Below are 54660 nucleotides of genomic sequence, written 5' to 3' on the forward strand. Positions count from 1 at the left end.
ACGATGGTGGAGACGTCCTTGTCCGGGTCGATGCCGGCGCTCGCCAGCCAGTAGCGCAGCCACAGATCGTGGGTGCCACCGGGGAAGGTCATGGCGACTTTGACTTCCTTGCCGTCGGCCCTCTTCTTGGCGAAGGCTGTCTTCAGCGCTGCGGCGTCGGTGGTGACCTTGAGGTCCTTGTATTCGTTGGAGACCGAGATGGCCTGCGCGTCGAGATTGAGCCGCGCCAGGATGACCATGGGGGTCGGCACGTTGTTCTGCGTCACCTTGCCGGCGGAGATCAGGTAGGGCATGGGCGAGAGGATGTGGGCGCCGTCGATGCCGTTCTTCTCGCCGCCGAGCACCAGGTTGTCGCGGGTGGCGCCCCAGGAGGCCTGCTTGTTGACTTCCACGTCCGGCACGCCGTGCTTGGCGAAGAAGCCCTTCTCCTTGGCGATGACCAGAGGCGAGGCGTCGATGAGGGCGATATAGCCCAGGATCGCCTTGGTGGTTTCCGGCGCGGCCGCATAAGCGGAGGGCACGCCGCCGGGGAAGCCCATGCGCACCGCCTCGAACAGGGCGGCGGTGCCCAGCGCGGCCGCCGAGCCCTTCAGCAGCGAACGGCGGGAGAGGCCTTCGGCGGAAGCGGGAGACTGGGTCGTCGCGGCAGACTTGGTCTTCGAAGCGTCGCTCATCTTGGTTCCTCTGGATCGGCGGACGGCGCAGAGGGGACCCGGAACAAAAAAAGCCGCAGGACATCACGACCGGCCCAGAGGCCATCGGTGTCAGCGGCTTTGCTGCGGGTCCCGTCATTGGGACGAATGTTATGGGTGGCGCGATCTTCGTTGACCGTGCTTGGGGATGACCAATGCAAGCGGTGGGCCAAGTCGGCGAAAATGCTATCTATTTGAAATTGAACTATTTATGAGGTGGTCAAAATTCAGGCAGTGGAAATGCCTGCTCTGTGGTTGCGCATAGGTGCGGTGCACTTGCATTCAAATTGTGCGCTGCGGTGGGCTCGCAGAGAGCCGCGTCGAAACTATTTGCAGAGGTCTTTAAGTGTTCCAGGACCGACATGGCCGGGCTTGACCCGGCCATCCACGCGGGGAGGCCGGGAAGGGGTTTCGCAAGCTGTCCCAAGCGGTTCGGCGTGGATGCCCGGAACTCGGGTGTTCCCGAGTTCCGGTCTACGAGAACCGAAGTCGGCAACAGCCGACTTCGCGGACAAGCCCGGGCATGACGGTTGAGCGAGGCTAAAGGTCCTGCCTGCGCGCCTAGCTCCCGCCCCCCAGGAATGCCCGCGCATCGAACACGGTGCCGAACTGGGTGGCCACGCAATCAGGCTCCGGATGCTTCACCGGCACCGGGCCCACGGCCTCATCGAAGATGTCCGGCCGGTAGACGCTCATGGCTTCGCGCGCCGCGTCGGCGGCGAACTCGCCCTGGCCGGCAGAGACGATCTGGGCATACATCCACAGGGCATGCTCGCGCTCGGGCCGGTTGGCGCCGTCGCGGTTGAGCACCAGATAGTCGGGATGGGCGCGCAGCCGGCCGCCGGGCGCCGAATGCAGCCGCCCGTCGAGGGTGCGCTTCAGCACGTCGGCGGGCAGGTTGAGATGGCGCGGCTCGCTCAGGAGCCGGGCGAGGTCGTCGTGGTTGGCCGCGTCCTCGCACCAGCGGGCGGCGGCGTGGAGCGCGCGCACCAGCCGGTGCAGCAGTTCGGGGTCGGCATTGGCGAAGCGGGCGTGTACCCCCAGCACCTTTTCCGGGACCCAGCCGAAGATTTCCGAACCCAGCACCGCGATGCGCCCGACGTCCGCCTCCACCGCCACCGAATTCCATGGCGAGCCCACGCAGAAGCCGTGGATGAGCCCGCCGCGCAGGCTCTCGGCCATGTAGGGGGGCGGCACCACCACGAAGCGCACGTCGCGGTCCGGGTCGATGCCGCCGCCGCTCAGGAAGTGGCGCAGCAGATAGGTGTGGGTGGAGAAGGCATAGACCGAGGCGAAGGTGAGCGGATCGCGGCCCTCGGCCTTGCGCTGGCGCACCACCTTGCCCAGCGCCTGCGCCGCGCCGAGGGCGGTGGAGAGATCCTCCCCCACCTCGCCCATGGCGGCGTAGATGTGCTTGTCGATGGTAATGGCGCTGCCGTTGAGATTGAGCGCGAACGGCACCACCAGCGGCACCCGCACATGGCCGAGGCCGAGCGAGGAGGCGATGGCCAGCGGCCCCAGCATGTGGGCGCCGTCCAAAAGGCCCACATTCACCTTGTCGCGGATGTTGGCCCAGGACACCTCCCGGTGCAGCTCGATCTCGATGCCCTCCGCCATGGCGAAGCCGCGCTCGGCGGCGGCGATCAGCACCGCCGCGTCGGTGAGGGGGATGAACCCCATGGCGAGCCGTCTCATCGCAGGAGCTCCGCGGCGGTGATGATGGACTGGGCGATGTCGGCGATGCGCTTCTTCTCGTTCATGGCGGTGCGGCGCAGCAGGCCGTAGGCGGTTTCTTCGTCGATGCCCTTCATCTTCATGAGGATCATCTTGGCGCGGTCCACCACCTTGCGCTCCTCCAGCTGGGATTTCGCCTCCTCCAGCTCGGCCTTGAGCCTCGCGAAGGCGCGGAAGCGGGAGATGGTGGTCTCCAGGATCGGCTTCACCCGGTCCTTGCGCAGCCCGTCCACCACATAGGAGGCGACCCCGGCCTCGATGGCATCCTCGATGGTCTTGCTGTCGGTCTGGTCCACGAACATGGCGATGGGACGCTTCACCTCGCGGCTCACCTGGAACATCTGCTCGATGGTGTCGCGGGAGGGGTCCTCGAGGTCGATGAGGATCACGTCCGGGTCGATGGCGTAGATGCGCTCGAGCAGGTTGGTGCGCCCGGTGATGCGCAGCACGTTGTGGAAGCCGGCCTCCTTCAGGCCTTCCTCCAGAATGGCGGCGCGGACGGGGCTTTCGTCCACGATCACGATCCGCAGCGAGAGGTCGTTCGCCATGAGGGTCCGCAGCATGGGACCGGTCCGCGGGAATGGACGGGTCCGAAGAAGGGGGCGGGCCGGCGGGAAGCGGTCCTGCGCCACCTCACCCGCCGGGGCCTCCAAGGTCAAGCCTTACCGGGCGGCGGCTTGCCGCACGTCGCGCGCGCGTTGCCGGCGTGAACAGGCGATTCCCTGGTCGGCGGTGGCGGAACGGCTTCCGTCCGGACCGATGGCGCTCTAGAACGCGGGCGAATGCGGCGTCGCGCCGCGCGTCGGGGTGCACAGGTCGGGTGCTTGGGTCGGGGTGCTTGGGATGATGGCGAGCATGGAGGCGGGCGAGAGGCGACGGAGCACCGTGGCGCTGCGAGGCCTCATCTTCCTCATCGTGGTGCTGCTCACCACCGCCGTCATGGTCGCCCAGCAATTGGGCGCCGGCGCCTATGTGGCGGAGCTTGGCGCCACCGATCCCGACGAGGCGCGCCATTTCGTCACCGCCCTCATGGTGGCGGACCATGCCGCCGCCGGCTTTCCCGCCGCGGGCGCCTTCGCGGCGGACTATGGCCTGCACGCCCCGCAGGCGCTGCCGCTTGCCCGGCTCACCCTGTTCCATGGGCTGGCGGGCGGCTGGCTGATGCTGTTCACGCCCACCACGCCGGCGGCGCTGCTGCTGCCGGCGGTGCTGGCCGCGCTTCTGGTGGTGAGCGCCGGCTGGGCCACGGCGCGGGCGGCGGGCGTGCTGCCGGCGGTGGCGGTGGGCTTCGTGCTCGCCGCCCTGCCGCTGCTGCGGGAGGCGAGCTTCGTGCTGGGCCTCGACCTGCCGCTGGCCCTGTTCACGCTGTTGTCCGCTTTGGCCTTCGGCCGCCATATGCGGCGGGGCACCCCGGCCTCCGCTGCCCTGTTCGCCGCCGCCGGGGCTGTGAGCGTGCTCATGGCGCCGGCAGGAGCGGTAGTTCTGCTGCTGCCGCCGCTGGCGGCGCTCATGGCCAGGCGGCTCGATGTGATGCGGCGGGCGCGTGTGCTCGTGCCGCTGGCGGGCCTCGCCCTGCTGGCGGCCGTGGTGGCCCTCACCACCGGCCGGCTGCCGCCGGTGGTGACCGCCGATGCGCCGGCTTTCGTCTGGCAGACGCTGCGCGCCGCCTTCGGCACCCTGCCGCTGGCCTGCGCTGTGGCCGGCCTCGTCTTCACCGTCTTCGATGGCTGGCGCCGGGATGAGGATGCGGTGGACCCGGCGGTGCTGGCGCCGGTGGCGGCGCTGGTGCCCGCCTTTGCCCTCGCCTTCTCGCTGGGCGCCGGCCGGGGCGTGGCGCTGGATGCCGTCGTGCTGCTGGCGCCAGTCGCCATGCTGGCGGCGTTCGGTGCCATGCGGCTCATCGGCCTTGTGGTGTCGGGCTGGGGTACCATCCGGGAACTGGCGGTGGCGCTCATGCTGCTGCTCGCCGCCATGCCGGGCCTGCTCCAGCAGGTGCGCAAGGGCGCCATCGGCATGGATGCGGCGGCGGAAGCCTTCCTCGCCCGCGATGCGGCGCCCCCGGTGATCGTCGTCGCAGGCGATGGGCGGGGCGAGGCGTCGCTGGGGGCCGCCGTCGCCCAGCGCGACCGGGCCCGCCGCAGCTTCGTGGTGGATGCGAGCCGCCTGCCCGCCGCCACCCCCGAAGAACTTCTGGCCGCCCTTGACGCCATGGGCGCTGCCGCCCTCGCGGTGGAGGCGCGGGAGACCGGGGCTGTGCCCGCCAGCCGGGTGGCGCAGGCGACAGTCGCCGCCTTCCCGGACCGCTTCCGCGCCATCGGCACCTTCCCGCGGGCGGACGGGCGGGGCGAGGTGGTGCTTTATGCGCTCTCCCGCACCGCGCCCGCGCCTTCGGACCCCGCCCCCGTCCTGCGCCGCCTCTCGGCGCCGGCCCAGCCCTGAGCCGCCCCATGCGCGATCTCGCCGATTATTCGCTCAAGGAGTGGCTGGGAGGCGCCCCGCTGGCCCACCGCCTGCGGCGCGCGCGCAACCGGCTGGTGGACCTTGTCTATGCCCGTCGGCAGGCGGACGGGCAGGCGGCGCTGGTGGCGCGGCTGAAGGCTGAGCGCGCCCCCGCCCTGGCCTTCACCGTCGCCTTCAACATGCCCGAGGCCATCGCCCTGCTCTCTGAGGCTATGGCCCGCTTCCTGCCCCAGACGCCGCTGGTGGTGTGCGACAATTCCACCGATCCCGCCGCCCGCGCCGCCATTGCGGCTTTGTGCGCGGAGCGGGACATCGCCTATTGCCCGCTGCCGGCCTCGCCCTATCGCGGCGGGCGCAACGGCTCGCGCTCCCATGCGGTGGCGCTGAACTGGATCTGGACCAACCTCGTGCGGCCGGCGGCGCCGCCGGTGGTGGCCCTGCTCGACCACGATCTCCTCCCGCTTCAGGCCGACGACCTGCCGGCCCGCGTTACCGCCCAGCCCTGCTACGGCATGGCGCGCCATGGCGAGGGCAATGGGGCCTGGTATCTGTGGCCGGGCTTCAGCGTGTTCAATTACAAGGCGGTGCAGGGCCTGCCGCTGGACTTCGGCACCGACACCCCGCTCACCCTTGACACCGGTGGGCAGAACTGGAACGTCCTTTACCGCCGCCTCGACCGGGATGCGCTGGCGTTTGCCGAAACCCGCACCGTGTTCGTCGCCGATCCCGGCACGGAGGCGGGCGAGGATCACCTGCTGGTGGACGGCTGGCTGCACGCCGGCGGCGCCGGCCATGGTGGGCGCGGACGGGCCTTCGACACGGTGGCGCGCGCCTTCGCGGCGGACCCGGACGGTCTTCTCGCCAGACTGCGCGCCGGCGCGGACGGCACCACCGCATCGGGAGCAGCCACATGAGCGGGTCTGAAGGGCACAAGCGGGCCGGCTTGTCCGGCCTCGTCGCGGCGCTGCCGGGCCTGCACTGGCTCAACCACGCCCGCTACGCGATGATGGACCGCCTCTATCGCGACCGCCCGGCCGAAGGGCAGGCAGAGGTGGTGGAGGCGCTGAGCCGCCGCCGCGACGGCGCTCTTGCCCTCACCATCGCCTACAACGTGCCGGAGGCGGTGGCGCTGCTGGCCGATTCCATGGCGCGCTTCGCCCCCGGCACGCCGTTGCTCGTCTGCGACAATTCCACGGAGCCGCAGGCGCGGCGCGAGCTTGCCGCCATCGCTGCCGAGAAGGGGCTCTATTACCTCGCCTTGCCGCCGGCGCCCTTCGTGCGGGTGCGCACCGCGCGTTCCCATGCCGCCGCAGCCAACTGGGTGTTTCACAACGTGCTGCGCAAGGTGAGGCCGCGTGTGTTCGCCATGCTCGACCACGACCTGGTGCTGCTGAAGCCCACCGACCTTGCCGCCTTGGTGGCGCGGCAGCCGGTCTATGGCCTCCAGCGCTGGAGCAGTCGGGTGAAGGCCTGGTACCTGTGGCCGGGCTTTTCCATCTACGACGGCAGCCTCGTGGCGAAGCCTTTGGATTTCGGCCCCGACCGGCTGCTGGGCACCGACACCGGCGGGCGCAACTGGCACGTGCTGTTCCGCAAGCTTGATGTGTCGGGCTTTGCCTGGCCGCACGCGCGGTCGGTGCGGGTCCCTTCACCAGATGGGAGCTGGAGCGAGCCGAAGATGCTGCTGGATGCCTGGCTGCATGTGGGCGGCGCCAGCTATCGCGGCGGCGAGACCGCGCTCGCCGAGATCCGCCGCGCCTTCGATGCCGATCCGGACGGCCTGTTCGCACGCCTGCGGGACGACGCGCCGGGGGAGTGACCAGCCTGGATGCCTTCGCTCAGGCACCGAGCGGGCTCGAAACGAAAAAACGCCCCCGGGCGGTCCCGGAGGCGTTGAATACGCGAAGCTTCAGGCGGCGGATGCCGGCCTTGAGGCTGGTCTCACTCGGCGGCGGTGGGCGCGGGGGCGGACTTGCCGCCCTTCTTGATCTTGCCGTCGGCGGTGCGGTCCTGGCGCTCGGCGATACGGGCCGACTTGCCGCGGCGATCGCGCAGGTAATAGAGCTTGGCGCGGCGCACCTTGCCGCGGCGCACCACCTTGATGGAATCGATCAGCGGCGCATAGACCGGGAACACGCGTTCCACGCCCTCGCCGTAGGAAATCTTGCGGACCGTGAAGCTCTCGTTGATGCCGCCGCCGGAACGCGCGATGCACACGCCCTCATAGGCCTGCACGCGCGAGCGCTCGCCTTCGACGACCTTCACGTTCACGATAATGGTATCGCCGGGCTGGAAGTCCGGGATGGCACGCTTTTCGGCGAGTTTCGCCGCCTGCTCGGCTTCGAGCGTCTGGATGATGTTCATGTCGCCAACCTTTTGCAGCCACCGGTTCGGCAAAACGCCCCGGTGCCACGTTGTGTCGTTTTAAGTTAAGGGACGCGGCTCCATAGCCGAGAAACAGGGCCGTGTCATTCCCTTTCCTTCATGGTCCCGTCATGCGGGGATATTCCCGAGAGCAGGTCCGGCCGCCGCGCGCGGGTGACGGCGAGGGATTCACCGTGGCGCCAGCGGGCGACGCGGGCGTGATCGCCTGAGGTCAGCACGTCCGGGATGGGCTGGCCCTCGAACAGCTGCGGGCGGGTGTATTGCGGATATTCCAGCAGGCCGGCGGAAAAGCTCTCCTCGGTGCCGCTCTCCGCCTTGCCCATGACGCCGGGAATGAGCCGCACGCAGGCATCGAGCAAAAGCAGCGCCGCCGCCTCGCCGCCGGACAGCACCACGTCGCCGACGCAGATTTCCTCGAGGTTGCGGGCCGCGACGATGCGCTCGTCCACGCCCTCGAACCGCCCGCACAGGATCACCGCGCCGGGGCCTTCCGACAAAGCGCGCACCCGCGCCTGGGTCAGCGGGGCGCCGCGCGGGGTCATGAGCAGGCGGGGGCGGGGATCATCGGGCGGGGAGACCGCATCGATGGCGCGGGCCAGCACGTCGGCGCGCATGACCATGCCGGGGCCGCCGCCGGCGGGGGTGTCGTCCACGGAGCGGTGCTTGTCGAGGGCATGGTCGCGGATCTGCACCGCCTCCAGCGCCCACAGCCCCTTCTCCAGCGCCCGGCCAGCCAAGGCATGGCCGAGCGGCCCGGGAAACATCTCGGGATAAAGGGTGAGGATGCTGGCGCGGAAGGTCATGGTGGCGTGATGGGGGAGGGGAGCGCCCGAGTCAAACGGGGGGTGGGCAGCGCCGGGCTCACTCCCCCCCGGTGTCTTCGCCCTCTTCCGGCTCTGCCGGGCGGCGTTCCACGAAGGCTTCGGCGATGACCACGCGCCGGCCGGGCAGGTCCACCACCGGCACCGCATCGTTGGAGAAAGGCACCATCAGCGTCTTGGCCTTGGTGGCGGGCAGGGTGGGGGCATATTCCAGGATGTCGCCGGCGCCGAAATCCTGCAGCGCCACCACCGTGCCGATCACCGCGCCGGTCTCGTCCTGCACGTCGAGGCCGATGAGGTCGGCGTGGTAGAAGGTCTCCTCGTCGTCGGGCGGCGGCAGGGCATCGCGGGGGACGAAGAGGTCCACATTGGTCAGCGCCTCGGCCGCCGTGCGGTCGGCGATGCCCTCGATGCGGGCGACGAAATGGTCCTTGGCGGCGCGCAACGTGGCGATGCGGAAGCGCTTCTTGCCGGTGGCGTCGGTGAGCGGATCGTAGTCCAGCACGGCGCCGGGATCTTCGGTGAAGACGAAGAGGCGCACCTCGCCCCTCACGCCATGGGGGGCGCCGATGCGGGCGACGAGGATGCGGTCGGCCATGAAGTCTCCGGAACGGACGGGTCTGGCGCTCAGTATCGGACAAGAGCACGCGTTCTGCGATCAGCTTGGCGAGGCAGGCTGACCGGCGCGTGCTCTAGCGCAGGTCCTCGCCCTTTGCCAAGGACTTGGACCGTGTCCTGCGCCGGGTGTCCGCGCCGGCCTCCTCCGTCGTCGTCTCGCCCGTGCCCTCGCGCATGCCCTGGTCCGCACCTTGGCGGGGTCCGTCTGTCGACCTGGCGCGCGCCGCCCGCTGCTCGATCACCCGAAGCAGGTCGGCGTGCACCTTGCCGATATGGCCGTCGAGGAAAGAGGTGGCCTCCGCCACGGCGCCGGCCCGGCACAGGGCGATGAGCTGGGCGTGCTCGCTCTTGGCCCGGTCCATGGCTTCCGTGGTGGAGAGCTGGAGCCTTGTGTACCGGTCCGAGGTCTGGAGCAAAGCGGCGACGATCTGGCGGGTGCGGGGCAGGGCCGCGCGATCATAGAGCGCCATGTGGAAATCGGCGTTCAGGATGCCCCACTGGCTCACGTCATGGGCCTTCGTGGCGGCGGTGAAGCGGGCGTGGATGGCGTCGAGCTTGGTGAAATCCGCGTCGGTGAACAGCGGGATGGCGCGCTCCAGCAGGCGCGGCTCCATGATCCGCCGCAGCTCGAACACGTCGTTGATCTCCTCCACCGACAGGTCGGAGACGATGGCGCCCTTCTGCGGCACCATGCGCACCAGCCCCTCGGCCTCCAGCTGGAACAGCGCCTCGCGCACCGGGATGCGGCTGACGCCATAGGCATCCGCCAGCGCATCCTGCCGCAGCTGGGTGCCGGCGGGATGGGTGCCGTCGAGGATCGACTGGCGCAACTGGTCAAGGATCGCCGCCGAGAGCGTGCGGTGCTTGAGGCCCTTCTGGGCGGCGGTCGGACTGCCGGAATTCATGCTGCCGGAATTCATGGGATCTGAGCTACAGCAAAAAGCGTTGGCGGGGTATTGACGTGTCGAATGTATAAAATCTACATTTGGATTGAAAGCACCAAATCGAGACCCACAAGGGTCCGCCTTCCAGAGCGACGAAAACATGAACCATGCGACCAAGACAGGCGCCGCGGGAGTGGGGCCGTGCGGGCTGGTGCTCGCCCTCTCGTCCGGCCTCCTCGCCTTCGAGCGGGTGGCGGTGATCGGACTGATGGGGCTCGTCAGCTTCCTCATCCTGCTGAATGTGGTGACCCGCTATACCGGGACGCCCATCTACTGGATCGACGAATCGGCCATCTATGCGGTGGTCTGGCTGAGCTTCATCGGCGCCTCGGCCATGACGCGCCTGCGCCTCGACTTCTCGGTGGGCATGCTCACCGAGCGCCTGCCGCCCACGGGGGTGAAGGTGGCGCGGGCCATCGCCACGGCCTTCACCGTGCTGTTCGGCCTCATGCTCTCCTACATGTGCTGGCTGTGGATGGATCCCGTCGGCATCGCGGCGGCCGGTTTCGATGCCAAGACCTTCGCCGGGGAAAGCTTCAACTTCTTCTATACGGAACACACGCAGACCCTGAACTGGCCCACCTGGGCCATCAGCCTCGTCATCCCGCTGTTTGCTGTCTCCATCACCATCCACGGCCTCGCCAACCTGGTGGAAGACCTGGAATTCGTGCCGCGCCGCGTCTATCGCGGCTTCCCCATGGCCAATGCGGAGGCGGCAAGCTGATGGTCACCACCGCCGCATTCCTCATCACCATGCTGGTGGGCGTGCCCATCAGCCTGTGCCTGGCCCTGTCCGGGGTGGCGTTTATCCTCGCCACCGGCAACCCGCTGCTGCTGCAGACCTTTCCCACCCAGCTGTTCGGCGGGGTGGACAGCTACGGCCTCATCGCCATCCCGCTGTTCGTGCTGATCGGCGAGATCATGAACGGCGGCGGCATCACCCGCCGGCTCATCGACATGGCCATGGCGGTGGTGGGCCGCATGCGGGGCGGGCTCGCCTACGTGAACCTCATCGCCAACATGCTGGTGTCGTCCATCCTCGGCTCGGCCACGGCGCAGGTCGCCATCATGGCGCAGATCCTGGTGCCGGAGATGGTGAAGAAGGGTTACGACAAGACCTTCGCCGCCGGCCTCACCGCCTATGCGGGCATGCTGGGGCCCATCATCCCGCCGTCCATCATGTTCGTGGTCTATTCGGTGCTGGCGCAGGTGTCGGTGAGCGACATGCTCATCGCCGGCATCATCCCCGGCGTGCTGTTGACCGGGCTGTTCTGCGTCTGCGTCTACATCATGGGCTTCTTCTACGATTACCCCAGCGGCGAGACCATGACCTGGCGCCAGCGGGTGGACATCGTGCTGAATGCCATTCCCACCTTGCTCATCCCCATCGTCATCGTCGGCTCCATCCTCACCGGCCTCGCCAATGCCACGGAATCGGCGGCGGTGGGCGCGCTCGCGGCCCTGCTCATCGGCCGCTACTGGACCAAGGAACTGTCGTTCTCCGAACTGCCGCAGATGCTGCTGAAGGCCGGGCTCTATTCCTCCGTCATCCTGTTCCTGGTGGCGGTGGCGGCGGTGTTCTCCTGGGTGCTGGTCTACGGCAAGATCCCGCAGGCGGTGGCGGCCTGGGTGCAGACCGTGGCCCACGACCCGATCTCCTTCATGCTGCTGGTGAACGTGATCCTGCTGGTCATCGGCACGGTGATCGACGGCGCGCCCGGCCTCATCATGACGGTGCCGATCCTTTTGCCCATCGCCGTGGATGTCTACCACATCGATCCCGTGCATTTCGGCGTAGTGGTGGTGATCAACCTAGTCCTCGGCTTCCTCTCCCCGCCGGTCGGCCTGTGTTTCTTCGTGGCCTCCGCAGTCACGGGGGCGAAGGTGGGGCGGATGTTCTGGGTCACCCTGCCGTTCTTCTTCGCTTCCTGCGCGCTTCTGGTCCTGCTGTCGCTGGTGCCGTGGCTGTCCACCGTTCTCGTCAAATAAAAAACCAACCTTCCCGGAGCCCTGCCATGTCTCGCCCCGTCATGACTTTGTCCCGTCGTCATTTCCTCATGACCGCCGCCGCCGGCGCCGCCCTTCCGCTTGCCATGCCCAGCGTGGTGCGGGCCCAGGAGGCGCGGGAATTCCGCCTCGGCATCATCACCCCGGGCGGCCATCCCTGGAACGTGGCCGCCGACAAGGTGGGCGCGCTGCTGAAGGAGGAGACCAAGGGTCGCCTCTCCATCACCGTCTTCCCCTCGGGCCAGCTCGGCAACGAGGCGGCCATGCTGCAGCAGATGCAGACCGGCGCCCTCGACATGGGCTGGATCATGACCGCGGAACTCGGCTCGCGGGTGCCGGCCATCGCCGCCATCAACGCCCCTTGGGTGGTGGATTCCACCGCCAAGGCCGGCAAGCTGGTGCGCACCCCGGTGGCCATGAGCCTCTTGGACGTGCTGCCCAAGGAAACCGGGACAGTGGGCCTCGCCTGGGGCATCACCACCATGCGCGTCGTGTTCTCCGCGAAGCCCATCACGGGCATCAAGGACCTGAACGGCATGAAGCTGCGCATCAACACCACGCCGGCCTATCGCGACTTCTACCAGCTGCTCGGCGCCGCCCCGACGCCGATCCCCACCCCGGCGGTGTTCGACGCCATGTCCAACGGCCAGGTGGACGGCCTGGAGGCCGACCTCGACTTCTCCTGGAACCAGCGCTTCGACAAGGTGTCGAAGACCATGCTGAAGATGGACGCCATCTTCATGCCGGTCATCGCGCTGGTCTCCGGCCGCGTGTGGCAGACGCTCTCGCCCACCGACAAGGCGCTCATCAGCAAGCTCACGAAGAGCGCGCTCGACGCCCAGGTGGACGAGACGGTGGTGAACGAGCCGGTACTGCTGGAGAAATTCAAGGCCGCGATCCCGATCAAGGTGGCGGAAGTGGCCGACCGCGAGAAGATCATCGCCGAATACGACAAGATCTGGCTGCCCAAGGCCCCGATCCTCGCCGACCTGCGCAAGGCCGGCGCCGCCCTCTGATCCCTGAAACCCGCACGCGGACAGGGCAGGGCCTTGTCCGCACCCCTTATCGACACAAGGATGACATGAGATGAAGCCGGCAATCAGCTGGGAAGGCGTCTTCCCGGCCGTGACCACCCAGTTCCGCGACGACTATTCGCTCGACATCGACGCCACCGCCAAGGTGATGGAAGGCCTGATCCGCGACGGCGTGTCCGGCATGATCGTGTGTGGCACCGTGGGCGAGAACTGCTCGCTGACCACCGCGGAGAAGATCCAGGTGATGGAGGCCGGCAAGGCGGTGGCTGCCGGCCGGGTGCCGGTGATCTGCGGCATCGCCGAATTCACCAGCGACTTCGCCATCGCCACTGCAAAGGAGGCGGCCAAGGTGGGCGTGGACGGCATCATGCTCATGCCGGCGCTGGTGTATTCCTCCAAGCCCCATGAGACGGCGGCGCATTTCCGCACCGTCTCCAAGGCCACCGACCTGCCGGTGATGATCTACAACAACCCGCCGGTCTACAAGAACGACGTGACCCCGGACGTGGTTGCTTCCCTGGTGGATTGCGAAACCATCGTCTGTTTTAAGGAAAGCTCGGGCGACACCCGCCGTTTCATCGACCTGCGCAACAAGGTGGGCGACCGCTTCATCATGTTCGCCGGCCTCGACGACGTGGTGGTGGAGAGCATCGCCATGGGTGCGCAGGGCTGGGTGTCCGGCATGTCCAACGCCTTCCCGCGCGAGGGCGAGACCCTGTTCCGCCTCGCCCGCGCCGGCCGCTATGCGGAAGCCATGACGCTCTACGAGTGGTTCATGCCCCTGCTGCACCTCGACGCGCGCCCCGATCTCGTCCAGTGCATCAAGCTGTGCGAGCACGTCATGGGCCGTGGCACCTTCCTCACCCGCCCGCCGCGCCTGGCGCTGCTGGACCACGAGCGGGCCGAGGTGGAAGCGCTGATGGCGGCCGCCCTCAAGACCCGTCCGGAACTTCCCGACGTGGGGCTGAAGGCCGCGGCCTGAGGACTTTTCTGGCCCGGCCTTGCTCCCTCTCCCGTTTGCGGGGGAGGGATGGGGAGGGGGCCTGTGCACGGTCCTGGCGCGACATGGGGTGTGAAGCACACCTGAGTGTGCTGCCCCCTACCGTCCCGCACCCAACCCCACCCTTGCGAAGCCGGGGGCCGTGCGGCACCCTCCCGGCCATGTCGAGCCACGCCCCGCACCCCATCCTTCTCGATGCCGCCCGCCTCAAGGGGCTGCTGGAGCGCATCGCCGCGCGCATCGGTCCCGCCCGCGTGGTCACCGATGCGGCGGAGCTTGCCCCCTGGCTGGTTGAAGGCCGTGGCCTGTTCCAGGGTGCCACCCCGGCCATGGTGGAGCCGGCGACCACGGAAGACGTGTCCTTCATCGTCGCCGCGTGTGCCGAGGCGGGGGTTCCCGTGGTGCCGCAGGGCGGCAATACGGGGCTTGTGGGCGGGCAGGTGCCGTTCGGCGGCCTTCTGGTGTCGCTGCGGCGCATGAGCCGCATCCGCGACCTTGATCCCGTCGACCTCACCGTGGTGGCCGAGGCCGGCTGCACGCTGCATCAGGTGCAGCAGGCGGCGGCGGAGGCGGGCTGCCTGTTCCCCCTCTCCATCGCCTCGGAGGGCAGCTGCCGCATCGGCGGCAACCTCTCCACCAATGCCGGCGGCACCGCCGTGCTGCGCTACGGCAACATGCGGGAATTGACCTTCGGGCTGGAAGTGGTGCTGCCGGATGGGCGGGTGTGGAACGGCCTGTCCCGCCTGCGCAAGGACAATACCGGCTACGCGCTGAAAGACCTGTTCATCGGCGCGGAAGGCACCCTGGGCATCATCACCGCCGCCGTGCTGCGGCTCTATCCGGCGCCGCGCGCCCGCGCCACCACCCTCACCGGCCTTTCAAGCCCCGATGCCGCCCTCAAGCTGTTCCAGCGGCTGCGGAACGTGGCGGGGGACGCGCTCACCGGCTTCGAGATCCTGCCGCGCTTCGGCATGGAGACGGTGCTGAAGCATATTCCCGGCACCACCCGCGCGCTGGCCGGCGACCACGGCTGGTATGCGCTTGCGGAACTCACCTCCACCCGTCGCGACGACGACCTCTCCGCGCTGGCGCTTGAGGTGTTCGGCGAGGCGTTCGAGGCGGGGGAGATCGAGGATGCGGTGATCGCCGCCAGCGAGGCCCAGGCCGAGGCCCTGTGGAAGCTGCGCGAGGCGCTGTCGGACGCCCAGAAGTTCGAGGGCGGCTCCATCAAGCACGACGTGTCGGTGCCGGTGTCGCGGGTGCCGCACTTCATCGCCGAGGCGGCCCGCGCCTGCGAGGCCCACATGCCGGGGGTGCGGGTGTGCGCCTTCGGTCACATGGGCGACGGTAACATCCACTTCAACCTGAGCCAGCCGGTGGGCATGGACAAGGCGACCTATCTTGCCGGCTGGGAAGAGTTCAACCGCATCGTCCACGACATCGTGGCGGGGCTCGGCGGCTCCATCTCGGCGGAGCACGGCATCGGCCTGCTCAAGCGCGAGGAACTGCCCCTCTACAAGGACCCGGTGGCGCTGGAGCTGATGGCGGCCATCAAGGCCGCCATCGATCCCAAGGGCCTCGCCAATCCCGGCAAGGTGCTGCTGGGAGGGTAAGACCCGTTTCCTTCACTGCGGCCGGCGGCGCACCGCGAAGGCGGTCAGCACCGCGAGGCCGAGGGGGATGGCCGCGCCCACGAACACCAGGCGCGGCAGGTGGTGGTCGAGCATGAGGCCGAACATCAGCGGCCCCAGAAGCGCGCCGATGTCGTAGCCCGAATACACCACCCCGAACACCTTGCCGGTCGCCCCCGCCGGCGCAGCGCTGCGCACCAGCACGTCGCGGGACGGCGTGGTCATGCCCATGGCGAAGCCCACCAGCGCCACCAGGCCCACCGTCACCTCCGGCGGCACCACCAGCATTGCTGCGAGCAGCGCCAGCGCGCAGGCCATCGCGAGCCCGCCCATGGCGATGAGGTGATGGTTGGCGGTACGGTCCGCCACCGCCCCGCCCAAAGCGACGCCTGCCGCATTGCCGCACTGGTAGAGCGCGACCGCCAGCGTCGCCAGCGCCACCGTGGCGCCGAAGCCCTCCTTCAGGGCGACGATGGAGAAGCTCTGGATGCCCGAGAGCGAGATGGAGGTGAGCAGGAAGTACAGGAAGGCCGTGAGCACCACCGGCATGGCCAGCACCTGGAAGAAGGTGGGGGCGGGACCGTGCGCGGCCTTGGCGCTGTGCGCGGCACCCTGCTCCGGATCGGTCTTCAGGGCCTTGCGGCAGACGAGGAGCACGAGGCCGAGCACCGCCACGCCGAGCCCCATGGCGCCGAGCGCCGTCCGCCAGCCAAAGGTGGTGGCGATGGCGGCGGAGACGAGGGGCGAGAGCGCGAAGCCGATGCTGCCGGCGATCACATGGGCGGCGAAGGCGCGCCCCAGCCGGGCCGGCGCCACCTTGTGGCTGAGGATGGAGAGATCCGCCGGGTGGTAGACCGAATTGCCGAGCCCCGCGAGGGCGGCCAGCGGCAGCAGCACCGCATAATGGGGCGCAAGGCCCATGGCCGCCGTGGCCGTGCCCTGCAGCAGCACCCCGCCCAAGAGCAGGCGATGGGCGCCGAAGCGGTCCACGAGGATGCCGGCCGTCACCTGGCCGACCCCGGAGAACAGATAGAACACGGCGAGCACCGCGCCCAGGGCGAAGAAGGAAACGCCGAGGTCCGCCCGCATCATCAGGAACAGGGGGGCGAGGGCGAGCTGGAGAAAATGGCTGCAGAAATGGGCGACGCCCACCGCGCCGATGGTGGAGACTTCCCCGGCCGGCCATTCGGCCGTTCGCGCATTCATGGTCACGTCGACACTCCTCCCCGAGCCGGCATGATGCCGTCCCTCCCGGCGATTGCCGCCGGTTATTGCGCCTCCCCTCGTCTGGTCCGCGGCGGGGTTGATCCCTCGCCCTTATGATCTCGTGTCCGCTCGCGCGGGCATGGTGTCTTACCCTGTTGCCGCCGTCACCGTCACCCTCGAAGCGGGGTGCGGGCCTTCACGTTTGCGCACGGTCCGTGTCGGCAAGGGCGCTCATCTGGCGCTTATCTGGTACGGCGCGGTCCGTGGCCGCCGAAGTACCGCAGCGTCAGGCAGGTGATGTCGTCGGCCTGCGGCGCGCCGCGCTCGAACACGTGGACCGAGGCGAGCACGCGCTCCGACAGTTCGGGCACCGACCAGTCCGCCGCCCCGCTGCGGAGCAGGTCTTCCAGCCGCTCCTCGCCATAGGGCTTCTCGTCCACGTCGAACGCCTCGTTCACGCCGTCGGTGTAGAGGAAGAGGGTGTCGCCCGGCTGGAGATGGAGTTCATGCTCCACGTAGACGAAGCCTTCCAGCACCGCCACCGCCATGCCGCCGGTGGAGGGCACGGTGGAGACTTCGCCCGCGCGGGTGATGCGGTAGGGCAGGTTGTGGCCGGCATTCACATAGGTGACGCGCCCCGAGGACAGGTCGATCACGCCGTACAGCACGGTGACGAACAGCATCTGCTCGTTCTCCACCGCGAGCAGGTCGTTGAGGCGGCGGATGGAGCTGGCCGGCGAGCGCTCGAACAAGGCGGTGGAGCGCAGGAGCGTGCGGGCGATGGCCATGAACAGGGCCGCCGGCACGCCCTTGCCGGAGACATCCGCCACCACGAAGCCGAGGTTGGTGTCGTCGATCATGAAGTAGTCGTAGAAATCGCCGCCCACCTCGCGAGCCGGCGTCATCTGGCCGTGGATGGCGACGCGGGCGTCCGGCGGGAATTCCTTGGGCAGGATGGCAAGCTGCACCTGCCGGGCGATCTCCAGCTCCTGCTGCAGGCCGGCGAGCTTGGTCTTGGTGATGAGGGCTTCGCGCAGTTCCACCACCATGGAGGACAGCCGGGTGTGCTGCTCCACGATGCGCCGCGACAGGTCGTGCAGCACGCGGGCGACGCGCCGCAGCTCGTCGTCCTGCTCGCCCTCGGAGCCCTTGGCGAGCAGCGCGAGCACTTCCTCGCGGTCGGTGGGGTCGATGGCGTCGGCGAGTGCCTGGAGCTCGGCGGAGATCACCGCTTCCTGCCGGCGGCGCACGCGCTCGCGCTGGCGCCGGGTCTCGGCCAGGGCCTGCACATTGCCGCGCAGGGCGAGCACGGCGGAGGCGATGCGGCCGATCTCGTCGTTGCCCACGTGGCCGACGGTGACGGAGGTGTCGCCCCGCGCCAGCGCCTGGAGCACGTCGATGGCCGATTCCAGCGGCCGGAAGCTGTACCAGAGGAAGACGTTGAGCCCGATGACGCCGATCAGCACCAGGCCGATGGCGCCGGCCACCGCCGACTGGCGGATGAAGGCAGTCGCCTGGACGGTCTCGGTGGTGTCCTCGAAGCTCACCAGCGCGCCCACGGTGCTGGCGCTGATGTCGGAAATGGGGATGCTGGTGACGTTGTAGTTGCGCCCCTCCAGCACCATGCGCTCGGAGGTGGGCCGGCGCGGCGTGATGGCGAGCTTGGCCCGCTCCCACAGGCGGAAGTCGGTGCTGGCCACCACCCGGCCGCGCAGGGTGACGAGGGTGGTGGTGGCGGTGAGGCCGCGGGCGAAGCGCTCCATGCCGAGGGCGGCGTCGCGCCCGAGGATCAGCACGGCGGTGCCCTTGCCCGGCAGCTCCACGGTGCGGGTGGTCAGCACGATCACCTGGTTCGCGCCCACCTGCCGCAGGCCCGAGAGCACCTCGCCCTTGAGCGCCCGGTCGAGGCTGCCGGCGTCGAGGATGTAGCGGTTGGCAGTGCCGCCGTCGCTGAACACCACCTCGCGGTCGGCGCTCATCACCTCGAAATAGGTGTCGTCGTCGTTGATGTTGACGCCGAGTTCGCGGATGGCGGCGGCAACGCCCGGCCGGTCGGAGAAGCCGAGCGCGATGCGGAAGGCGGCGGAGCTGTCCACCCGCTCGAGGATGCGGGCGAGGTTCGAGGTCTGGAAGGCGACGATCTCGCGCCAGAGCACGGTCTGGCCCTCGATGGCAAGCTCGGCCTCCTGGGTCTCGGCCACGCGGTCGCGCAGCAGGGTGGCGCCCCAGATGCCCAGCATGAGGACGGCGAAGCCGAGGGCGACGATGAGGGTGATGCGGGTGCGCAGCAGCATCAGACCCCTCGTTCCTTCTCAGCCGCGCCGGGCGGGGCCAGCACCTCGCGCCGCACCCGTTCTACGTCCGGCCGCAGCCCCCCGTCGAAATCCACGGCCAGCAATTCCTCCGCATAGGCGTCGAACACGGAGCGGCGATCGGCCACCCGCCGGTTGCCCCGTTCCAGCGCCCGCAATGCGCGCCCCACCGCGCCGCGTGGCCCGGACCGGCGGCTGTAGCGCAAGGGGTCGTCGGAGGTGCCGTATTCCCCCTCCACCGCCCCGAGCAGACCCTCGGTGAGCCGTCCGCGGCTGCGCTCCAGGGCGCCGCCCACGAGGAGGCCGGCGGCGAGGGCGGCGAGGGCGGCGCAGACCGCCACCACCACCGCCGCCTTGACGCCGATGTCGGCGAACGAGGTGGCGAGGGCCGCCGGATTGGTGGTCACCTCCACAGAGGCCACGGTATTGCCGTCCACCGTCACCGGCGCGGACACCGAATCAGTACCCGGATGTTCGCCGATGGCGCTGCCGATCTCGCGCCCGTCGGCGCCGCGCAGGACGATCTGGGTCAGGCCTGGCGTGCGCGCCAAGGTTTCGGACAGGTGGATCTCAACCCCCGGCAGCAGCTTCAACGGGATGCCGAAGCGCGCGGCCTTCTCGAATTGCTGCGCCAGGGTCCGCGCCACCGAGGTGCCGATGACGAGGGCGTCGCGCCGCGCGCTCTCCTCCACCCGCGCGCGGTAGCCGTTGAGGAGCAGCGCCGCGGCGATTGAGCCGAGGATGAAGGTGACCAGGAGGGCGAACAAGCCGGTCAACAGGCGGGCACGTCCCCCCTCCGGAAGCTCATGCCGCATCGTCGAGCGCTCCCAACTGGCCGAGGCCGCGATCGACGCGGGCTTCGGCGTCGCGCCAGCTCTTCACCGTTTCATCGGCGAGTTGCGTGAGGGGACCGTCGTCGGTGGATGTCGCCCCTTCGCCGCTGAGGATGCGGGCGACCCGGTCGAACGGCCGGGTCAGAACATAGGCGAAAAGCAAAGCGGCGAGGCTGGCGGCCAGCGCCGCGGCGAGGGTGAGGATCGCGGTGCGGGAGACGAGGTCGAGGCCGAGCCGGTTGGCGCGGGAGCTGCGCGCCTCGTCCGAGACCGTCACCGAAATGCCGCCGGCGACGCCGAGGTCGTTCTCGAATCGGGTTCCGAACACCGTGTCGCCGCGCTCCGCCTCGGTCCACACCTCTTCGGCGGCCAGGCGGCGGACCCAGTCCGGGGCCACTTCCTCGCCGATCACGCTGCGGTCGGTGGAATAGATGGCCCGGCCGGCGGCGTTGAAGATGTCGATGGCGAGGATGGAGGGGTCGCTCGCCTTCTCGCGCTCGATGCGCGGCTGCAGCAGCGAGATCTGGTCGAGCAGCAGGCCGATGGAGAGGTTGGCCTCGGTGGAGGCGCGCAGGGTGCCGAGCAGGTTGGCGACGCGGGCGCGCTCGATCTCCTCGCCCACCTTGTCGCTTGCCGTGAAGGCAATGGCCGCCACAGCGATCACCGCGACGCTCACGGAAAGGACAGCGACCAGGATGAGCCGGCTTACGAAAGTCATGCAGTGAGCTTCGGTGGAAGGACCGGCGGGACGTTAACCGCCAGCTTCAAGCCAAACCAGACAAAAAACTCATCCGCGACCAAAAAAACCTTCAATCTCAGGTCCCTTTTCGTGGCATGAAAGACCCTGCCGGCAGGGTAGGAGGTCGCCTCTGTCGCAAATTGCAGGCTGCGGCAAGACGGTTCGGCCAAGACTTTTCGGGCCGTTCCTGCGGACCAGACGCCGACCAAGATCGATGCCGGCCCCTCCAGGCGGACCAGAGACACGCGGATCCAACACATGGCGCGGACCACTCTCGGGCTGATCGCTGTGTTCGCACTGATCGCGGCGGCATGCGTCGCGTTCGGGGCCTACTTCTCCTATGTCACCCTGCTCAATGCCCACCGCTCGGTCATCGAGGCGCGATTCGGCATCGCCGCCGAGCGCGTCGCCGACGTGGCCGAGCAGGCCGCCTCGCTGGGCATCGCCCTGCCGGCGCAGAGCACCCTGACCAGCCTCCTCGACCGCGAAGCGCGGGTGGAACCCGCCATCCGCTCCATGGACCTGGCCGACGAGCACGGCATCGTGCTGTTTTCCAGCGATCCGGCGCGCATCGGCATCGCCGAAGCCCAGGACGGCGGGCGCGGCCTCACCCGGCCGGTGCGCAACGACCTTAACGAGATCATCGGGCGCGTGGTGGTGCGCTACGATCCGCAGATCCTCGCGGCCGGGGCGGCGGCGCTCGGCGAGGACCTCAAGGTGATCGCCCTGCCGGCGCTGATCGGGGCGGGCGCCGCCACCATCGTCATCGGGCTGCTGCTGGCCGCCCTGCTGCGCCGGGCCGTGCGCCGCGCCGCCGATCCGCGCGGCTGGCCCCCGGCGGCGCGGGCCGCCCTGGCGGCGGCCGAGAGCATCCACCGGGAGGCGGCGGGCGGGTCCCGTGGCGGCAAATCGTCTTCGGACAAGTCGTCTTCGGGCAAAATCCCGTCCGGAAAATCCCCGTCCGGGTCTGCCGAATCGCGGAGGCGGGCATGATCGGGCTGCGCGGCGGCATCACCATCGCCATCGTGCTGATCCTGTGCTCGGCCCTCGCCTTCATCGGCTGGGGGGCCGAGCGGGCGGCGCAGCGCACCATCGCTCCCGAGATCCTGGCCAAGGCCAATACGGTGGCGCGGTCCGCCGCCGACCTTCTGGGGCGCGCCGGCACGGTCGGGGTGCCGTTCGACCGGCTGGTGGGGGTGAGCGACTATTTCGACAGCCTGCGCGCCGCCAATCCCGAGTTCGCCCAGATCAGCCTCGTGTCCGCTGCGGGCGCGGAACTGGCCCGCGCCGGCGATGCGGCGGGCTTCGAGGGCGCGCCGCAGGCTCGCATTCCGGTGGCAGACCCGTCCGGGCGGCGGCTCGGGGACGTGGTGATCCTGGTGGATCCGACCGCGGTGACGGCACAGGTGGGCGCGGTGCTGGTGGACGTGGCCTTCATCGGCATCGTCTCCCTGCTGGTGGCGCTGGAGCTGGTGGCCCTGGTGGTGGGCTCGCGCGGCATCGGCGCGCTCATGGCCGTGGAGCGGCGCCTGAAGGCGCTGGGGCGGGGCGTGCTGGCGCGGCACGAGGGCAATCCGGGCGCCGCCGGCAGCCTTGTCGGGCCCATCGACCGCCAGGTGGATGCCCTCGCCGAGCGCCACGCGGCGATCCGGGCGGCGGCGGAAGCGCGGGGCGATGCTGCGGCGCTCGCGCGCCTCGCGGACCTCGAAACCCGGACCGGCCTCGGCCGGGTCCAGGCGGCGGAGAGCGAGGCCGCCATCGCGGTGCGTCCCGCCCTGTTCCTGTTCATGCTGGCGGAGGAGCTGACGCGGCCGTTCCTGCCGCGATTCGCCCAGTCCATCGCCGGCGGCGGCTCCCTCTCGCCGGACTTCGCGGCGAGCCTGCCCATCGTCGCCTTCATGGCCGTGGTGGCCCTGTGCCAGGTGCCATTCGCCGGCATCTCGGAACGGCTCGGCCGGCGGCCGGGGTTCGTCATCGGTGCCCTGCTGGCGGCCACCGGCTATGCGCTTTCGGCGGTCAGCCCGTCCTATGGCCCGTTCGTGGGCGCCCGCGTCGCCACGGCGGTCGGCTATGCCCTCGTCTTCGTCTCCTCCCAGGGGCATGTGGTGGACTTTTCCGCCGGGGCGGCGCGCAGCGCGGCGCTCGCGGTGTTCGTGCGGGCCATCATGGTGGCGAGCCTGTGCGGGCCGCCCATCGGCGGCGTCATCGCCGACCGGCTGGGGGCGCCCGCCGCCTTCATGGCATCCGCCGGCCTTGCCCTCGTGGCCCTCGTGGTGGCGCTCCTGACCCTGCCGAAGACGGTCCGGCGCGCGGGCGCGGCGGCGGGCGTCGGCCTTGCCGACCTCAAGGACGCGGCGCGGGCGCCGGGCCTCATGGCGCTGCTGTTCGGCTGCGCCTTCCCCGCCAAGTTCCTGTTCGCGGCCCTGTGCTTCCTGCTGGTGCCGCTGGAATTGCAGCGCCTCGGCTATACCTCCGCCGCCATCGGCCGCTTCCAGATGATCTATCCCATCATCATGGTGCTGGCGGTGCCGTTCTTCGCCGCCATGGCCGACCGGTTCGACGCCCGCGGCGGCTTCGTGGTGGCCGGCGCGCTGGTGTCGGGCCTCGGCGCCATGGCCATGGTGCTCAATCCGTCCATCGCCTTCATCGTGGTGGCGCTGGTGGCGCTGGGCTACGGGCAGGCCATGTCCATCGCTTCCCAGTCGGCGCTGGTGGCCGACACGGCATCAAGCCTCGGTGGCGGGCGGGCGGCCGGCGTTCTCGGCTTGTTCCGGCTGGTGGAACGCAGCGGCAACGCCGCAGGCCCCGCCAGCGCCGGTTTTCTCATGGCGACCATCGGATTTGCTGCCGCGACCACGCTTATCGGCACTGTGGTAGTAGCCGGAGCGGCCCTGTTTGCGCTATCCGGGCTTAGAACCGCGCATCATCCCCGCCGCGCCTCGTCCGCGGCCGCATCGGAAGGAAGCTCCGCCTGATGGACCGCCGCTCCCTCCTTGCCCTGGGCCTCGGCGCCGGCGCCGCAGGGCTCGCCGGCCGGCTACCCGGCGCCCACGGCCAGTCGGTCCCGTCCGGGCCGGCTGCCTCTGGATCGGCCGCCGCGCCGCGGGCCGAGCCCTTCCGCGTCCTGATGCTCACGTTCCGGGGCGACACCGACGTGGAGCGCGGCTTCCGCGACTATTTCGCCGCCAACGAGATCAAGGTGGAATTCCTCACCCGCGACGTGGAGCGCGACGCGGGCCGGGTGAAGCCGATCCTCGCGGAGGTGCTGCCCGTCTTCAAGCCGGACCTCATCTATACCTACGGCACGCCCAACACCCTCGCCGTCGCCGGCCCCTACGACGCCCCGCCGGATGCGCCCTTCGTGCACGACATCCCGGTGGTGTTCGCCCTGGTGGCCGCGCCGGTGCAGGTGAAGATCGCGCCCTCGCTGGCCTCGTCCGGACGCAACGTCACCGGCGCCGTGCACGTGGTGCCCACCGACGTGCAGATGCGCGCCATGCAGAGCTACAAGGCGTTCCGCAAGGTGGGCGTCATCTACTCGCCGAACGAGCGCAACTCGGTGGCCATCATCGACGAGATGAAGGCCTTCTGCGCCGGCATCGACGCCAGCGTCATCGCCCAGCCCCTCACCATGGTGGGCAGCCGGCCCACCGGCGACGGGGTGGAGGACTTCGTCCGCAACCTGAAGGCGCAGGGCGCCGATTGGCTCTATCTGCCCGCGGATACCTTCCTTGCCACCATCTTCGACCGGGTGGGGCCGGCGGCGCTGGCCGCGGGCCTGCCCACCTTCGGCGCCACCGAATTCTTCCTGCGCGAGGGGCTCGGCCTCGTGGGGCTGGTGAGCCGGTACTATTCGGTGGGCCAGCTGGCCGCGTCCAAGGCGGTGGAGGTGCTGGTGCAGCGCGTGCCCCCCCGGGATATTCCCATAGAGACGCTGCGGCGCTTCGCGCTCATCATCAACATGAACATTGCCAAGCAGCTCGGGGTGTATCCGCCCATCGCGATGCTCAACTATGCGGAAGTGATCACCTGATGAACGCCCTGCGCGAGTTCGCACTGACCGAACCGCTCACCCCCCGCGAGCTCGGCCCGGACGATCTCGATGCGGTCGACGTGCTGCACCACCTCGCCATAGGCCCGCTGGTGCGGCCGGAGGTGGTGAAGCCGGAGAACCGCTCGTATTTCGAGGGCATCCTGGGCGGGCGCGGCTGGACGGTCGGGCTCTATGATGGCCCCATGCTGGTCGCCTACGGCATTCTCCAGCACGACCACACCCCCAAGGACGGCCCGCACCGCCTGCTCGGCCTGCCGCCGGAGACCGAGGTAGGCCGGCTCGCCGGCGCGTCCGTGCACCCGGCCTATCGCGGGCGGGGGCTCCAGCGGGTGCTGATCGCGGCGCGGGTCAAGGCCGCGCCACCCGACATGGTGCTGTTCTCCACCGCCGCGCCGGTGAACACGCCGAGCTGGTCGAGCCTGCTCGCCGAGGGCTTCCCCATCCACGACATCCAGCTCTTCTTCGGCGGCTACGCCCGCTATGTGCTGGTGCGCGACGGCAGCACCTATGATCCGGCGGAAGCGGTACTGGTCGATCCACTCGACACCGCCCGGCAGAAGGCCCTGTTCGCCGAAGGCTGGCATGGCTACGAGCGCAGCCGGCTCGAATGCGGCGCCGCCGGCGTCCTGTTCGCGCGGCCGAGGAGGGCTGAGGGCTGAAGCGCTTTCGAGCGAAGGGGATACCGGTTCGCGTGAGGAAAACGCTCCGGAGCCCATGGGCGAAATCTGAGGGCGAGGCCTCGGGCGCGGCCGGCCGGTGTTTCCGGTTGCGGCCGTTTTCACTAGAGTGTCGCAACCGGCGGGCCACCCTTGGCCGGTTCCGCCCGCCCTGGATCGTGAGAGACACGCGCGCATGAAGATCGAGAGTCAGCCGCTGCGACCCGGCCTCGTCCTCGTCAGCCTGGACGGGCGTCTCGACATTTCCGGCGCCGCCCAGGTGGAGCCGCAGTTCAAGGCCGCCTGCGACGAGGCCAACGTGGTGCTGGTGGATCTCTCCCGCACGCCGTTCATGGCCTCCATCGGCATCCGCCTGCTGCTGACCGGGGCCAAGGGGCTGCGGCGCAAGGGCGGCAGCATGCACCTGTGCGCCTGCGACCCGCAGGTGGAGAAGGTGCTGGTTGCAACCGGCGTGCACCAGCTGGTGGCGATCCACGCCACGCGGGATGAGGCGCTCGCCGCGGCGGGCTCCTCCAGCGGCACGTGACGGCTCGCCCATGCCCGCGCTGCTCGCCGAGAGCCTGATCTCCTCCCTCGATGTGGAGGCCCGCATCGACGACATCACCAAGGCGACCGGCTGGCTCGGTGCCCTGGCCGAGGACGAGGGCTGGTCGCAGGCCACCCAATTCGCCCTTGAGCTGTCGCTGGAAGAGGCGCTGACCAATGTGGTGTCCTACGGCTTCCAGGACAGCGCCGCCGTCCCGCGCATCCGCATCGAATGCTACCGCCTGCCGGAAGGTCGGGTGGCGGTGCGCCTGATCGACAACGGCGTTCCGTTCGATCCCACCACCATCGCCGAGCCGGAGGTGCCCGCCTCCATCGAGGACGCCAAGATCGGCGGCCACGGCGTCCAGCTCATGCGCAACTTCCTCGAAACCCTCGCCTATGCCCGCGAGGGCGAGGAAAACCACCTGACCCTCATCGCCGGCAAGGCGGACTGATACCAAAAGCCCGTGAGCTTGACTCATGGGCTTTTGGTCAAGCCCGCGCGGCGCCTGAGCGCGACCCTCTCGGCACCGGTCAAAGACCGGGGCCGTTGGTATGAGTCTCCGCTCCGGAAGGGCACCGGCCGGGCGATGGCTCCCGGCCGGATGCCGCGCGGCCAGCTGGCTTGCGGCGACTTTGCCAACTGCAACTTGGCCCGCAGCGACGGGACGCCGCTCCGGCATCGCGCCACCGTCGTCATAATGATACAGACCTGCGCTAATTTCGGCGGTCATCCCGCATCTGGACGGAGGGCGCTGCGAAGCAGCCATGGCGATCATTGCGCAAATTCTCGCCGGGCTGGGCCTGCTCTTCGTCGGACTGAAGATCATGTCGACGCACCTGCAGCAGGCCACGGGCCGGCGGGTGCGGCACCTGCTGCGCACCGCCACCCGCTCGCCGTTCGCAGGTCTGCTGTGCGGCACCCTGGCCGGGGCGGCCACCCAGTCGTCCAACGCGGTGGCGGTCATCAGCGGCAATCTGGTGCGCGGCGGGGTGCTCGCCACCCGTGACGCCATCCCCATCGTGGCCGGCGGCAACGTGGGCACCGCTGCCCTCGTGTTCGTGGCCGCCATCGATTTCCGCCTCTTGGTGCTCTACCTGGTGGCGATGGTGGGCTTCGGCTTCCAGTTCAAGCTGGACCGCCGTCCGGCCTTCAAGGAGTGGATGGGCGTCGCCCTCGGCCTCGCTTTGGTGCTGCTGGGGCTCGACTATATCAAGCAGGGGCCGCGCGCGCTCGACGTGAGCGCGCTTGCCGCCGTCCTCGACCATGGCATCTCGCCCTGGGTGGGCTTCCTCCTGGGGCTCATCGCCGCCGCCGTCAGCCAGTCGTCGTCCACGCCCACCATCCTGGTGGTGGCGCTGATGCAGGCGCAGGTGCTCGGCCTCGACGATTCCATCGTCATCGTCATGGGTGCCAATCTCGGCTCGGGCATCTCCGCCGTGCTCACAGCCGGCGAACTGGAGGGCACCGGACGGCAGCTGTGCTACGTGCACGTGCTGGTGAAGGCGGTGGGCTGCCTGCTCGTCGGCGCGGTGCTCCTCACCGGCGGGTGGCTGGGGGCGGAGCCGGTGGCCCTGCTTTCGCAAATGGGCGGCGGCAAGGCGTCGGCCTCCCTGTCCCTGCTGTTCCTGGCCTTGCAGGTGGCGGGGGCGGTTCCGGTCTCCCTCGCCCGCGGGGTGACCGAGGCCATCGCCGCGCGGCTGAGTCCGCCGACCATGGAGGACGGCGCCTCGAAGCCACGCTTCATCCACGAGCGGGCGCTGGGCGACTTCGCCACCGCCCTCGATCTGGCCGAACAGGAGATCATGCGGCTGGTCAAGCTTTTGCCCACCCTGCTGCCGGACCTCGACCAGCAGGACCAGGGCGGGCCGGCGGAGCGCCTTGCCCTGTGGCGGGGGGCCAACGCCATCGGCGTCGCCATCGACCAGTTCCTGTCCGACCTCATCGCCCGCGGCGTGCCGAGGGGCAGCCTGCAGACCGCCCTGCAACTGCAGGCGCTGGTGGAGACCGTGCGCACCCTGCAGGACACGCTGCACGCCTTCACCGAGGTGGTGGAGGGCTTTGCCGACCTGCCGCCCCTCGGCTTCAACCTGTCCGAATCCCTGCGCACCATCATCCTGTCCCTGGCCGACGCCACCGATGGCGATGCGGAGGACCTCGACTTCATCATCACCCTCGCAGGGGATCGCAGCGACCTCTTGAGCCGCATCCGCCGCCAGCTTGCGGCCTCGGCGCTCGGCACGGGGGAGGACGCGCGCCAGCTCCTGCTCGCCACCAGCCTGTTCGAGCGCGGCGTCTGGCTGGTGCGGCGCAGCGCAGTGGCGTTGCGTGCTCCTGCGAATGAGGCTAATCCCGTTGGCAACGCCGTCCCCGGCGAGGCGCGCAAGCGAGAAGAGGCCGATGCACATCGAACGTGAGCAGCTCGGGTCCGAGGTGGTGCTGAAGGTGGCGGGACGGCTGGATACGCCCAACGCCAAGCCGTTCGAGGCGAGCCTCATGGAAGTGGTGACCACTACCGATGGCGGGCTCCTCGTGAACCTCGCCGGCGTGGACTACGTCTCCTCCTCGGGCCTGCGGGCCCTGCTGGTGGCCGGCAAGGCCATGCGCACCGCCAAGCGCAAGCTCACCTTGTCCTCGCTCCAGCCGCAGATCCGGGAAGTGTTCGACATTTCCGGCTTCTCGACCCTGTTCGAGATCACCTGAACACCTGAGCTTGCGCGGCGTCTGAGCGTGGCCCGAGTTTAGCCCGCGCGGCCTTAAGGCTCCCGGTCAGCCGACCGGCGCCCACAGCACGTCCTCGATGCGGCGCGCGCCGCTGGCCAGCACGGCGAGGCGGTCGAAGCCCAGCGCGCAGCCGCTCGCGGGCGGCATCACCGCCAGGGCGGCCAGGAAATCGGCATCGATGGGATAGCGCTCGCCATAGAGCCGCTCTTTCTCGTCCATCTCCTCCTCGAAACGCCGGCGCTGCTCATCCGCATCGGTCAGCTCGCCGAAGGCGTTGGCCAGCTCCAGCCCGCAGGCATAAAGCTCGAACCGCTCGGCAAAGCGCGGATCCTGCGGCTTGGGCCGCGCCAGCGCCGCCTCGCTCACCGGATAATCGCACAGCACCGTGGGCCGGCCCATGCCAAGTTGCGGCTCGATCTTTTCCACCAGCACCCGCGAGAAGATGTCCGCCCAGGTGTCGTCCGGGGCGGTGCGGATGCCGTGCGCCGCCGCCATCTCGGCGAAGGGTGTCGGATCCGGTCGCTCGCCGGGGGCGGGCAGCACGGCGGCAAGCGCCATGCCGGCGTGGCGCGCGAACGCCTCTTCCAGCGTGAGCCTTTCCGGCGCGGCGAAGGGGTCGCAGGTGTGCCCCCGCCAGGCGAAGGTCGATACCCCGCCAGCCTCGGCGGCACAGGCGAGAAGGCCGGCACAATCCTCCATGAGCTGGGTATAGGGCGCGCCGGCGCGGTACCATTCCAGCAGGGTGAACTCGGGATGGTGGGCCATGCCCCGCTCCCGGTTGCGGAACACGCGGGCGAATTCGAAGATCTTCTCTTCCCCCGCCGCCAGCAGCTTCTTGGCGGCGAATTCCGGCGAGGTGCGCAGGTAAAGCGTGCGCCGGGCGCCGTCCGGGCCGATGAGGTCGGTGGCGAAGGCGTGCAGGTGCGCCTCGTTGCCGGGGGAGATCTGGAGTGCCGGCGTCTCCACCTCGATGAAGCCTTCGCCGGCAAGGCGGGCGCGGATCGCCGCCATCATGCGCCCGCGGGCCAGCAGGAACGGGCGCCGGTCGGCGTGGACGGACGGGCTCCACCATGGGCTGGGATTGGGGCTTGTGCCGGGCGTCGATACCGCCATGGGGCGCGAAATCCTTGTTGCGGCAGGGTGCGGAAGGCAGAAAGACGGGCACGAGACTGGTTTTGTGCGCCAAGATCGCTATGTTGCGCGCCGATAGATCAGGAGCGGCACGCCGCCGCACAAAGTTCAAGGAAGACGCGACGTGGTCAAGGTCATCGCCAGCTCTCTGCGCAAAGGCAATGTGGTCGATATCGACGACAAGCTCTATGTGGTGCTCACCGCTGAAAATATTCATCCCGGCAAGGGCACGCCGGTCACCCAGCTCGACATGCGCCGCATCTCCGACGGGGTGAAGATCTCCGAGCGCTACCGTACCACCGAGCAGGTGGAGCGCGCCTTCGTGGAAGACCGCCCGCACACTTTCCTCTACGAGGATTCGGACGGCTACACCTTCATGAACCCTGAGAATTTCGATCAGGTGATCGTGACCAAGGACGTCATGGGCGACTCGGCGGTGTATCTGCAGGAAGGCATGGAATGCATGCTCTCCACCCATAACGGCGTTCCCATCGCCATCGAGCTGCCGGCCCGCGTGACGCTGGAGATCGTGGACACCGAGCCCACCGTGAAGGGCCAGACCGCCTCGTCCTCCTACAAGCCGGCCAAGCTCTCCAACGGCGTGCGCACCATGGTGCCGCCGCACGTGTCCGCCGGGACCCGTGTGGTCATCATGACCGCCGACGCCTCCTATGTGGAGCGGGCCAAGGACTGATCGGAGAAGGACCCGGGACGGGCGCAGGTTCGTCCCGGATTCCGTCCGGCCATCCCTTGCGTCCCCTGCGCCCCCGCTTCGCGGTCGCAGCATCCTGCGGAAAGGATGGAACTTTTCGCCAAGTCCATCCGTTGTCGCGGGAAACGGCTGTCAGTCAGGGCGTATCGCGATGATCTTTACGGGAAAGCGGGTTCTCGTCGTGGAAGACGAGTTCCTTGTGGCCTTAGGGCTGGAAGACAATCTGAGGTCGCTGGGCTGCACCGTGGTGGGGCCGGTTTCCAGCCTGTCGGGTGCCATGGCCGCCGCCGCCCATGAAAAGGTCGATGCCGCCATCCTCGACGTCAATCTGGCCGGGGAGGCGGTGTATCCCGCCGCATCCATCCTCGCGGACCGGGGCATCCCCTTCATCTTCTGCTCCGGCTACACCGGCAGCGTCCGCATGCCGGCGGAATTCGCCGACGCGCCGCGCGTGGCCAAGCCCTATACCAGCCGGGTCATCGCCGAGGCCCTGTCGGATCTCCTGTCCGGCGGACCGTCCGGGGACAGAACCCTGCGCGGCCCGGCCACCGCCTCCAGCGAAATATAAACCCCGCGTCGTACCGGCGGTCTTGAGTCGTCCAGCTCCGGCGGGCTTGACCAAGGGCCGTCGAGCCAAGCCGGCCGGCCCTTGGTGCAGGTGAGCGGCCAAGGGCGTCAGGCCGCCCCGGCCTCCTTGTCCTTGTCGGAAGTCTGGGAGGCAGCCGCCTCAGCCTTCGGACCGCCGCGGGCGACACCCACCATGGCAGGGCGCAGCACGCGCTCGCCGATGACGTAGCCGGACTGCACCACCTGCACCACCGTGCCCGACGGCACGCTCGGGTCGGGAACCTCGAACATGGCCTGGTGCAGGTTGGGGTCGAACTTCTGGCCCTTGGGCTCGATCTTGCGGATGCCGTGCTTTTCCAGCGCCTTGACGAGGCCGCGCTCGGTCAGCTCCAAGCCTTCCAGCAGGCCCTTCACGGCGCCGTCGGCGGTGGCCTTGGCCTCATCGTCCACCGTGCCGAGGGCGCGGGCGAGGTCGTCGGCCACGTTCAGCACGTCGCGGGCGAAGGAGGCGATGCCATAAGTCTTGGCGTCCACCACTTCCTTCTCGGCGCGGCGGCGAATGTTCTCGGCTTCCGCGAAGGCGCGCAGGAACTTGTCCTTCATGCTCGCGATCTCGGCTTCCAGGCGCTGCTTTTCCGCAGCGAAGTCGCCGGTGATCTCCTGGTCGGCGGTAGCGAGGGCTTCCGCCTCGGCGGTCGCCTCGTTGACGCCCGCGTTCACACCGTTTTCGCTTGCGTCGCCGCCGGTCTCGGGCGCGCGCTTCTGCTCGCTCATCCGGTTTATTCCCCTGCCATGAATGTCGCCCCCGTAGGGGCAAAGACCAAATGTCCACGCGGATATCGGGGCCTCGGCGCCAAAAATCAAGACTGCGCGAGAACCGGCGCCCGACTGCCCCCGAAAGTTTCGCCTGCCGGGCCCGATCGGCTCAGGCGGCATCCACGCCGGGCGCGCCGAGCACGCGGCTCACCAGCCGGGCGGTGAAATCCACCATGGGCACGATGCGCCCGTAATTGAGCCGGGTCGGGCCGATGACCCCGAGCACGCCCACCACCCGGCCCTGACCGTCGCGATAGGGCGCCACGATGGTGGAGGAGCCGGACAGCGAGAACAGACGGTTCTCCGAGCCGATGAAGATGCGCAGCGCCTGCGCCTCCTCGGCCCGGCCCAAGAGGTCCACCACCTCGCGCTTGGTCTCCAGATCGTCGAACAGCAGGCGGATGCGCTCCAGGTCCTCCAGCGCCCGCAGGTCCTCCAAAAGCTTCGCCTGCCCGCGCACGATGAGCTTGCGGTCGCCCGGCTCCTCGCCGGACCAGGAGGCAAGGCCGTCCTCCACCACCCGCGCGGTGAGGGCGTCGAGGTCGAGCCGCAGCTCGGCCAGCAGGTTCTCCATCTCCGCCCGCGCGTCGCCGAGGGTGCGGCCGCGGATGCGGGCGTTGAGGAAATTGGTGGCTTCGGTGAGGGCGGAGGTGGGCAGGCCCGGCGGCAGGGGCAGCACGCGGTTCTCCACCTGCCCGTCTTCCGATACCAGGATGACGAGGGCGCGGCCCGGTTCCAGCGGCACGAATTCCACATGCTTGAGGCGCGGGTCGGTCTTGGTGGCGGTCACCACCCCGGCGCCACGGGCCAGGCCCGAGAGCATGGCGGAGGCTTCCTGCAGCACGCCTTCCACCGTGGTGGTCTTGGCGGCGGCCATCACCTGGGTCTCGATATTGGTGCGGTCGCGTTCGTTCACGTCGCCGATTTCCATCAGCGCATCCACGAAGAAGCGCAGGCCGCGCTCGGTGGGCAGGCGTCCGGCGCTGGTGTGGGGGGCGTAGATGAGGCCCGCCGTCTCCAGATCCGCCATCACGTTGCGCACCGAGGCGGGCGACAGGGTCATGGGGATGAGACGCGAGAGATTGCGCGAGCCCACCGGCTCGCCGGTGGCCAGGTAGCTTTCCACGATCTGGCGGAAGATCTCCCGCGCGCGCTGGTCGATCTGCGCGAGGCCGCCGGTCGACAGGGGCTGGAACGGATCGAGCGCCACTGGGTCACCGCTTTCCACTGAACCGGGACTGCCCCGGGACACGTATTATGTGTCCATGAACAGGCCCCCGCACAAGCGCCGTCGCGCATCGCGACCGGCTTTGCTTCCCTCGCGCCGCCGGCCGCTCTAAAAGGGGCGCCCGATGACCAGACAAGAGGTAAGTCCCATGCGCCCCAGCAAGCGCGCCGCCGACGAGATGCGCGCGGTCTCCTTTGAACGGGGCGTGATGCGCCACGCGGAAGGCTCCTGCCTCGTGAAGTTCGGCGAGACCCATGTGCTCGTCTCCGCCACGCTGGAAGAGCGCCTGCCGCCGTGGCTCAAGGGCCAGGGCCGCGGATGGGTGACGGCGGAATATTCCATGCTGCCCCGCGCCACCCATGATCGCACCCGGCGCGAATCCACCACCGGCAAGCAGTCCGGCCGCACCCAGGAAATCCAGCGCCTCATCGGCCGCTCCATGCGCTCGGTCACCGACCTCGTGGCCCTGGGCGAGAAGCAGATCACGCTGGACTGCGACGTGCTGCAGGCCGACGGCGGCACCCGCACCGCCTCCATCACCGGCGCCTGGATCGCGCTCTACGACTGCCTGAGCTGGATGCGGCAGCGCTCCATGATCAAGGAGATGCCGCTGAAGGACCACGTAGCGGCGGTGTCCTGCGGCATCTACAACGGCACCCCGGTGCTCGACCTCGACTATGCCGAGGATTCGGTGGCCGAGACCGACGCCAATTTCGTCATGACCGGTACCGGCGGCATCGTGGAGATCCAGGGCACGGCGGAAAAGACCCCGTTCTCGCAGGACGAGCTGCTGGGGCTGCTTGGCCTTGCCCGTTCCGGCGTGGAGAAGCTGGTGGGGTTGCAGAAGCTGGCGGTGGGCTGATGAGCCATCGGATCCTGAAGGGCCGGCTCGTGGTGGCCACCCACAATCCCGGCAAGCTCATCGAGATGCGCATGCTGCTCGCTCCTCACGGGGTGGAGGCAGTGTCGGCCGGGGAGCTGGGCCTCACCGAGCCGGAGGAGACGGAAGAAACCTTCTCCGGCAACGCCCGCCTGAAGGCGCAGGCGGCGGCGGCGGCGGCCCAGCTGCCGGCCTTCGCCGACGATTCGGGGTTGGTCATCGATGCGCTGGGCGGCGCGCCGGGCATCCACACCGCCCGCTGGGCGGGGCCGGACCGGGACTTCGAGATGGCCATGGAGAAGGTGCAGGCCGAGCTGGAGAAGGTGGGCGCCATCGCCCCCGAGCAACGCCGCGCCCGCTTCGTCTCCGCCCTGTGCCTGGCGTGGCCCGACGGCCATGTTGAGGAATTCGAGGGGGTGGTGGAGGGCACTTTGGTGTGGCCGCCGCGCGGGGCCAAGGGCTTCGGCTACGACCCCATGTTCGTCCCCGAGGACTATCCCAAGACCTTCGCGGAGATGACGGCGGACGAGAAGCATTCCATGCCGCCCAAGGGCTTCGGCCTCTCCCACCGGGCGCGGGCCTTCCTGAAGCTGTCCCAGGCGTGTTTGGAGGGGTGAGCGAAGACTTGGATCAGGCCTCCTCCGATAGGACCAACGCGAACCCTCCCCCGCAAGCGGGAGAGGGAGCCTCGTCCATCCCCGACCCCGCCGGCTTCGGCGTCTATGTCCATTGGCCGTTCTGCAAGGCCAAGTGCCCCTATTGCGACTTCAACAGCCACGTGCGCCACGCCCCGCCGGACGAGGCACGCTTCATCGCCGCCTTCCGCCGCGAAATCGCGCACATGCGCGCCTTGTCCGGCCCGAAGCAGGCGCAGACGGTCTTTTTCGGCGGCGGCACGCCCTCGCTCATGGCGCCGGCCACGGTTGCCGCCATCCTGGAGGCCATCAATGAGGCCTGGCCGCTGACCGCTGACGCCGAGGTGACGCTGGAGGCCAACCCCACGTCGGTGGAGGCGGAGCGCTTCGCCGGCTATGGCGCGGCGGGGGTCAACCGGGTGTCGCTGGGGGTGCAGGCGCTGGACGATGCCGATTTGCAGGGCCTCGGCCGCATGCATTCGGTGGCCGAGGCGCTGGCGGCGGTGGCCATCGCCCGTCGGGCGTTCAGGCGCGTCTCCTTCGACCTCATCTATGCCCGCCCGCGCCAGACCCCCGAACAGTGGGCGGCAGAGCTGAAGCGCGCTTTGGCCGAGGGCTGCGAGCATCTTTCCCTCTACCAGCTCACCATCGAGCCGGGCACGCCGTTCGAGCGGCTGTATGGCGCCGGCAAGCTGATCCTGCCCGACGACGACATCTCCCGCGCCCTGTGGGACGTGACGCAGGAGGTGACGGCGCAGGCTGGCCTGCCCGCCTACGAGGTCTCCAACCACGCCCGTCCGGGCGCCGAGGCGCGGCACAACCAGATCTATTGGCGCTACGGCACCTATGCCGGCATCGGCGCCGGCGCCCACGGCCGGCTGGTGGTGGACGGCACCCGCCGCGCCCTCTTCACCGAGCGTGCGCCGGAAGACTGGCTGGCGCGGGTAGAAGAGCAGGGGCACGGCATCGTCTCCGACGAGGCCCTGTCGGCGGCGGAGCAGGCGGACGAGATGCTGCTCATGGGCCTGCGCCTGAAGGAGGGTGTCGACCTTGCCCGCCACGCCCGCCTCGGCGGTCAGGTGGACGAGGCGCGCATCGCCGCTTTGGCGGCGGCGGGGTTCGTGACCCGCACCGGCGACCGGCTGAGCGTGACGCCCGCCGGCTTCCCGGTGCTCAATGCGGTTATCGCACAGCTTGCGCAGTGAGGCCGGCGCGGTTCACGCCTGCTGCATCCCGGCGTTATAAGGCTGGCCAGTATCAAGGCGCGCGCGCCATGCGGTGCGCCGGTCCAACGAGGCGGAAATGAGCGAGAGCGTGCTGAAATCCCTGTCCGGTCCCGTGGTGCTGCTGGGCGCCGGCAAGATGGGCGGGGCCATGCTGGAAGGCTGGCTGAAGCTGGGCCTGCCCGCCGACAAGGCCGTGGTGCTCGATCCGAACCTGCCGGCGGATGCCGCCGCCGCGCTGGCCGCGCGGGGCGTCGCCGTCAATCCCGCCCCGGCCGACATTCCGGCGCCCTCCGTGCTGCTGCTGGCGGTGAAGCCGCAGGTGGCGCCCGATGCGCTGCCGCCGCTGGCGCCGCTGGTGGGGGAGGGGACGCTGGTCGTCTCCATCATGGCGGGGCGCACCCTCGCCTTCATGTCCGCCATCTTCGGGGCGGGGGCGGCCATTGTCCGCTCCATCCCCAACACCCCGGCCGCCATCGGGCGGGGGGTGAGCGTCTGCGTGCCCGGGGCGAACGTGTCCGCCGCCCAGCGTGACCTTGCCACCGCCCTGCTCGGTGCCATCGGCATCGTGGAGTGGATCGATGACGAGGCGCTGATGGATGCCGCCACCGCCGTCTCCGGCTCCGGCCCGGCCTACGCCTTCCTGCTGGCGGAGGTGATGGCCCAGGCGGGCGCCGCCGCCGGCCTGCCGCCGGAGCTTGCCGCCCGCATCGCCCGCGCCACCGTGGCCGGGGCCGGCGCGCTCATGGACCAGTCGGACCTTCCCGCCGCCACCCTGCGCCAGAACGTCACCTCTCCCGGCGGCACCACCGCGGCGGCCCTTGGGGTTCTGATGAACGACACCGCCGGTTTCGGCCCGCTGATGGTGGAAGCGGTTGCCGCCGCCACCCGAAGGGGCAAAGAATTGGCGGGCTGAGGCGCGCCACTCAGATTGCGCGAGGAGAAAGCATGACCTCCGAGACCACCCGCGATGCCTGCCTGCGCAGCTTCCTCGCCCTTCTGGGCGAGCGGCCGTTCGCGCGCATCGCCCTCGGCGACGTGGCGGAGCGCTGCGGCGTGTCGCTGGCCGAAATGCGGGCCTCCTTCGCCTCGTCCCAGGATCTCCTCGCCGCCTTCTTCCGTTCTACCGACCGGCACGTGCTGTCGGAAGGCGGGCCGGATGCGGAGGAGTTCGCGGGGGAGGGGCCCAAGGAGCGCCTGTTCGAAGTGCTGATGCGCCGGCTCGACGCGCTGGAGCCCCACAAGGAAGCGGTGCGCTCGCTGCGCCAGTCCGCCCGGCGCGATCCGCTGCTGGCGCTGCATCTGCTGCGCCTGTCGGAAGGCTCCCAGCGCTGGATGTTGGCGTCGGCGGGCATCGACTGCACCGGCCTTGCCGGCAGCATCCGGGCCAAGGGCCTCGCCGTGCTGTTCGCCCGCGTGCTGGGGGTGTGGCTGGAGGACGAGGATCCCGGCCTTGCCCGCACCATGGCGGCCCTCGACCAGGAACTAGAGCGCGGGGCCAAGCTGCTCGGCATGCTGGACGACGTGGCCTCTATCGCCATCCCGTGGCGCAAGCGCCGGGCCACCGCCGCACCCCACGAGGCCGCGCCCGCCGCAGACGAGCCTGCGGCCTGACATGAGCCCGGCCTCGCATGCGTGACGCGCCCATCGCCCTCTATATCGACGCCGACGCCTGCCCGGTGAAGGAGGAGGCCTACAAGGTCGCCTTCCGCCACGCCCTGAAGGTCTTCGTGGTCGCCAACACCCCCATTGCGGTGCCGCGCCACCCGCTGGTGGAGCGGGTGACCGTGCCGGCGGGGCCGGACGCGGCCGATGACTTCATCGCCGGCCGTGCCGTCCGCGGCGACGTGGTGGTGACCACCGACGTGCCGCTGGCCGCCCGCTGCGTCGCCGCCGGGGCGGATGTGATTGCGCCCAACGGGCGGCCCTTCACCCGCGATTCCATCGGCATGGCGCTGGCCACCCGCAACCTCATGGAGGATTTGCGCTCGGCCGGCGCGGTCACCGGCGGGCCGAAGCCCTTCGCCGCGCGCGACCGCTCGGCCTTCCTCTCGGCCCTCGACCTTGCCATCGTGCGGCTGAAGCGGGCGGGTTTTGTCGCTGGGACGCTAGGGCAGGGCGGCTGACGGCTAAAAGCACTCCTCTTCCAGCGTCTTCAGGTCGGCGAGGGCGATTTCGTCCTCCTGCTCCTCGAACAGGTCGACCATGTAGTAGACGTGGGAATGGAGCAGCAGCAGCTTGTCGCAGATGGTCGCGGCGCCCGCTTCGGCTGCCCCGAGGCGCGCCTTGAAGCGGTCCCAGAAGGCGTTGCCGTGGGCCGGATCGTCGATATAGCGGTAAAGGTGCGCCAGCACGCGGCGCATGTTGCCCTCGAAATCGATGCCCTGGAAGGTCAGGTAGCGGTCGGGCTGCTCAAGCTCGAAATGCAGGGCCGGAAAGCCGGCGGCGGGCTGGCCCATGTGTGTCCCCTTGTTCAGCACGCCGGACGGCGTCTTGAGGGGACGGTGCGCGGGTGGCCGGTCACCCTTCAATCGACAAGGCGCGACCCACGGGGGTCCTGCATGAACGGCATCCCGGCTGCACGAACGGTATGGGCCACCGCGCACAGGGGCGCGTCAAACCGCCAATAGCCGGCGGATCGCCTCCACCCTGGCGCGGCTCACCGGCACGCGGGTCTGTGCGGTGTCGGCCATCACCAGATGCCAGGCGCCGTCCTCGCGGGTGGCGGCGCGCACGTGGCGGATGTTGACCAGGTAGCGCCGGTGGACGCGTACGAACAGCGCCGGATCGAGCCGCCGCTCCAGGTCCGCCAGCGGGCGCGGGCAGAAGGCGGAGAAGCCGAGGGTGCGCGCCTCGGCATAGTGGCCCTGGGCCACCAGGCACACCACCTCGTTCACGTCGATGAGGCTGATGAGGTCGCCCTTGCCCTGCACCAGCGGCAGCTTCATGAGCGGGCACAGGGCCTTCATGGCCGCTTCCCCGGCCACGGCGAGGCCGTCCACCTGCACGTCGGCATCGCCCGCCTGCGCCCGGCCCATCACCGGCGCTTCCGCCAGGGCGTGGATCATCATGCAGAAGCCCTCCACCGGCCCGCCGGGCGTCGCCTCCAGCCGGCTGACCTTGGCGATGAGGCTGCCCATGGCGGTGGTGACCACCAGCGAAGAGGTGCCATCCGCCGAGGTCCGCGCCCGCTCGATGAGGAAGGCGACCTTCTCCCGCGCCTCGTCGGGGTGGAGCGAGAGGATATCCACGCCGGCCAGCCTCTCCCCCGGCGGGGCGAGCAGGCGCATGGCCACCGGGTTCACCGAGCGGATGGTGAGATCGGCTTCCAGCAGCACCACGCCCACGGGGGTGCGCTGGAGGCGATACTCGAACGATTGGGCGGACGGCGCGGGGGCGCGCGGGGCTTGTGTTTCGGCCATAGTCCCGATCTTCGCTCCCACGATCCCCACCGGGACACCGGCATCTTATACCGCTTCAGGCGCATCCCGGCGCATCGGCCGTCGCGAACGCCCTTAAAACGCCGCGTTTGCCACGATGAAGCCGCATGGATACTTTACGCGCCCTGTTGCCGGTGCGCCGGCCCATCGCAAGTTCCGGACCCCATGACCGATATTTTTCACGAGATCGAGGAAGACCTCCGGCGCGAGCGCCTGCGCAAGCTGTGGGACCGCTTCGGCGGGCTCATCATCGCCGCCATCGTGCTGGTGGTCGTCGGCGCGGCCGGGTGGAGCGGCTATAGATACTGGCGGCACCAGCAGGCGGTGACCGCCAGCGCCGCTTTCCAATCCGCCATAAGCCTGTTCGATGCCGGCAAGTTCCCGGAGGCGGAGGCCGCCTTTGCCGCCGTCGCCAAGGACGGCCCGGCCGGCTACCGCTCGCTGGCCCTGTTCCGGGGCGCGGCCGCCGCCGCCGCGCGGGACAAGGCGGCCGGCGTCGCCGCCTTCGATGCCATCGCCGCCGATGCCGGCCTGCCCACGCTGGTGCGTGACCTCGCCCAGCTGCGCGCCGCTCTGATTCTGGTGGATACGGCCGGCCTTGCCGAGGTGAAGCAGCGGGTGGCCGCCGTCGCCGCCGGCACGGGGCCGCTGCGCAATGCCGCCCGCGAGGCGCTGGCGCTGGCGGAGCTGAAGGCCGGCGATGCCGCCGCCGCCAACAAGACCGCCACCGAGATCACCTCCGACAGCGAGACCCCGCCCGGCGTGCGCTCCCGCGCCGAGCTGATCCGCCGGCTCACCGCCGGTGCCGAACCCGCCGCGCCCGAATCGGCTGCGCCCGCCCCCGCCGCCCCCGGCGGCGCGGCCACTCAATGAGGACCCGCCGATGACGAAAGACAGTCGCGTTTTCAGGTCGGTCAAGCTGGTGCTGGGCCTCGGCCTGGCGCTCGCCGCCACCGGCTGCGAGGCCCTCGACAAGTTCAACCCCTTCGACCAGCCCAAGAAGCCCCTCGCGGGCACCCGCCAGCCGGTGTTCCCCACCGGCGTGCCCGGCGTGGACTATGGCACCCCGCTCGGCCAGCCGAGCAACGCCAACGTCTCCGTCGACCAGCTTCCGCCGCCGCCCAAGGGCGGCCAGCAATAGCGCTGACCCCTTTCTCGACCTGACCGGCCGGACGTTCGCAAGCCCGGCCAAAGAGCCTCTTTCATGACCTTTTCCCTGGCCATCGTCGGGCGTCCGAACGTCGGCAAGTCCACCCTCTTCAACCGCCTCGTGGGCAAGAAGCTCGCGCTGGTGGACGATCGCCCCGGCGTGACCCGCGACCGGCGGGAAGGGGATGCGCGCCTCGGCGACCTTTCCTTCCGCATTGTCGACACCGCCGGCCTCGAGGAGGCGGACGCCGCGAGCCTGGAAGGCCGCATGCGCGCCCAGACCGAGGCGGCCATCGGCCATGCCGACGCCATCCTGTTCATGATCGACGCCCGCATCGGCCTCACCCCCACCGATCGCGCCTTCGCCGACCTCGTGCGCAAGTGCGGCAAGCCGGTGATCCTGCTCGCCAACAAGAGCGAGGGGCGCGGCGGCGAGGCGGGGCGGCTGGAGGCGTTCGCCCTCGGCCTCGGCACGCCGCTGCCGTTCTCCGCCGAGCATGGCGAGGGCCTCTCCGACCTCTACGACGCCATCTGCGATGCCCTGCCCGAGCAGACCCAGGTGGAGGACGAGGAAGACGAGGACGAGGACGCCGACGCCGACGCCGACGCCGAGCTTGCGGAGGAGGCCGACGACAAGCCGCGCCGCCCCATCAAGGTGACGGTGCTGGGCCGGCCCAACGCCGGCAAGTCCACCCTCATCAACCGCCTGCTGGGCGAGGACCGGCTGCTCACTGGCCCGGAAGCCGGCATCACCCGCGATTCCATCTCGGTGGAAGTCACCTATGCCGGCACCAAGCTGGAGGTGTTCGACACCGCCGGCCTGCGCAAGCGCGCGCGGATCGAGGACAAGCTGGAGAAGCTCTCCGCCGCCGATGCCCTGCGCGCCATGAAGTTCGCCGAGGTGGTGGTGCTGCTGGTGGATGCCACCCGCCCCTTCGAGGAGCAGGACCTGCGCATCGCCGACCTGGTGGCGCGGGAGGGGCGGGCGCTGGTCATCGGCTACAACAAGTCGGATCTCGTCGCCCGCGGCGGCCTCATCACCCGCCTGCGCGAGGATGTGGACCGGCTGCTGCCGCAGGTGAAGGGCGTGCCCATCGTGCCGGTATCGGGGCTGATGGGCCACGGGTTGGACAAGCTGGTGGCCGCCATCTCCGCCGCCCACAAGGTGTGGAACAAGCGCGTCGCCACCAATCCGCTGAACCGCTTCCTGCAGCAGGTGACCGACAATCATCCGCCGCCGGCGGTGTCGGGCCGGCGCATCAAGCTGCGCTACATGACCCAGCCCAAGGCGCGGCCGCCGTCCTTCGTGCTGTTCTGCTCGCGCACCGATGCGGTGCCGGAGAGCTATATCCGCTATCTGGTCAACGGCCTGCGCGAGACCTTCGACCTGCCCGGCGTGCCGATCCGCCTGACGCTGCGGGAGAAGGGCAATCCCTACGCGGATTGATCCCGCGCCGGGGGTGACCCCACGCGAAACGCCCCGTCGCGGATGGCGCGCGGGGTCATGTGGCGTTTGAATTCCGTTACGTAAAGATCAGGTGACGGCCGGCGGGTGATCCGCGCCGGCCGTCTTGATCAGGCCTCGCCCACGGTGTCGAACAGGGCGGTTTCCATGGCTTCCTTGGCGGTCTTGCCGGCCCAGACCACGAACTGGAACGCCGGATAATAGCGCTCCACCGCGTCGAGGGCGGCGTCCAGGATGGCCGCGCACTGCCGGTCGGAGGCGGTGGCACCGCCCGCCAGCACCAGCGCGTAGCGGAACATGATGACGTTTTCCTGCGACCAGATGTCGAAATGGCCAAGCCACATCTGCTCGTTGACCAGGGACAGAAGCTTCAGCACCTCGGCGCGGCGGCCGTCGGGCACCTTGAAGTCGAAGGCGCAGGCGATGTGCAGGGATTCCAGCTCGTCCATCCACTGGAACGAGACGTGGCAGTCCGTCCAGCGGCTGGTGAGCGAGAGGGTGATCTCGTCCTCGTCGGAACGCTCGAACGACCAGTCATTGAGGGCAGCGAGCTGCTCCACAAGATCTACTGGGTTCGCCGGTGCATCGGCTTCGATGTCGATGAGAGACATGGCCTCGACCTCGCGGTGTGAGGAACGCGGAGAGGGTCGAACGCGGCACCTGCGCGTGACAGGCCATTTGGCGAACGAGGCCACGTGGCATGCGCGTCGCGGCGTGCCGGGCGGAGGCCCACCGGGGTGATACCCCAAATCGGGTCATTCCCCAAATCGGACCTCCTGGCGAGCTGCGCCCCGTCGTACGCCAGATACGACGAACCGGCTCCGAATCGCCACGAAATCAGTATATCGCGGGTAAAGATTTCCCCGCTACGACAGATTGTATCCCGTCTGGCCCGACACCGCGGCTTTTTTGCGGTGCGGCAGGGCGAGACGTTTCGCCGCCGGTCAGGCCGGGTTTCCCGATACCGTGGAATCGGCCGGGGCGGCCGGGCCGCTGTGGCCGGCGGGCGTGGGATGGGTGTGGGCGAGGAGGGCGGCCTCCAGCCGCAGCACGCGGGCGGCGAGGGCTTCGCTCTCGGCGCGGGCGGCGGCGGCAAGGTCCTTCACCGCGTCGAATTCCTCGCGCTTGACCAGGTCCATGTCGCGCAGAAAGCGCTCCATCTGGGCCTTCATGGCGGTCTCGGCCTCGCGGCGCACGCCCTGGGCAACCCCTGCGGCGTCGTTCACGAGACGCGCCATCTCGTCGAAAATGCGGCCGGTGGTCTGGGTCATGAATACCTCCTCGCGTGCGTCGCGCCCAGCGGCGAACATGGCGAGGTGCGCGCGCGGGTGCAAGTGCGGAGCAGGTCCGTGGCGCGGGTGCGCGGCGGCGCCGCACCCAAAAGCGGCGCGGCCGCCGTCTTTTCGCCGCTCGGGGCGCATGGGTTCGGCGGCATCGGCCTCGCCTTCGGGCCGGCTTGACGGCACAGTCCCCGGCGCGGCACATGACGGCGCCCGCCGCGGACCCGCATTCCGGGGATCAGATGCCGACCTTCGCCTTGCCTTTCCCGGCCATAGACCCCGTCCTGGTCCAGCTTGGCCCGCTGGCCATCCGCTGGTACGCCCTTGCCTATATCGCCGGCCTCGTCCTCGGCTGGCTGCTGGCGCGGGTGCTGGTGGCGCGCCCCGCCTTGTGGGGCGGCACCTCGCCCATGACCCCGCAGGACCTCGACGACGCCTTGTTCTGGGCGACGCTCGGCGTCATCCTGGGCGGGCGGCTCGGCTACGTGCTGTTCTACAACCCGGCCTATTTCGCCGCCAATCCGCAGGACATCGTGGCGGTGTGGAAGGGCGGCATGTCCTTCCATGGTGGGCTCGCCGGCACGCTGGTGGCCCTCGTTCTGTTCGCCCGCGCGCGCGGCATCAGGGTCATGTCGCTGCTGGACGTGTCGGGCGTGGTGGCGCCCATCGGTCTGTTCTTCGGCCGCCTCGCCAATTTCATCAATGGCGAGCTGTGGGGCCGGCCGGCCGACGTGCCGTGGGCCATCGTCTTCCCCCATGGCGGCCCGGTGCCGCGCCATCCGAGCCAGCTCTACGAGGCGGCGCTGGAAGGCATCGTGCTGTTCCTCATCATGCTTGTGGTGGTTCGCCTCGGCGGGCTGAAGCGGCCGGGGGTGGCGGTTGGCATCTTCGGCATCGGCTATGGCGTCTCCCGCATCGTGGCTGAATTCTTCCGCGAGCCGGACGTGCAGCTCGGCTATCTCGCCTTCGGCACCACCATGGGCATGTGGCTGTCGGTGCCGCTGGTTGTCGCCGGCGCCGGCCTTCTCCTCTACGCCCTGAAGCGCAAGCCGGCCGCGTGACCACGCCGCTTTCCGAGGAGATCTCCGCCCTCATCGCCGCCGAGGGGCCGATGCCGGTGAGCCGCTACATGGCGCTGTGCCTCGGCCATCCGCGCCACGGCTATTACATGACGCGCGATCCCCTCGGCGCGCGGGGCGATTTCACCACCGCCCCTGAGATCAGCCAGATGTTCGGGGAATTGCTGGGCCTGTGGGCGGTGGCCCAGTGGCAGCAGATGGGATCGCCCGCCGCCTTCCGGCTGGTGGAGCTTGGCCCCGGCCGGGGGACCCTGATGGCCGACGCCCTGCGCGCGGCCCGGCTGGTGCCGGATTTCGGCGCGGCGGCGCGCATCCATCTGGTGGAGACGAGCCCGGTGCTGCGGGCGGCGCAGGCACGCACGCTGGCCGCGCACGCGGCGGATGTCGCCTGGCACGACCGCATCGAGGATGTGCCGGACGGCCCGGCCCTCGTCCTTGCCAACGAGTTCTTCGATGCGCTGCCCATCGACCAATATGTCTGGCAGTCCGGGCACTGGCACGAGCGGCGGGTGGGACTTGATGACGAAGGCCGGTTCGTGCTCGGCCTTGATCCCGCGTCGTCGCGGGCCGCTCCCGCCTTCGCCGCTCCTCTGCCGCCGCCCGCCGAGGGGGCGGTGCTGGAGCATCTGGAGAGCGGTCCCGCGCGGGCGCTGGCGGCGCGACTGAAGGCGCAGGGCGGGGTGGCGCTGATCATCGATTATGGCCATGCCGGCGGCTATGGCGACACCTTCCAGGCGCTGGAGCAGCATTGCTTCGCCGATCCTTTGGCCGCGCCGGGGGACGCCGACCTCACCGCCCACGTGGATTTTTCGGCGCTGGCCGGCATCGGCCGCGCGGCGGGGCTGCGCGCCTTCGGGCCGCTGGAGCAGGGGGCGTTCCTCGCCCGCCTGGGCCTTGCCCAGCGCGCCGGGCGGCTGAAGCGCGATGCGACGGACGAGGTTCGCGCGGGCGTGGACGCGGCGGCGCGCCGGCTGGCGGGGGACGGGGCAGGGGAGATGGGGCGTCTGTTCAAGGTGCTCGTCCTCGCCCATCCTGAAATCGGGCTGCCGCCCGCGTTCGATTCGACCGAGGAATGGGTGTGATGAGGTTTGCGTCATGAAGATCGAGGCCCCCTCGCTCCAAGCCCCCTCGCTCAAGGCCCTGCCCGGCATCCGCCACGCCTTCTTCACCCGGCAGGGCGGGGTCTCGTCCGGACTTTATGCGAGCCTCAACGGCGGCATGGGCTCCAATGACGATCCGGCCGCCGTGGCGCAGAACCGCGCCCGCATGGCGCAGGAGATCGGCATCGCGCCGGAGGCGCTGCTGGCCCTGTGGCAGGTGCATTCGGCCGATCCGGTGCTGGCGACCGAGCCCTGGACCCGCGAGAACGCCCCCAAGGCCGACGCCATCGTCACTACCACGCCGGGCCTCGGTGCGGCGGTCGCCGTCGCCGATTGCGGGCCGATCCTGTTCGCCGATCCCGACGCGCGGGTGGTGGCCGCCGCCCATTCGGGCTGGAAGGGCGCGGTGTCCGGCATCATCGGCGCCACCGTGGCGTTGATGGAGCAGCAGGGCGCCAAACGGGGCAACATCCGCGCCGTCATCGGCCCGCTCATCCGCCAGCCGAGCTACGAGGTGGGGGAGGATTTCGTCGCCCGCCTCCTCAGTGAGGACAAAAGCTTCGCCCGCTTCTTCGCGCCGGCGGACCGGGCCCACCATGCCCTGTTCGACCTGCCGGGCTTCATCCGGCTGCGGCTGGAGCAGGCCGGCGTCGGCTTCATCGAGGATCTGGGCCTTGATACCTATGCGGACGAGGCGCGCTTCTTCTCCTATCGCCGCACCACCCACCGCAAGGAAGCCGATTACGGCCGGCTGATCGCCGCCATCACCCTCGCCTGACCTTCGCCTGAACCCGCCCGGACTGACGCATGCGCTCCACCGATGCCGCCCTTCTCATCGTGCCCGGCTGGCAGGGCTCTGGCCCGGACCACTGGCAGAGCCGCTGGGAGCGCAGCCTCTCCACCGCCCGCCGGGTGCAGCAGGCGGACTGGGACCGGCCCGACCGGGAGGACTGGCCGCGCCGCCTCGCCGCCGCGGTGGCGGCGGCGGACAAGCCGGTGGTGGTGGTCGCCCACTCCCTCGGTGTGCCCACCTTGCTCCATGCGGTGCCGCTTCTCCCGGAGGGGAAGGTGAAGGGCGCCTTCCTGGTGGCACCTCCCGATCTTGATGTGCCCGAACTCGACCCGATAGTGGCGAACTTCGGCCCCATGCCGACGGCGCCGCTGCCGTTTCCCTCCGTGCTGGTGGCGAGCCGTACCGATCCCTATTGCAGCTACGCTCGGGCCGAAGGCTTTGCCCTCGACTGGGGCGCCGCCATCGTGGATGCGGGCGATGCCGGCCATATCAATGCGGATGCCGGCTATGGGCCATGGCCGGAAGGCTCCATGCGCCTGCTCGGCCTGCTCCAGTCGCTGAAATGAGCGCGCGGCGGCATCTTTACCAAAGCTTAGAACTTTGTCGGTGCCTCGATAGGGGCCGCTTGGGGGCCGCCTTCCCTTGAGTTTGCACGGTTTCACAGCCGCGTTAACCGCGTCTTAACCGTTTTTCTGGACCCGGCCTCCGTTTCCCGCTACGCCTTCGGTGACGAGACAAGCACCGGGAGCCACCATGCGGGGATACGAGGCAGAAGCCGTTCCGGAGGTGCGTGTGCACCGGCCGTTCGTCTTTTCCGCCACCCGGTCCCGGACCTTGGCGCGCGTTGCGGGCCTCGCGCTGGCCCTTGCGCTGGGCGCCTGCCAGACGGATGGGTCCGGCATGGCCTCTTCCGGCAATCGCGCCCTCGCCTTCGACACCATCGACGGCCCGCCACCCGCCACCTTCGACAAGCTGGTGGGCCAGCTTTCCAGCGAGGCGCAGGACCGCAAGGTGGCCGTGGTCTCCCGCAGCAACAGCGCGGCCTACCGGGTGAAGGGCTACCTCGCCCTGCACGTGGACAAGGGCAAGGCCACCGTCTCCTACGCCTGGGATGTGTACGACCAGAACCAGACCCGTGTCGCCCGCGTCGCCGGCGAGGAGCCGGCCGGCAAGGTGAAGGGCGGTCTCGCCAATGGCTGGGCGGCCTGCGACGATGCGGTGCTTTCCCGCGTCGCCAACCGCTCAATGGCGAGCCTGGCCGAGACCCTCGGCGTCGGCGGCGTGCCGCAGGCGGTGTCCGAGCCGGCACCGGTTGCCGCTGCCTCGACCCCAGCCGAGTCTCCCGCCGCCGAGCCGGCACCGCGCGATCCCTCGGGCGTGCCGGTGGCCGCGCTCTCTGCGCCCTCTGCAGCCCTGGCATACGCGGGCAACTGAAACCGGCGGCCGGCAAACGGCCGCAACGCCCGGAAATCCTTTTCCATCAACGCTGCGCCGGCCTGACCGCGCCGTCACGCGGCGTTTTCCTGCCGATCCGGCAGGGCACGGTCGTCTTCGCAGATGCCGCGGGGCCTTTACAAGATTGTGACGGCCCGCCTATCAGAACCCCTCAAGCTTTCGACCAGCTCCCGGTGCGGCCGGGGCGGAGCGACCCATGTCAGCGGAGAACGGATCCATGAAGCTCGTCGCGGGCAACTCAAACCGCGCGCTCGCTGAAGCCATCGCCGCTTATCTCGCCACCCCGCTGACCAAAGCGGTGGTGCGGCGCTTCGCGGACATGGAAATCTTCGTCGAGATCCAGGAGAACGTGCGCGGTCAGGATGTGTTCGTGGTGCAGTCCACGGCCTTCCCGGCGAACGATCACCTGATGGAACTGCTCATCATCATCGATGCGCTGCGCCGGGCCTCGTCCAAGCGCATCACGGCGGTGCTGCCCTATTTCGGCTACGCCCGGCAGGACCGCAAGCCGGGCCCGCGCACGCCCATCTCCGCCAAGCTGGTGGCCAACCTCATCACCCATGCCGGCGCCGACCGGGTGATGACGCTGGACCTGCATGCCGGCCAGATCCAGGGCTTCTTCGACATCCCCACCGACAATCTCTATTCGGCCCCGGTGATGGTGCGCGACATCAAGGAGCGGTTCGACCTCTCCAACGTCATGGTGGTGTCGCCGGACGTGGGCGGCGTGGTGCGCGCCCGGGCGCTGGCCAAGCGGATCGACGCCCAGCTCGCCATCGTCGACAAGCGCCGCGAGCGCCCCGGCGAGAGCGAGGTGATGAACGTCATCGGCAACGTGGAAGGCCGCTCCTGCATCCTGGTGGACGACATCGTCGATTCGGGCGGCACGCTGGTGAACGCGGCCGAGGCCCTGCTGGCCCGCGGCGCCAAGGAAGTGCACGCCTACATCACCCACGGTGTGCTGTCGGGCGGAGCGGTGGCGCGCATCACCGCGTCCAAGCTCAAGGAACTGGTGATCACCGATTCGATCCAGCCCACCGAGGCGGTGCGCGTGGCCCGCAACATCCGGGTGCTCTCCATCGCCACCCTCATCGGCGAGGCCATCGCCCGCACGGCCCACGAGGAATCGGTCTCCAGCCTGTTCGACTGAGGCCAAGGCGAACTCTGGTCCTGACAGGAAGAACGCGTCTTACCGATCGGCTTGCGATGCAATCCGGTCGGCACGGGTGCGGGCATCCATCCCGTTCCCCTCGCTTTCGCCTTCCACTTCGCCGCGGCGCTGGAGCCACAGCATCAGCAGCCAGCAGGAGCAGGCCCAGGCCGCGCCCAGGGCCCAGCCGCCGAGCACGTCGGTAGGCCAGTGCACGCCGAGATAGATGCGGCTGATGCCGACGATGACGGTGAGCGCCGCCGCCGAGCCCAGGAAGAACACCTTCACCCGCGTCCGCGCCTGGGTGCGCGCCAGAAGCGCCCCCAGCGTCAGGTAGACCACCGCCGAGAGCATGGCATGGCCGGAGGGAAAGCTCTGGCTGTAGACCGCCATGCCGTGGGGCACGAGGTCCGGCCGGGGGCGGTCGAACCCCCATTTCAGGATCTGGGACAAGGCGGTGCCGCCCGCCACCGACAGCAGCACCAGCCAGGCCGCATGGCGCTTGCGCGTCATGATGAGGAAGACGGCCACCAGAATGGTGAGCAGGGTGAGCACGCTGGTTCCGCCCAGGGCCGTGAAGTCCCGCATGGCCTCCTCAAGCCACGGCGGCCCGATGGGGTCGGACGGGTCGGCGGGATTGCGCAGGGCGAGGAGGATGCCCCGGTCCAGCTGGCCGGTGGCGCCCTCCAGCACCTCGTCCGCCACCTTGACGAAGACATAGAAGGCGATGGCGACGAAGCCGAGAACCGCCAGTGTCGCCCGTTCCATGCCGCTCACCGAGGCGAGCAGGGGCCCGATGACCGGCACGGCTTCGAGACGGCGCAGGCCGGCGTGGAGGAGGGAGTTTCTGGGGTGCGCGCTCACGCGCAAGGTGTGGCGTGCTTCGGCTGGAGCGTCAACACCTTGTCGTGGGGGATGACGTTTCGGTGACGGGATGGCCTTGCCGGGGGCGTGCCTGTCCCCGCGCAACGAAAAAGGGCGCCGCAAGCGACGCCCTTTCCACATGTCTACCCGGTGGGTCGAGTCAGGCGGCCTGCTGCTTCGGGCGCACCTCGGCGGTGTAGGAATCCATCAGCTGATGGGTGATGCCCGAGGGGGCAAAGTGCCAGTCGGCGATGGAGCCCACCGGCGTCACCTCGGCGGCGGTGCCGGTGATGAAGCATTCGCTGAAGGAGGCGAGCTCCTCGGGCTTGATGTGGCGCTCCACCACCTCGATGCCGTGGCGGCGGGCGATGTCGATCACCGTGCGGCGGGTGAGGCCGTCGAGGAAGCAGTCCGGGGTCGGCGTGTGGATGACGCCGTCCTTCACGAAGAAGACGTTGGCGCCGGTGCACTCCGCCACATAGCCGCGATAGTCGAGCATCAGCGCGTCGGCGAAGCCGCGGCGCTCGGCCCGGTGCTTGGAGATGGTGCAGATCATGTAGAGACCGGCCGCCTTCGCCTTGCAGGGGATGGTGGCGGGATCGGGCCGGCGCCATTCCGAAAGGTCGAGCCGCAGGCCCTTCTGGCGCTGCTCGGGATCGAAATAGCTCGGCCATTCCCACACGCCGATGGCGAGGTGGATGGTGTTCTTCTGGGCGGCGACGCCCATCATCTCGCTGCCGCGCCATGCGACGGGGCGGATATAGGCGTCCACGAGATTGTTCTTCTCGAGGGTCGCCTTCTTGGCCGCATCGATCTCGCCGATGGTGTAGGGGATGGTGAAGTCCAGCATCTCGGCCGACAGGCGCAGGCGCTCGGAATGCTCGGCGCTCTTGAAGATCGTGCCGCCGTAGGCGCGCTCGCCCTCGAACACGGTGCTGCCGTAGTGCAGGCCATGGGACAGCACGTGCAACTTGGCATCGGCCCACGGCACGAACACGCCGTCGTACCAGATCCAGCCGTCACGTTGATCGAAGGGGACACCCTGCGCGCTCATGATCTCGAACTCCTTTTTCCAACCGCGTCGTCCGCGCGGCTTCTCCCCGCTACAACCGCCGCTTTCCAGCGATGCCGCATGGGGATATCTTTACGCCTGCTCAAGAAGCCGGCAAAGCCACGAAATGATCGAACCTTGTGTAGAGGCTGGGCGACCGATCATTTCGTAGAACTGGCTCTTTAAGTAACGATCAGAACGAAAAAGTCAACATGGCTGACATAAATTCTCTCATGGACCCCGCGCCTGCCCTCGCAGCCACGGCGGTCGAGGACACGGCGGCAGCCTTGCCGCTGGTCGATTTCATCGAGCTTTTGTTCTTTGCCTACAGGGACTTCGTCGGCGATCCGGACCAGATCCTGGCGCCCATCGGCTTCGGCCGGGCGCATCATCGTGTTGTCCATTTCGTGAACCGGCACCCCGGCATGCGGGTCACCGACCTGCTCGACATCCTGCGCATCACCAAGCAGAGCCTGGGCCGGGTGCTGCGCGAACTGGTGGACGAAGGCTTCGTGGAAAGCCGGGCGGGGTCTTCCGACCGCCGCCAGCGCCTGCTGTTTCCCACCGCGAAGGGCGAGGCGCTGGCGCGCCAGTTCGTCGGCCTGCAGAGCCGGCGCATGGCCACGGCGCTGGAGGCGAGCGGCCCGGACGGCCGAGAGGCGGTGCAGCGCTTTCTTCTCGCCATGATCGACCCGGAGGATCGCGCCGCGGTGGAGCGCCTCATCGAGCGCGCCGACCGCGCGGCACGGGCTCGGCCGGCGTGACGGCGCGCCGGGCGTTTCGGCCGGACGCCCGGCCGGAGAACCCTGCCGACACCGTGACTGTGATCTGGATTGTGACCTGCGAGCGCCCCCATGTCTGATGCCGCCGCCGCGCCCGCCCCCGTGCCCGTCGCCGATGACGCGCCGCATCTTCTGGTGGTGGACGACGACAACCGGATCCGCACCCTGCTGTCGCGCTTCCTCACCGAGCACGGCTACCGCGTCACCACCGCCGCCAATGCCGCCGAGGCGCGCAGCCGGCTGGACGGGCTCGCCTTCGACCTGCTCGTGCTGGACGTGATGATGCCGGGGGAGAGCGGGCTGGACCTTGCCCGCGACCTCAGGCGCTCGTCCGCCGTGCCCATCCTGATGCTCACCGCCCGCTCGGAGACCTCCGACCGCATCACCGGCCTGGAGGCGGGCGTGGACGATTACCTCGCCAAGCCGTTCGAGCCGCGCGAATTGCTGCTGCGCATCGGCTCCATCCTGAAGCGGGCGCTGCCGCCGGCGCAGAAGGCCATCGAGAGCGTGCGCTTCGGCGAGTTCGCCTTTCACCTGGAGCGGGGCGAACTGACCCGCAACACCGAGATCGTCCGCATCACCGAGCGCGAGCGCGACATGCTGCGGGCCTTGGCCGAGGCCCCGGGCGAGACCGTGCCGCGCCTTGCCCTGGCCGGCGGCGGGGCGGCGAGCGAGCGCGCGGTGGACGTGCAGGTCAACCGCCTGCGCCGCAAGCTGGAGCGCGATCCCGCCAATCCGGTCTTCCTGCAGACGGTGCGCGGCATTGGCTATCGCCTGGTGGTGACGCCTTGAGCGTGGTTGAAAGCGGGCCGTCCGGGTGGCGCCTGCTCGGTGGCTGGCTGAAGGACGCCAACACGCGTTTTGCCGCCTGGTTCAACCGGGTGACGCCCAAGGGGCTTTATCCGCGCTCGCTGCTCATCATCGTCACCCCCATGGTGATCCTGCAGTCGGTGGTGGCCTTCGTCTTCATGGAGCGCCACTACAATACCGTCACCCGCCGCCTCTCCGCGGCGGTGAGCCAGGACATCTCGGCGGTGGTGGCGCTCTACGACCTCCTGCCCAAGGACCGCGACTTCACCGAGCTGCGCCGCGTGGCCTGGCGCAACCTTGCCCTCAACGTTACCGTGCTGCCGCCGGACCCGCTGCCGCCGCCGGGGCCGAAGCCCTTCTTCTCGGTGCTCGACAGCTCCCTGTCGCGCGAGATCGGTCGCCGCATCCAGCAGCCGGTTTGGATCGACACGGTCGGGCGCTCCAACCTCATCGAGGTGCGCATCAAGATGGACGACGCCGTCCTGCGCATCTTCGCCCCGCGCAACGCCGCCTATGCCTCCAACTCGCACATCTTCATCCTGTGGATGGTGGGGACATCTCTGGTTTTGTTGACGGTGGCCATCTTGTTCCTGCGCAACCAGATCCGCCCCATCGAGAACCTCGCGGATGCCGCCGAGGCCTTCGGCAAGGGGCGGGACGTGGAGAATTTCCGCCCGCGGGGCGCCCGCGAGGTGCGGCGCGCGGCCATCGCCTTCCTGGAGATGAAGCGACGCATCGAGCGTCAGATCGAGCAGCGCACCACCATGCTCGCCGGCGTCTCCCACGACATGCGCACCATCCTCACCCGCTTCAAGCTGGAGCTGGCCTTCCTGGGGGAGGGGTCGGAGACCGAGGCGCTGAAGAAGGACGTGGACGAGCTTGCCGGCATGCTGGAAGCCTATCTCGCCTTCGCCCGCGGCGATCCCGGCGAGCAGGCCGTGCTGACCGACATGGCGGCGCTGGTGGAGGATTTGCGCCTCAATGCCGAGCGCGACGGCGCCATCGCCGAAGCCAGCTTCATGGGCCCGCCCCTGGTGGAGGTGAAGGGCGACCAGCTCAAGCGCTGCGTGGGCAACCTCGTGAACAATGCGGTGCGCCATGCCTCCCGCGTCGCCATCACCGGCACCCGCGATGCCCGCTGGCTGATGGTGAGTGTGGACGACGACGGGCCAGGCATTCCGGAAGAAAAGCGCGAAGAGGTGTTCCGTCCCTTCCTGCGGCTCGACGATGCGCGCAACCAGGATGATGGCGGCTCGGGCCTCGGCCTCTCCATTGCTCGCGACATCGCCCGCGCCCATGGCGGGGAGGTGATCCTCGCCGATAGCCCCATGGGCGGGCTGCGGGCCACCGTGCGCATCCCGGTCTAAGCCGTGTTCGCGCCTTGATCGCCTATGTTATGGGCATGCCTTATTGATGGGCTTGCCTTCCCGCCGGGGGTGATGGTCCTATTCCCGGATGGACGAGACGCCCCCCTTCCGCATCGAGGACCTGATCGAGACCCATCCCGGTCTCGCGCTGCTGCGCCTTGCGGCCCTCATCGCCGAGAGCAGCCCGCAGGACGCGCGCGCGGACGAGGACACCCTCGACCTCATGTTCGAGCAGATGGAGGTGGGTGCGCTCGACGCCCTCGACCCCGTCCGCATGTGGCCGGAGCTGGAGCGCGGCCTGATGGCGCCGGCCCCCGCCGCCATGGTGAAGGCCCTGCGCGAATGCGGGGTGCTGGAGATCGTGCTGCCGGAGGTGTCCTCCCTGTTCGGGGTGCCGCACATCACCGATACGGCGGACGAGATCGACCTCGGCGTGCTGATCCTCAATTCCCTCACCGAGGCGGCCCGCCGCAACGCGCCGCTGGAGGTGCGGTTCGCGCTTCTGGTGATGCATGCGGGCAAGTCGGATTCCCCGCGCGAGCACCTGCCGGTGCATTACCGCCACATGGAGCGCGGCCTGCCCCGCATCAATGCCATCTGCGACCGCTTCGCCCCACCCGAAGTGTGCCGCGACCTCGCCCTGCTGGCGCTTCAGGAATGCGAGCGGGTGGGGCGCGTGTCGCCCATCCGCGCCGGGCCGGTGGCAGCCATGCTGGAGCGCACCGGCGCCTTCCGCGATCCCGACCTGTTCGCCAAGCTTTTGCTGGTCTCCACCTGCGATTACTTCGGCTATGGGGACAAGGAGGGCGACACCCACCCCAAGGTGGACCTCCTCCTCGCCGCCCGCACCGCCTGCGCGGCGGTGGACGCGGAGGGGCTGGAGGGCGAGGATCTGGCGACAGCGCGGGCTCAGGCGATCGCGCTGGCGTTCCGCTCGGAGCGCTGGGCGGAGGCTTGAGGGGTGGGGCCCGAGGTTGGGCGAGGTCGCAAAAGCTAGCTAAACTGTTTCACTTTCGATGTTCCGAGGGCGTCAGCCGTTTGTACTATTGTTCGCGCCTCTGGGTTGTTTTTGGGCTTGACGACGGATCCGTGTAGCCGCTTGCTCTATTTTGGCAGCTGGCTAGGGGGAGTTATCTTGATCAAGCCGATTCGTCTCACGCGTTCTCAGCGATTGCGGCGCTTCTTGGAGGTAGGCTACCTTGCTGAAGAATTGCCTCCTCCCTTTGTGTCCCAATCTATTGCTCGTTTTCGCCAGGTATTGCTTCGAGAATGGAGTGCCGAAGCGA

The 54660-nt window shown here is 69.4% G+C and carries 56 protein-coding genes and 1 pseudogene (1 of these 57 cut by a window edge); 37 read left to right on the forward strand and 20 right to left on the reverse strand.

Translation table 11 applies throughout. The annotated features are described in order from the left end of the window. The 3 genes from FZ033_RS13050 to FZ033_RS13060 form a co-directional block, all read right to left on the reverse strand. Nucleotides 1-674, reverse strand: partial view of a CmpA/NrtA family ABC transporter substrate-binding protein gene (locus FZ033_RS13050; RefSeq protein WP_188079469.1) — the 5' end (the start) only. The gene continues 682 nt to the left of window position 1, outside the view; 674 of the gene's 1356 nt are visible here — the first part of the coding sequence; it begins with the start codon at nt 672-674; its stop codon lies off the left edge, out of view. A 579-nt stretch (nt 675-1253) separates the two neighbouring features. Then, nucleotides 1254-2387 carry a CmpA/NrtA family ABC transporter substrate-binding protein gene (locus FZ033_RS13055; protein WP_149576567.1) on the reverse strand — a complete coding sequence of 378 codons (1134 nt, stop codon included), beginning with the start codon at nt 2385-2387 and terminating at the stop codon, nt 1254-1256. Further along, entirely contained in the window at nt 2384-2974 is a 591-nt protein-coding gene (locus FZ033_RS13060) for an ANTAR domain-containing response regulator (RefSeq protein ID WP_149576729.1), read from the reverse strand. The genes FZ033_RS13055 and FZ033_RS13060 overlap by 4 nt, the downstream gene beginning before the upstream one ends. Nucleotides 2975-3269: 295 nt before the next feature. On the opposite strand from FZ033_RS13060, the gene FZ033_RS13065 reads away from it, so the two are divergent. Genes FZ033_RS13065 through FZ033_RS13075 form a run of 3 tightly spaced genes read left to right on the forward strand, consistent with a single transcriptional unit; the run spans nt 3270 to nt 6705 of the window. Beyond that, nucleotides 3270-4865 carry a hypothetical protein gene (locus tag FZ033_RS13065; protein ID WP_149576568.1) on the forward strand — a complete coding sequence of 532 codons (1596 nt, stop codon included), beginning with the start codon at nt 3270-3272 and terminating at the stop codon, nt 4863-4865. 8 nt (nt 4866-4873) lie between these two features. Beyond that, a complete protein-coding gene (locus FZ033_RS13070; RefSeq protein WP_149576569.1) occupies nt 4874-5800 on the forward strand; it encodes a hypothetical protein in 927 nt (308 codons plus the stop codon). Beyond that, the gene (locus FZ033_RS13075) at nt 5797-6705 is read left to right on the forward strand and encodes a hypothetical protein (protein WP_149576570.1); all 909 of its coding nucleotides are present in this window, start codon (nt 5797-5799) and stop codon (nt 6703-6705) included. Before FZ033_RS13070 ends, FZ033_RS13075 begins: the two co-directional genes overlap by 4 nt. Nucleotides 6706-6827: 122 nt before the next feature. Here FZ033_RS13075 and rplS read toward each other — a convergent pair whose 3' ends face one another. The 4 genes and pseudogenes from rplS to FZ033_RS13095 all read right to left on the reverse strand — a co-directional run. Continuing rightward, nucleotides 6828-7250, reverse strand: coding sequence for a 50S ribosomal protein L19 (rplS, locus tag FZ033_RS13080; protein WP_138401222.1), 423 nt, complete (start codon nt 7248-7250; stop codon nt 6828-6830). Between the two features lie 104 nt (nt 7251-7354). Further along, entirely contained in the window at nt 7355-8074 is a 720-nt protein-coding gene (gene trmD / locus FZ033_RS13085; RefSeq protein ID WP_149576571.1) for a tRNA (guanosine(37)-N1)-methyltransferase TrmD, read from the reverse strand. A gap of 58 nt (nt 8075-8132) precedes the next feature. Further along, entirely contained in the window at nt 8133-8690 is a 558-nt protein-coding gene (rimM, locus tag FZ033_RS13090) for a ribosome maturation factor RimM (RefSeq protein WP_149576572.1), read from the reverse strand. Between the two features lie 265 nt (nt 8691-8955). Beyond that, nucleotides 8956-9615, reverse strand: a pseudogene (locus tag FZ033_RS13095) (GntR family transcriptional regulator); the annotation flags it as partial. 139 nt (nt 9616-9754) lie between these two features. Here FZ033_RS13095 and FZ033_RS13100 point away from each other — a divergent pair. The 5 genes from FZ033_RS13100 (at nt 9755) to FZ033_RS13120 (ending at nt 15308) form a co-directional block, all read left to right on the forward strand. Further along, nucleotides 9755-10378, forward strand: coding sequence for a TRAP transporter small permease (locus tag FZ033_RS13100; protein WP_149576574.1), 624 nt, complete (start codon nt 9755-9757; stop codon nt 10376-10378). Next, a complete protein-coding gene (locus tag FZ033_RS13105; protein WP_149576575.1) occupies nt 10378-11643 on the forward strand; it encodes a TRAP transporter large permease in 1266 nt (421 codons plus the stop codon). Before FZ033_RS13100 ends, FZ033_RS13105 begins: the two co-directional genes overlap by 1 nt. 41 nt (nt 11644-11684) lie before the next feature. Next, nucleotides 11685-12677: a TRAP transporter substrate-binding protein gene (locus tag FZ033_RS13110; RefSeq protein ID WP_149576730.1), complete on the forward strand. Its 993-nt coding sequence runs from the start codon at nt 11685-11687 to the stop codon at nt 12675-12677. Between the two features lie 70 nt (nt 12678-12747). After that, entirely contained in the window at nt 12748-13677 is a 930-nt protein-coding gene (locus FZ033_RS13115; RefSeq protein ID WP_149576576.1) for a dihydrodipicolinate synthase family protein, read from the forward strand. Nucleotides 13678-13856: 179 nt separating this feature from the next. Continuing rightward, nucleotides 13857-15308 (forward strand): FAD-binding oxidoreductase, encoded by a 1452-nt coding sequence (locus FZ033_RS13120; protein WP_149576577.1) that lies wholly within the window; start codon nt 13857-13859, stop codon nt 15306-15308. Between the two features lie 12 nt (nt 15309-15320). On the opposite strand, the gene FZ033_RS13125 is transcribed toward FZ033_RS13120, so the two are convergent. The 4 genes from FZ033_RS13125 to FZ033_RS13140 all read right to left on the reverse strand — a co-directional run bounded on the left by FZ033_RS13125 (nt 15321) and on the right by FZ033_RS13140 (nt 20395). Then, a complete protein-coding gene (locus FZ033_RS13125) occupies nt 15321-16532 on the reverse strand; it encodes an MFS transporter (RefSeq protein WP_149576578.1) in 1212 nt (403 codons plus the stop codon). 242 nt (nt 16533-16774) lie between these two features. Beyond that, a complete protein-coding gene (locus FZ033_RS13130) occupies nt 16775-18826 on the reverse strand; it encodes a PP2C family protein-serine/threonine phosphatase (protein WP_149576579.1) in 2052 nt (683 codons plus the stop codon). Further along, nucleotides 18826-19659 carry a hypothetical protein gene (locus tag FZ033_RS13135; RefSeq protein ID WP_149576580.1) on the reverse strand — a complete coding sequence of 278 codons (834 nt, stop codon included), beginning with the start codon at nt 19657-19659 and terminating at the stop codon, nt 18826-18828. The genes FZ033_RS13130 and FZ033_RS13135 overlap by 1 nt, the downstream gene beginning before the upstream one ends. Further along, complete coding sequence (locus FZ033_RS13140; RefSeq protein ID WP_149576581.1) at nt 19649-20395, reverse strand: hypothetical protein; 747 nt, start codon at nt 20393-20395, stop codon at nt 19649-19651. The genes FZ033_RS13135 and FZ033_RS13140 overlap by 11 nt, the downstream gene beginning before the upstream one ends. Before the next feature lie 279 nt (nt 20396-20674). Here FZ033_RS13140 and FZ033_RS13145 point away from each other — a divergent pair, with 279 nt between their 5' ends. From FZ033_RS13145 to FZ033_RS13180, 8 genes are all read left to right on the forward strand, one after another. After that, a complete protein-coding gene (locus tag FZ033_RS13145; protein WP_149576582.1) occupies nt 20675-21409 on the forward strand; it encodes a hypothetical protein in 735 nt (244 codons plus the stop codon). Next, a complete protein-coding gene (locus tag FZ033_RS13150; RefSeq protein WP_149576583.1) occupies nt 21406-23391 on the forward strand; it encodes an MFS transporter in 1986 nt (661 codons plus the stop codon). The genes FZ033_RS13145 and FZ033_RS13150 overlap by 4 nt, the downstream gene beginning before the upstream one ends. Continuing rightward, entirely contained in the window at nt 23391-24449 is a 1059-nt protein-coding gene (locus tag FZ033_RS13155; protein ID WP_149576584.1) for an ABC transporter substrate-binding protein, read from the forward strand. The genes FZ033_RS13150 and FZ033_RS13155 overlap by 1 nt, the downstream gene beginning before the upstream one ends. Continuing rightward, nucleotides 24449-25129 carry a hypothetical protein gene (locus tag FZ033_RS13160; RefSeq protein WP_149576585.1) on the forward strand — a complete coding sequence of 227 codons (681 nt, stop codon included), beginning with the start codon at nt 24449-24451 and terminating at the stop codon, nt 25127-25129. The genes FZ033_RS13155 and FZ033_RS13160 overlap by 1 nt, the downstream gene beginning before the upstream one ends. Before the next feature lie 193 nt (nt 25130-25322). Then, a complete protein-coding gene (locus tag FZ033_RS13165) occupies nt 25323-25673 on the forward strand; it encodes an STAS domain-containing protein (protein ID WP_149576586.1) in 351 nt (116 codons plus the stop codon). 10 nt (nt 25674-25683) lie between these two features. Continuing rightward, entirely contained in the window at nt 25684-26127 is a 444-nt protein-coding gene (locus FZ033_RS13170; protein WP_188079470.1) for an ATP-binding protein, read from the forward strand. Nucleotides 26128-26440: 313 nt separating this feature from the next. Next, nucleotides 26441-28090, forward strand: coding sequence for a Na/Pi symporter (locus FZ033_RS13175; protein ID WP_149576588.1), 1650 nt, complete (start codon nt 26441-26443; stop codon nt 28088-28090). Continuing rightward, nucleotides 28074-28376, forward strand: a complete 303-nt coding sequence (locus FZ033_RS13180) for an STAS domain-containing protein (protein ID WP_012114549.1) — start codon at nt 28074-28076, stop codon at nt 28374-28376. Before FZ033_RS13175 ends, FZ033_RS13180 begins: the two co-directional genes overlap by 17 nt. A 66-nt stretch (nt 28377-28442) precedes the next feature. Here FZ033_RS13180 and epmA read toward each other — a convergent pair whose 3' ends face one another. Then, nucleotides 28443-29510, reverse strand: coding sequence for an EF-P lysine aminoacylase EpmA (gene epmA, locus FZ033_RS13185; protein WP_149576590.1), 1068 nt, complete (start codon nt 29508-29510; stop codon nt 28443-28445). Nucleotides 29511-29652: 142 nt separating this feature from the next. Here epmA and efp point away from each other — a divergent pair, with 142 nt between their 5' ends. Both efp and FZ033_RS13195 read left to right on the forward strand, forming a co-directional pair. Then, the gene (gene efp / locus FZ033_RS13190) at nt 29653-30222 is read left to right on the forward strand and encodes an elongation factor P (protein WP_149576591.1); all 570 of its coding nucleotides are present in this window, start codon (nt 29653-29655) and stop codon (nt 30220-30222) included. A gap of 169 nt (nt 30223-30391) precedes the next feature. After that, nucleotides 30392-30808, forward strand: a complete 417-nt coding sequence (locus tag FZ033_RS13195) for a response regulator (protein ID WP_149576592.1) — start codon at nt 30392-30394, stop codon at nt 30806-30808. 107 nt (nt 30809-30915) lie between these two features. On the opposite strand, the gene grpE is transcribed toward FZ033_RS13195, so the two are convergent. Both grpE and hrcA read right to left on the reverse strand, forming a co-directional pair. Beyond that, a complete protein-coding gene (gene grpE, locus FZ033_RS13200) occupies nt 30916-31581 on the reverse strand; it encodes a nucleotide exchange factor GrpE (protein ID WP_149576593.1) in 666 nt (221 codons plus the stop codon). A gap of 151 nt (nt 31582-31732) precedes the next feature. Next, nucleotides 31733-32851 carry a heat-inducible transcriptional repressor HrcA gene (gene hrcA / locus FZ033_RS13205; protein WP_392567246.1) on the reverse strand — a complete coding sequence of 373 codons (1119 nt, stop codon included), beginning with the start codon at nt 32849-32851 and terminating at the stop codon, nt 31733-31735. 148 nt (nt 32852-32999) lie between these two features. On the opposite strand from hrcA, the gene rph reads away from it, so the two are divergent. From rph to FZ033_RS13235, 6 genes are all read left to right on the forward strand, one after another. Next, nucleotides 33000-33713 (forward strand): ribonuclease PH, encoded by a 714-nt coding sequence (gene rph, locus FZ033_RS13210; protein ID WP_149576594.1) that lies wholly within the window; start codon nt 33000-33002, stop codon nt 33711-33713. Beyond that, entirely contained in the window at nt 33713-34348 is a 636-nt protein-coding gene (rdgB, locus tag FZ033_RS13215; protein WP_149576595.1) for an RdgB/HAM1 family non-canonical purine NTP pyrophosphatase, read from the forward strand. Before rph ends, rdgB begins: the two co-directional genes overlap by 1 nt. A 77-nt stretch (nt 34349-34425) precedes the next feature. After that, a complete protein-coding gene (gene hemW, locus FZ033_RS13220) occupies nt 34426-35571 on the forward strand; it encodes a radical SAM family heme chaperone HemW (protein WP_149576731.1) in 1146 nt (381 codons plus the stop codon). Between the two features lie 97 nt (nt 35572-35668). Next, nucleotides 35669-36505: a pyrroline-5-carboxylate reductase gene (gene proC, locus FZ033_RS13225; protein ID WP_149576596.1), complete on the forward strand. Its 837-nt coding sequence runs from the start codon at nt 35669-35671 to the stop codon at nt 36503-36505. A 32-nt stretch (nt 36506-36537) separates the two neighbouring features. Beyond that, nucleotides 36538-37203, forward strand: coding sequence for a TetR/AcrR family transcriptional regulator (locus tag FZ033_RS13230; RefSeq protein ID WP_232847467.1), 666 nt, complete (start codon nt 36538-36540; stop codon nt 37201-37203). A gap of 17 nt (nt 37204-37220) precedes the next feature. Then, complete coding sequence (locus FZ033_RS13235) at nt 37221-37715, forward strand: YaiI/YqxD family protein (protein WP_149576598.1); 495 nt, start codon at nt 37221-37223, stop codon at nt 37713-37715. Between the two features lie 3 nt (nt 37716-37718). Here FZ033_RS13235 and cowN read toward each other — a convergent pair whose 3' ends face one another. Both cowN and FZ033_RS13245 read right to left on the reverse strand, forming a co-directional pair. Then, complete coding sequence (cowN, locus tag FZ033_RS13240; protein WP_149576599.1) at nt 37719-38048, reverse strand: N(2)-fixation sustaining protein CowN; 330 nt, start codon at nt 38046-38048, stop codon at nt 37719-37721. A 156-nt stretch (nt 38049-38204) separates the two neighbouring features. Then, entirely contained in the window at nt 38205-39011 is an 807-nt protein-coding gene (locus tag FZ033_RS13245) for a PAS domain-containing transcriptional regulator (protein WP_149576600.1), read from the reverse strand. Between the two features lie 183 nt (nt 39012-39194). Here FZ033_RS13245 and FZ033_RS13250 point away from each other — a divergent pair, with 183 nt between their 5' ends. The 3 genes from FZ033_RS13250 to der all read left to right on the forward strand — a co-directional run bounded on the left by FZ033_RS13250 (nt 39195) and on the right by der (nt 41625). After that, entirely contained in the window at nt 39195-39902 is a 708-nt protein-coding gene (locus FZ033_RS13250; RefSeq protein ID WP_149576601.1) for a tetratricopeptide repeat protein, read from the forward strand. A gap of 10 nt (nt 39903-39912) precedes the next feature. After that, on the forward strand, nt 39913-40170 hold the full coding sequence (locus FZ033_RS13255) for a hypothetical protein (protein ID WP_149576602.1): 258 nt from the start codon (nt 39913-39915) through the stop codon (nt 40168-40170). A 63-nt stretch (nt 40171-40233) separates the two neighbouring features. Beyond that, nucleotides 40234-41625, forward strand: a complete 1392-nt coding sequence (gene der, locus FZ033_RS13260; protein WP_149576603.1) for a ribosome biogenesis GTPase Der — start codon at nt 40234-40236, stop codon at nt 41623-41625. Between the two features lie 128 nt (nt 41626-41753). Here der and FZ033_RS13265 read toward each other — a convergent pair whose 3' ends face one another. Beyond that, nucleotides 41754-42254: a type III secretion system chaperone family protein gene (locus FZ033_RS13265; protein ID WP_012114566.1), complete on the reverse strand. Its 501-nt coding sequence runs from the start codon at nt 42252-42254 to the stop codon at nt 41754-41756. 333 nt (nt 42255-42587) lie between these two features. Beyond that, nucleotides 42588-42914, reverse strand: coding sequence for an accessory factor UbiK family protein (locus FZ033_RS13270; protein ID WP_149576604.1), 327 nt, complete (start codon nt 42912-42914; stop codon nt 42588-42590). 251 nt (nt 42915-43165) lie between these two features. On the opposite strand from FZ033_RS13270, the gene lgt reads away from it, so the two are divergent. From lgt to FZ033_RS13300, 6 genes are all read left to right on the forward strand, one after another. Beyond that, nucleotides 43166-43984, forward strand: a complete 819-nt coding sequence (lgt, locus tag FZ033_RS13275; protein ID WP_149576605.1) for a prolipoprotein diacylglyceryl transferase — start codon at nt 43166-43168, stop codon at nt 43982-43984. Next, nucleotides 43981-45084: a class I SAM-dependent methyltransferase gene (locus tag FZ033_RS13280; RefSeq protein ID WP_149576606.1), complete on the forward strand. Its 1104-nt coding sequence runs from the start codon at nt 43981-43983 to the stop codon at nt 45082-45084. The genes lgt and FZ033_RS13280 overlap by 4 nt, the downstream gene beginning before the upstream one ends. Nucleotides 45085-45097: 13 nt before the next feature. Then, nucleotides 45098-45880, forward strand: coding sequence for a peptidoglycan editing factor PgeF (pgeF, locus tag FZ033_RS13285; RefSeq protein ID WP_149576607.1), 783 nt, complete (start codon nt 45098-45100; stop codon nt 45878-45880). A 29-nt stretch (nt 45881-45909) separates the two neighbouring features. Further along, a complete protein-coding gene (locus tag FZ033_RS13290; RefSeq protein WP_149576608.1) occupies nt 45910-46461 on the forward strand; it encodes an RBBP9/YdeN family alpha/beta hydrolase in 552 nt (183 codons plus the stop codon). A gap of 187 nt (nt 46462-46648) precedes the next feature. Continuing rightward, entirely contained in the window at nt 46649-47329 is a 681-nt protein-coding gene (locus tag FZ033_RS13295; protein ID WP_149576609.1) for a hypothetical protein, read from the forward strand. 217 nt (nt 47330-47546) lie between these two features. Then, nucleotides 47547-48500, forward strand: a complete 954-nt coding sequence (locus FZ033_RS13300) for a ribose-phosphate pyrophosphokinase (RefSeq protein ID WP_138401263.1) — start codon at nt 47547-47549, stop codon at nt 48498-48500. 39 nt (nt 48501-48539) lie between these two features. On the opposite strand, the gene FZ033_RS13305 is transcribed toward FZ033_RS13300, so the two are convergent. Next, complete coding sequence (locus FZ033_RS13305) at nt 48540-49364, reverse strand: phosphatase PAP2 family protein (protein ID WP_188079483.1); 825 nt, start codon at nt 49362-49364, stop codon at nt 48540-48542. Between the two features lie 160 nt (nt 49365-49524). Further along, nucleotides 49525-50418 carry a branched-chain amino acid aminotransferase gene (locus FZ033_RS13310; protein WP_149576610.1) on the reverse strand — a complete coding sequence of 298 codons (894 nt, stop codon included), beginning with the start codon at nt 50416-50418 and terminating at the stop codon, nt 49525-49527. Between the two features lie 209 nt (nt 50419-50627). Between FZ033_RS13310 and FZ033_RS13315 the strand changes: the two genes are divergently transcribed. From FZ033_RS13315 to FZ033_RS13330, 4 genes are all read left to right on the forward strand, one after another. Beyond that, nucleotides 50628-51179, forward strand: a complete 552-nt coding sequence (locus FZ033_RS13315; RefSeq protein WP_149576611.1) for a MarR family winged helix-turn-helix transcriptional regulator — start codon at nt 50628-50630, stop codon at nt 51177-51179. A gap of 90 nt (nt 51180-51269) precedes the next feature. Then, nucleotides 51270-51989 carry a response regulator gene (locus FZ033_RS13320; protein ID WP_149576612.1) on the forward strand — a complete coding sequence of 240 codons (720 nt, stop codon included), beginning with the start codon at nt 51270-51272 and terminating at the stop codon, nt 51987-51989. Then, nucleotides 51986-53374, forward strand: a complete 1389-nt coding sequence (locus tag FZ033_RS13325; protein ID WP_408068485.1) for an ATP-binding protein — start codon at nt 51986-51988, stop codon at nt 53372-53374. Before FZ033_RS13320 ends, FZ033_RS13325 begins: the two co-directional genes overlap by 4 nt. 88 nt (nt 53375-53462) lie before the next feature. Next, nucleotides 53463-54332: a tRNA nucleotidyltransferase gene (locus FZ033_RS13330; protein WP_149576613.1), complete on the forward strand. Its 870-nt coding sequence runs from the start codon at nt 53463-53465 to the stop codon at nt 54330-54332. Nucleotides 54333-54660: the final 328 nt, after the last annotated feature.

This window comes from Xanthobacter oligotrophicus, assembly GCF_008364685.1.
GTDB classification, from domain to species: domain Bacteria; phylum Pseudomonadota; class Alphaproteobacteria; order Rhizobiales; family Xanthobacteraceae; genus Xanthobacter; species Xanthobacter oligotrophicus.

Excerpts from the sequence above, each read along its gene's own strand:
- FZ033_RS13125 (WP_149576578.1), bottom strand. The coding sequence starts at position 16,532 with ATGAATGCGCGAACGGCCGAATGGCCGGCCGGGGAAGTCTCCACCATC.
- grpE (WP_149576593.1), bottom strand. The coding sequence starts at position 31,581 with ATGAGCGAGCAGAAGCGCGCGCCCGAGACCGGCGGCGACGCAAGCGAA.
- lgt (WP_149576605.1), top strand. The coding sequence starts at position 43,166 with ATGCCGACCTTCGCCTTGCCTTTCCCGGCCATAGACCCCGTCCTGGTC.
- FZ033_RS13075 (WP_149576570.1), top strand. The coding sequence starts at position 5,797 with ATGAGCGGGTCTGAAGGGCACAAGCGGGCCGGCTTGTCCGGCCTCGTC.
- der (WP_149576603.1), top strand. The coding sequence starts at position 40,234 with ATGACCTTTTCCCTGGCCATCGTCGGGCGTCCGAACGTCGGCAAGTCC.
- FZ033_RS13330 (WP_149576613.1), top strand. The coding sequence starts at position 53,463 with ATGGACGAGACGCCCCCCTTCCGCATCGAGGACCTGATCGAGACCCAT.
- FZ033_RS13160 (WP_149576585.1), top strand. The coding sequence starts at position 24,449 with ATGAACGCCCTGCGCGAGTTCGCACTGACCGAACCGCTCACCCCCCGC.
- FZ033_RS13250 (WP_149576601.1), top strand. The coding sequence starts at position 39,195 with ATGACCGATATTTTTCACGAGATCGAGGAAGACCTCCGGCGCGAGCGC.
- FZ033_RS13245 (WP_149576600.1), bottom strand. The coding sequence starts at position 39,011 with ATGGCCGAAACACAAGCCCCGCGCGCCCCCGCGCCGTCCGCCCAATCG.
- FZ033_RS13290 (WP_149576608.1), top strand. The coding sequence starts at position 45,910 with ATGCGCTCCACCGATGCCGCCCTTCTCATCGTGCCCGGCTGGCAGGGC.
- FZ033_RS13145 (WP_149576582.1), top strand. The coding sequence starts at position 20,675 with ATGGCGCGGACCACTCTCGGGCTGATCGCTGTGTTCGCACTGATCGCG.
- FZ033_RS13265 (WP_012114566.1), bottom strand. The coding sequence starts at position 42,254 with ATGTCTCTCATCGACATCGAAGCCGATGCACCGGCGAACCCAGTAGAT.
- trmD (WP_149576571.1), bottom strand. The coding sequence starts at position 8,074 with ATGACCTTCCGCGCCAGCATCCTCACCCTTTATCCCGAGATGTTTCCC.
- FZ033_RS13270 (WP_149576604.1), bottom strand. The coding sequence starts at position 42,914 with ATGACCCAGACCACCGGCCGCATTTTCGACGAGATGGCGCGTCTCGTG.
- FZ033_RS13170 (WP_188079470.1), top strand. The coding sequence starts at position 25,684 with ATGCCCGCGCTGCTCGCCGAGAGCCTGATCTCCTCCCTCGATGTGGAG.
- FZ033_RS13165 (WP_149576586.1), top strand. The coding sequence starts at position 25,323 with ATGAAGATCGAGAGTCAGCCGCTGCGACCCGGCCTCGTCCTCGTCAGC.
- FZ033_RS13070 (WP_149576569.1), top strand. The coding sequence starts at position 4,874 with ATGCGCGATCTCGCCGATTATTCGCTCAAGGAGTGGCTGGGAGGCGCC.
- FZ033_RS13130 (WP_149576579.1), bottom strand. The coding sequence starts at position 18,826 with ATGCTGCTGCGCACCCGCATCACCCTCATCGTCGCCCTCGGCTTCGCC.
- FZ033_RS13255 (WP_149576602.1), top strand. The coding sequence starts at position 39,913 with ATGACGAAAGACAGTCGCGTTTTCAGGTCGGTCAAGCTGGTGCTGGGC.
- FZ033_RS13175 (WP_149576588.1), top strand. The coding sequence starts at position 26,441 with ATGGCGATCATTGCGCAAATTCTCGCCGGGCTGGGCCTGCTCTTCGTC.
- FZ033_RS13310 (WP_149576610.1), bottom strand. The coding sequence starts at position 50,418 with ATGAGCGCGCAGGGTGTCCCCTTCGATCAACGTGACGGCTGGATCTGG.
- FZ033_RS13120 (WP_149576577.1), top strand. The coding sequence starts at position 13,857 with ATGTCGAGCCACGCCCCGCACCCCATCCTTCTCGATGCCGCCCGCCTC.
- FZ033_RS13300 (WP_138401263.1), top strand. The coding sequence starts at position 47,547 with ATGTCAGCGGAGAACGGATCCATGAAGCTCGTCGCGGGCAACTCAAAC.
- FZ033_RS13230 (WP_232847467.1), top strand. The coding sequence starts at position 36,538 with ATGACCTCCGAGACCACCCGCGATGCCTGCCTGCGCAGCTTCCTCGCC.
- pgeF (WP_149576607.1), top strand. The coding sequence starts at position 45,098 with ATGAAGATCGAGGCCCCCTCGCTCCAAGCCCCCTCGCTCAAGGCCCTG.
- FZ033_RS13110 (WP_149576730.1), top strand. The coding sequence starts at position 11,685 with ATGACTTTGTCCCGTCGTCATTTCCTCATGACCGCCGCCGCCGGCGCC.
- FZ033_RS13320 (WP_149576612.1), top strand. The coding sequence starts at position 51,270 with ATGTCTGATGCCGCCGCCGCGCCCGCCCCCGTGCCCGTCGCCGATGAC.
- rplS (WP_138401222.1), bottom strand. The coding sequence starts at position 7,250 with ATGAACATCATCCAGACGCTCGAAGCCGAGCAGGCGGCGAAACTCGCC.
- FZ033_RS13140 (WP_149576581.1), bottom strand. The coding sequence starts at position 20,395 with ATGACTTTCGTAAGCCGGCTCATCCTGGTCGCTGTCCTTTCCGTGAGC.
- FZ033_RS13150 (WP_149576583.1), top strand. The coding sequence starts at position 21,406 with ATGATCGGGCTGCGCGGCGGCATCACCATCGCCATCGTGCTGATCCTG.
- FZ033_RS13105 (WP_149576575.1), top strand. The coding sequence starts at position 10,378 with ATGGTCACCACCGCCGCATTCCTCATCACCATGCTGGTGGGCGTGCCC.
- FZ033_RS13055 (WP_149576567.1), bottom strand. The coding sequence starts at position 2,387 with ATGAGACGGCTCGCCATGGGGTTCATCCCCCTCACCGACGCGGCGGTG.
- rph (WP_149576594.1), top strand. The coding sequence starts at position 33,000 with ATGCGCCCCAGCAAGCGCGCCGCCGACGAGATGCGCGCGGTCTCCTTT.
- FZ033_RS13195 (WP_149576592.1), top strand. The coding sequence starts at position 30,392 with ATGATCTTTACGGGAAAGCGGGTTCTCGTCGTGGAAGACGAGTTCCTT.
- FZ033_RS13235 (WP_149576598.1), top strand. The coding sequence starts at position 37,221 with ATGCGTGACGCGCCCATCGCCCTCTATATCGACGCCGACGCCTGCCCG.
- FZ033_RS13135 (WP_149576580.1), bottom strand. The coding sequence starts at position 19,659 with ATGCGGCATGAGCTTCCGGAGGGGGGACGTGCCCGCCTGTTGACCGGC.
- rimM (WP_149576572.1), bottom strand. The coding sequence starts at position 8,690 with ATGGCCGACCGCATCCTCGTCGCCCGCATCGGCGCCCCCCATGGCGTG.
- FZ033_RS13295 (WP_149576609.1), top strand. The coding sequence starts at position 46,649 with ATGCGGGGATACGAGGCAGAAGCCGTTCCGGAGGTGCGTGTGCACCGG.
- FZ033_RS13060 (WP_149576729.1), bottom strand. The coding sequence starts at position 2,974 with ATGGCGAACGACCTCTCGCTGCGGATCGTGATCGTGGACGAAAGCCCC.
- FZ033_RS13315 (WP_149576611.1), top strand. The coding sequence starts at position 50,628 with ATGGCTGACATAAATTCTCTCATGGACCCCGCGCCTGCCCTCGCAGCC.
- proC (WP_149576596.1), top strand. The coding sequence starts at position 35,669 with ATGAGCGAGAGCGTGCTGAAATCCCTGTCCGGTCCCGTGGTGCTGCTG.
- cowN (WP_149576599.1), bottom strand. The coding sequence starts at position 38,048 with ATGGGCCAGCCCGCCGCCGGCTTTCCGGCCCTGCATTTCGAGCTTGAG.
- epmA (WP_149576590.1), bottom strand. The coding sequence starts at position 29,510 with ATGGCGGTATCGACGCCCGGCACAAGCCCCAATCCCAGCCCATGGTGG.
- FZ033_RS13155 (WP_149576584.1), top strand. The coding sequence starts at position 23,391 with ATGGACCGCCGCTCCCTCCTTGCCCTGGGCCTCGGCGCCGGCGCCGCA.
- FZ033_RS13065 (WP_149576568.1), top strand. The coding sequence starts at position 3,270 with ATGATGGCGAGCATGGAGGCGGGCGAGAGGCGACGGAGCACCGTGGCG.
- FZ033_RS13115 (WP_149576576.1), top strand. The coding sequence starts at position 12,748 with ATGAAGCCGGCAATCAGCTGGGAAGGCGTCTTCCCGGCCGTGACCACC.
- FZ033_RS13180 (WP_012114549.1), top strand. The coding sequence starts at position 28,074 with ATGCACATCGAACGTGAGCAGCTCGGGTCCGAGGTGGTGCTGAAGGTG.
- FZ033_RS13100 (WP_149576574.1), top strand. The coding sequence starts at position 9,755 with ATGAACCATGCGACCAAGACAGGCGCCGCGGGAGTGGGGCCGTGCGGG.
- rdgB (WP_149576595.1), top strand. The coding sequence starts at position 33,713 with ATGAGCCATCGGATCCTGAAGGGCCGGCTCGTGGTGGCCACCCACAAT.